This window comes from Mycobacterium sp. NGS45, from assembly GCF_059812645.1.
Genome location: NZ_JCALDB010000021.1, coordinates 1 through 53,901, shown reverse-complemented (window position 1 = coordinate 53,901; position 53,901 = coordinate 1). Strand labels below are relative to the sequence as shown.

The window sequence follows — 53,901 nt, the reverse complement described above, 5'->3', positions numbered from 1 at the left end:
CCGGTGTACGGCGCAGTGCCGCCGCCCGAGGCCGCACCGGAGCAGCGCTACGGCGCGACCGAGGACCAATACGGGGCCGGCGTCGAGGAGTCCTACCGACGGGCACCCGCGGATGACGACTACGCCGAAGAGCGGTACCCCGAGGATGACTACGCCGACGACGACTACGGCGACGACGATTACGCCGAAGACCCGTACCCCGAACCGTCCTACCGGGGCGACCCGGCTTCGGACGAGACCACGGTGGTCACCTCGGCTCCGGACGCACCGCCGCCGCCGGCGATCCATCTGCCGTTGGACGATCCACACCAGGCGCCTGACGGCTACCCGATCAAGGGCAGTATGCGCACCAGCACGTACTACCTGCCGGGCACCGTCGGCTATCAGCAGACCGTGGCCGAGATCTGGTTCGCCAGCCCAGAACACGCTGAGGCCAACGGTTTTCATCCGCAGCCCTGAGACCGGCCGCTTCACCCGCGGCATCTGACTGCGACCTGCGGGCAGCCGCTCGCAGCTCCGCGGTCGTCAGATCTTGCGGATCACGGTGACGACCTTGCCCAGGATCGCGGCGTCGTTGCCGGGGATCGGGTCGAAGGCCGGGTTGTGCGGCATCAGCCAGACCTGGCCGCTGGTGCGTTTGAAGGTCTTGACGGTGGCTTCGCCGTCGATCATCGCGGCGACGATGTCGCCGTTATCGGCGACGTTCTGTTGGCGCACCACCACCCAGTCGCCGTCGCAGATCGCGGCGTCGACCATGGATTCCCCGACGACCTTGAGCAGGAACAGCGACCCCTCGCCGACAAGTTCGCGGGGCAGCGGAAAGACGTCTTCCACGGCCTCTTCGGCCAGGATCGGGCCGCCGGCTGCGATCCGGCCCAGCACCGGCACGAACGTGGGCTCGGGCAGCGCGTCGGACCCGACCACGTCGGTGCTGGGCACCGATCGCAGGCCGTCGTCGGCGCCGCGGACGTCCACCGCGCGCGGCCGGTTCGGGTCGCGACGCAGGTAGCCCTTGCGTTCCAGGGTGCGCAGCTGATGGGCGACCGAGGACGTGGAGGTCAGGCCGACGGCGTCGCCGATCTCTCGGATACTGGGCGGGTAGCCCCGGGTGGTCACCGAGGCGCGGATCACCTCGAGAATCTTGCGCTGCCGATCGGTGAGGGTGCGGTCGAGCTTCGGGTCTGATCCCAGATCACTGTCAGCCATGACGCTGAATGTAGTCGCGTTCCGCCGATTGATCAAACATGTGTTCGAGGGTGTGTCGGAGTCCGGCCGGTGTGGCCGCTGGGGCAGATGTGGTCGGCGCGACTTGTCGGTAGGTGCCTCTAGGGTTTGGCTACGAATCGATTACATGTTCGATTTCATCGTTCTCTTCGAACGGGTGAGCGATTACGCTATCGAACATACAAGCGATCCACCGTTGGATGTAGAGCGTGACCGAAAGGACCGGACATGACACACAACACCCTGGAAGCAGGTTTTTCGACCACCGCCGCAGATCGGCGGGAGCTCGCTTTCGGTGCGCGCCGGAGTGCGCGTCCGCTGCCCAGGCGGGTCGGTGTCGATCCCGGTCAGCGGGCTGCTCGGCGCCGCCGCCCGGTTGCGGGCCGGCCCGGGTCCGCGCCGCTGCGGTACCGGGGCAGCGGAGTTGCGGTCTCGCGGGCCCCGCACCGTCGGCCGGCGCGTAGGGTCACGCCGCTGACGGTGCTGGGGTTGGGTCTGCTGGCCGCGGTCATCACGGTGTGGCTCGGCATCGTCGCCCAGGTCGGCGACGCCGTGCGAAAGGCCGGCTCGCCGGTGCCGGATCAGTTGGCCGTCGTCCAGGTGCTGCCGGGTGAAACGTTGCAGCACGTAGCCGCCCGGGTGGCGCCCAACGCATCGGTGTCCGGGGTAGTCGCTTCCATTCGAGAACTCAACGGTCTCGACGGTGCGGCGGTGAACGCCGGGCAGACCCTGATCGCACCGGTCGGCTGATCGACCGGGGCCGGTGAATCCGAATGGGACACAAGCACAAGCACGGCCCGGCGGGATCGCCGGTGGTCGCCGCCCGCTCCGCAGTACGCGCAGGTAGGCTTTTGAGGCTGGGAGATTCCCAACCGGCGCGACGAAGGAGCGGACATGCACTGTCCATTCTGCCGTCATCCGGATTCCCGAGTCGTCGACTCGAGGGAAACCGATGAGGGGCAGGCGATCCGGCGCCGTCGGTCCTGTCCGGAGTGCGGTCGGAGGTTCACCACCGTGGAGACCGCCGTGCTAGCGGTGGTCAAGCGCAGCGGCGTCACCGAGCCGTTCAGCCGCGAGAAGGTGATCAGCGGCGTGCGCCGCTCCTGTCAGGGGCGCGACGTCGACGACGACGCACTGAACCTGTTGGCGCAGAAGGTCGAGGACACCATCCGGGCCGCCGGTTCACCCGAGGTGCCCAGTCACGACGTCGGGCTGGCCATCCTGGGCCCGCTGCGCGAACTCGACGAAGTGGCCTACCTGCGGTTCGCTTCGGTGTACCGATCGTTCGATTCCGCCGAGGACTTCGAACGCGAAATCGAAGCGCTGCGGGCGCACCGCACGGGCTGACAGCTGGCCGTGCGGCTCAGACCGCGCTGACGCCGTCGCTGATCACTCGGCCGGCCACTCGGACCCAGCCGTCGGCGCTCCATTGCGTTTCGATCGGCGAGCCCTTGCCCTGCGTGATCACCAAGTCGCGGCTGAGATATTCGGTCATGCGGACCGCGGCCGATCCGGTGGCCTCATCCTCGGGGATGCCGAGGTTGGCCGCGAACATCCTGGCTCGGATGTGCCCCGCGGGCTTGTCGATCCAAGCCCACAGATAGTGCTCGATGTCGTCGGAGTAGTCGGCCGGGTCGGCGGCCAACACGTCCTCGGGCGAGGCCAGATCGACAACGTCGAACTCCGGTCCCCACTCGGCGCGGGCGGTGACCGCGGTCAGGTCACGTTCTGCGCCCACGTCATAGCCGACCGTCACGATCCCGGCCGGCAGCTGCAAGGTGTGTACCGGAGTGCCGTTGGCGCGCAACCACCAGGCGGCCCCCACCGTCGGATGGCCGGCGAACGGTAGTTCGGTTACCGGAGTGTAGATCTGCGCCTGCGTGGAGGACGCGCCGTCGCTCGGCTGCTCGACGAATATGGTTTCGGCATAACCCAATTCCGTGGCCAACGCTTGACGCTCAGTCGGTGCCACAGCGGCCGCGTCGACGACGCCCAACGGATTGCCGAACTTGCCGTCCGGATCGGTGAACACCCGCAACACGGTGACGGTGATGGCCATGGTTGCGACTCTAGCCAACCGGTTGTCGGGAATGCGAGGGTCAGGTCGCGCTGCGCTCGTCGGCGTCCATCGCGTCGAGCACCGCGACCCGGGTGTCGGGCGACCCGGTGATCGCAGATGCGCTGGCCCCGGCCCGCAGCAACCGGCGCAACAACTCCTGGTCGTGGACCGCCGGGGCGGTGGTGTCGATGAACCGCTGCACGACCTCGACGAAGCGGTCTGGATCGTCGCGGAACGGAAAATGTCCGGAGCGCCGGAAGACCTCGAGCTGGGACCCCGGCATCGCCGAATGCGCCAAGTGGGCGTGGCTGACCGGGATCACTGCGTCTTGTTCGCCCCAGATCAACTGAACGGGAACGGATTCGGTCAAATAACATCGATCCAGCATGGTGACCACCTGACCGCGCCAGTCCACCACCGCCCGCAAGGTGCGGGTGAACGCCGACGACGCGGTGGGTTCGGGGAGATCGCGCAGGATCCGGAGCACATCGGGAAGGTCACGGCCCAGGCCGGTGGATCCGAACACGCTGCCGGCGACCTTGCCGACCGCGGCCATGGTCGGCAGTACCAACGGCAGCCTCAGTAGCGCCAAGGCCTCCCCGCCCAGTGGCAAGGACGCCGCGCGCAACGCGATGTTGACGTCCTTGGTGACCCCGCCGGCGCCGACCAAGATCAACCGGTCGACCAATTGCGGGAACTGGTAGGCGAACTGCATCGCCACTCCACCACCGAGGGAATGCCCGACCACGGTGACCCGGTCGATGTCGAGCACCGAGAGCAGGTCGCGCATGCCGTTGGCGTAGGCCGCCACCGAGTAGTCCGCGCGCGGTTTGTCGGACTGGCCATGGCCGAGCAGATCCGGCGCGATCACCGTGAAGCGGCGCGCCAGCTGGGTCTGCACGGTGTGCCAGGTGGTGGAGTTGTCCCCGATGCCGTGGATCAGCAACAGCGCCGGGCCGGAGCCCGCGATCCGGTAGGCCCGCCGGTACCCGTGGATGGTGCGATGCTCGAGCACCGGGGTCAGCTCACGGATCGGATGCAGGTTTCGCACGCTCATCTCGCCAACTCCGTGCTCGGGCCCGTGCGGGCGTAGCCGTCGGTCTAGGCGTCGTCGTCGCGGTATGGATCCTTGGACGGGTCGCCGGCCTGTTGGGCCAGGAACCGCTCGAACTCAGCGCCGAGTTCTTCACCGCTGGGCAGTTCGTCGTCCCGGGCCAGCAGTGACCGGTTTTCCTGGGCAGCAACGAATGCATCGTACTGACGCTCCAGGGCCGCGACTACTTGAGCGACCTCGTCGCTGCCTTCCACTTGCTCGTTGATCCGGGTGTGGATCTCGGCGGCGGCTTCGTTGAGCGCAGCCATCGGAAGTTGCAGCGACGCGGTCTCTGCGACCTGCTCCAGCAGCGCGGCGGCCGCCGCCGGATAGTCGGTCTGGGCCAGGTAATGCGGCACGTGCACGGTGTAACCGACCACTTCCTGGCCGTGCTGGGCCAGCCGGAACTCCAGCAGATTCGACACGCTGGCCGGCACCTGCAGCTCGCCGATCCACAGCGGGTGCTCGGTGAGCAGCTCGGGATTGTTCGAGTGCGGGGTCATCGTGATGGGCCGGGTGTGCGGGACCGCCATCGGCACGCTGCCCAACCCGATGGTCTGGCGCACACCGAGCCGCTCGGCCAGCAACCGCACCGCGGTGATGAACCGCTCCCACTTGAGGTCCGGCTCCAGGCCGGCCAACAGCAGGAACGGCGTGCCGATGCTGTCGTGCAACGCATACAGCGACAGTTCCGGGTCCTGGTAGTCGGTGAAGTGGTCGGACTTGAACGTCATCAGCGGTCGCCGGGAGCGGTAGTCAAGCAGCTCGTCGATGGCGAACGAGGCGACCAGCTCGGTCTCCAACTGCTCCTTGAGGTGTGCGACTGCCAACCGAATGGCGTGCCCGGCATCGGAGAAGCCCTCCATGGCGTGCACCAGCACGGGGCCGCGGCCGTCGGCCGTGGACAGCTGCGGCGCCGGGAACTCCAGTTCGTACATGCCGCTCTGCTCGGGTTGGTCGACGCCGTCAGGCCGGTTTTCATCGGGCATGATCTCGCCTCCTCCGCACGGCGTGACGTTCGGTGAACGACCGCCGTACCTCTAGTGTCTCGCGAATGTGCCAACGTGTCGCCGTCGGCTGGTGTTTCCGTTGCGCCGCGATGTTCGCGCACCGGTGAATTCCTGGTCCGTCGTCGGAGAGAATTATCCACAGTTCCTGCTGCGTGCACAGTCGGCCCGGTGGGCGGGGGATCTGGTACCGGTCCTGACGGGGCTGATTGCGACCGTCGGGCCATGACATCTCATGAACCCGATTTCCACCTGAACCGACCCGGCGAACTGATCGCCGCGGTCCCGGCCGTGTTGGGCTTCGTCCCGGAGAAATCCCTGGTGCTGGTCGCACTGGAACGCGGTGTGATGGGCGCGGTGCTGCGCATCGACCTCGATGACAACCTCGAGTTTCGGCTGCCCGAACTGGCCGAGGTGGCCGCGGCCGGCCGGGCCGAGGCCGCCATCGCGATCATCGTCGACGCCGAGGCTGAGCACTGCACGCTGTGTCAGGACCAGCACGCCCGCACCTACACCGTCCTGGAAGACATCCTGGACGAGTACGGCATCACATTGGTCGCCGCGCACGTCGTCGACCACATCGGAGCCGGCGGCCACTGGGAGTGCGCCGACGGGTGTGGCGCCGGGGGAGAGGTGGCCGATCCGAGCTCGTCGCCGCTCGCGATGGCCGCGGTGCTCGACGGACGGCGCCTCTACGAGCGGCGCGCCGACATCGAGGCAGTGATCGCCGCTGATGACCCCGACCGGTCCGCGTCGCTGGCCGAGGCGATCGAGCGGTTGGGTGCGCCGGACGGGACGGACCGGCAGAAGGACCCGGACGGCTACCGGCGCGCCGCGGTCCAGGACGCGATCGGCGCGGCGGGCCGGTTGGCGACCGGTGAAGGCCTCGACGATGCCGAGCTTGCCGCGGTGGCCTACTCGTTGACCGATCTCACGGTGCGCGACGTGCTCTATTCGCTCGCGGTCGGGGAGACCGCGGGGGCGGCCGAAGCGCTGTGGGCGATGATGGCCCGCACCCTGCCGCAGCGGTGGCGGGTCGAGCCGTTGGTGCTGCTGGCGTTCAGCAGCTATGCCCGCGGCGACGGTCCGCTCGCGGGCATCGCGCTGGAGACCGCGCTGCGTATCGACCCGACGCACCGGATGGCCGGGATGCTCGACACTGCGCTGCAGTCCGGGTTGCGTCCAGAACGCATCCGGGAATTGGCGTTGACCGGCTACCAGCTGGCGCGTCGGCTCGGGGTGGAACTGCCGCCGCGGCGGGCCCGCAGGGTCAGCTAGACCTTCTCCACCTTGACCGCGTGTGCCATTTCGTGCGGCAGGTCGACGTTCTCGTGGCCGGGAATGCAGATGGTCACCCCGCCGACCGGGTTGGTCAGCACCGTGACCCGGGCGTTGGGCACCACACCGGCGTCCTTGAGTCGCGAGATCAGCATGGTGTCGCCCTGCACATGTTCGGTCAGCTGCCGCACCACCACCGCGACCGGGGAACCGGCCGGCAACTCGGTGAGCCGTACCAGGTTGGCACCCTCGCCGTTGCCCTGCTCCGGGGGTAGTCCCAGCTGCGAGAGGCCCGGGATCGGGTTTCCGAACGGCGACACCGTGGGGTTGTCCAGCACTGCGACCAGTCGCCGCTCGACGTCCTCGCTCATCACGTGCTCCCAGCGGCAGGCCTCGGCGTGCACGTCTTCCCACGGCAGTCCGATGACATCGACCAGCAGACGTTCGGCCAGCCGGTGCTTGCGCATCACCGAAACGGCCAACTCCCGGCCCTTCGGGGTGAGCTGGAGATGCCGATCGCCGGCCACGTGCAGCAGCCCGTCGCGTTCCATCCGGGACACTGTCTGACTCACCGTGGGTCCGCTCTGCTCCAGCCGCTCGGCGATCCGGGCCCGCAGCGGAATCACGCCCTCTTCCTCGAGGTCGTAGATTGTCCGCAGGTACATCTCTGTGGTGTCGACCAAGTCGTTCATTTCCGCAAACCCTCCGTTGCCGGTCAGTCTACTTGGTGATTTGTCTCCGGGAGGCCTCCTCGTCGGCGCGGCGGCGCAGACAGCAGTGTGCCCGCCGAAGGGGTGGCGGGCACACTGTCAGTTGGGGGTCTGGGACCGGTTCAGCTGGCGTAGGAGCGCAGCCGATCGGCCCGCTCGCCATGGCGCAACTTGCTCATCACTTCCCGCTCGATCTGGCGCACGCGCTCGCGGGACAGACCGAACAGCTTGCCGATCTGATCCAGCGTGCGGGGCTGGCCGTCGTCGAGGCCGAAACGCAGCCGGATGACCTGCTGTTCGCGCTCGTCGAGCGTCGCCAACACGTGCCGGATGTCGGTGTGCAGCAGTTCGGCGATCACCGCATTCTCGGCCGACATCGCTTCGGCATCCTCGATGAAGTCACCCAGCGGCGCTTCTTCGTCGGTGCCGACCGGCATGTCCAGACTCACCGGGTCGCGACTGTGCTCGAGCAGGTCGTTGATCTTCTCGACCGGGATGCCGGACTCCTCGGCGAGCTCGTCGTCGGAGGCCTCGCGGCCCAGGGTCTGATGCATCTCACGCTTGATCCGGGCCAGCTTGTTGACCTGTTCGACCAGGTGCACCGGCAGTCGGATGGTGCGGCTCTGGTCGGCCATGCCGCGGGTGATGGCCTGGCGAATCCACCAGGTGGCGTACGTGGAGAACTTGAAGCCCTTGGCATAGTCGAACTTCTCCATGGCGCGGATCAAGCCCAGGTTGCCTTCCTGGATCAGATCCAGCAGCGGCATCCCGCGGCCGGTGTAGCGCTTGGCCAGGGAGACCACCAGGCGCAGGTTGGCCTCCAGCAGATGGCGACGTGCCGCCTCACCGTCGCGGACGATGACCGCCAAATCACGCTTGCGGTTCTCGCCGAGACGCTTCCGGGTCTCCAGCAGGTGCTTTGCGTACAGTCCGGCCTCGATGCGCTTGGCGAGTTCCACCTCGTCGGCGGCATTGAGCAATGCGGTCTTACCGATGCCGTTCAGGTACACACGCACCAAGTCTGCGGCTGGACTCTGGGCGTCCAGATCCCTGTCGACCCGGGTTGCGGCAGTTGCCATATCGGCCTCCTCTAAGTGGCTCGAACGTCACTGGTTCCAACGCCCGATCGACCCAAAGAGTTCCCACGAATCGGAGTTTTCACACCGTTTGACGTGCGGAAATGCCGGGATGACCTGAGAATGCCCTGAGAAAGCAGAAAGTGCGCGCTCAGCGCACCCGATCGCCGTCGTCGCCGTCGGACGGGTGCTCCGGGTGGGCGGCCGGCAAGGTGGGCTGCGCAGCGCGCGGGAACAGCGGCGCGCGCCGGTTGGCGTCGTCGTAGCGGCGCGGTTCCTCGGCCCGGCGCGGCGGCCGGTCGTTGGCGATCAACACCGCAATCCAGGGCAGCGGAATCGAAGCCGCGATGATCAGCAGCGAGATCCAGCCGTTGTGCCAGGCCCCGTAGGCCAGCGCGGCCAGCAGCAGCGCGGGGATTCGGAACGCCATGATGATGAGGTACTTGCGGACCCGAGCGCGATGCTCCTCCTCGTAGGGGATCGCTGCGCGCGTGATGAGTACCGGCCGACCTTCGTCGTCGAAACCCAGCTCCTGGCTGTGCTTCATCCCTCCACTCTGTCACAAGATGGCCCGCGGTCCCACGCCGGATTTCGCCAGCTGGCTCAGGTCACACTTCCCTTCGGCGCGCACGCCCAGATCGCTGGTGGCCACCTTGCCGCGACCGGGCCCGGGTGCGGCAGAATGGCAGGTATGCAGACGCAGACGATCGAGCGCACCGACTCCGAGGAACGCGTCGACGACGGAACCGACGACGACACTCCTAAGTTCTTCCACTACGTCAAGAAGGACAAGATCGCCGAGAGCGCGGTGCTGGGTACCCACGTGGTCGCGCTGTGCGGCGAGGTCTTCCCGGTCACCAAGTCGCCTAAGCCGGGCTCGCCGGTGTGCGCGGACTGCAAGCGCATCTACGAGCAGCTCAACAAGTAGGTTGGGCCGGGCCGGCGTCCTCGGCCCCGGTCGCCGCAGGTTCGGTCGGCGCCGAGTCCACGCCGACGACGGCAGCTTCCACGCGGACGTCCGTGTTGTTGGTGACTGCTGCGCCGGCGGGTGGAATGCCATTCCTGCCGTTCCCGCTTTTGCCGTTGCCGGACCGCTCGGCCACCCAGGCCCGCACCCGGTTGGCGTGGGTATCCCCGGCCGGCCACTCTTCTTCGATCGCATTGTTGAGTTCGGCGCCGATCATCACCGCAAAGCCCAGGAAGAAGGCGAACAGCAGGAACGCGATCGGGGTGGCGAGCGCCCCGTAGGTGTAGCCGGTGCGGGTGATGTAGCTCAGGTAGACCCGCAGCCCCACGGTGGCGACCAGGAACACCGCGGCGGCCAGCACCGCGCCGTACACCAACCGGTGCGTGGGCAGCGGTTTGGGCAGCGATACCCGATACAGCAGGGTGACGGCGATGATCAGCGCGACGGCCAGCAACGGGTAGTAGCCGTAGTGCAGCAGATCCGACCAACTCTCCGGGATGTACTCGCCGATCTTGCGCGGCCCCAACGCCAAGAACGGCGCGAGCGCGATCACGATCACCAAACCGATGACGTAGAGGCCGAGCGCATAGAAGCGTTGCCGCACCGGATGCCGCAGCGGCGTCTGGCCGTGTGCCTCGACGATCGAGTCGACGAATGCCGAGATCGCCGAGGATCCGGCCCACAGCGAGATCACGAAACCCAACGAGACGACGTCACCGCGCGCGCCCGCCACGATGTCGCGGATCGTCGGTTCGATGATCTCGATGACCACGTTCTTCGAGAAGAAGCTGTTGGCCATCGTGATCAGCCGGTCTTGGATGGTCGGCAGGGTGTCCGGGCCGAACAGCGGTGCCACATAGGACAGACTGCCGAGCAGACCCAGCAACAACGGGGGCAGGGACAGCACGGACCAAAACGCCGCCTGCGCGGATTCGGAGAAGATCGAGTCGTCCCACGCCTTGGCCAGCGTGCGGGTCAACAAGCGCCGAACGTGGTGACGCGACGGCTGCGCTTTGGGAGCTGGCTGGTCGGTCATGACCAGACCAGCATCCCTGACGTCAACGCCTGCGCGCCAATCGGCATCGACTACTAATCAGCCGGACTGACCTCCAGCACGGCGGCCAACTCGACCAGCTTGGCCTCATGCTCATTGGCGTGATGCTGGCAGAACAGCAGCTCGGCTCCCGACGGTAGCTTGGCCCGCACCCGGGCAGCGGCGCCGCAGCGATCACAGCGATCAGCCCGGGTGAGTTCCGGACTGGTCAGAGTTGCGGTCATAGCGCCTCCGTTCCTTCGGGTCGTACTGCTTCGTCGCTACTACTCTGTCAGACGTTTCGCGTTCCGGCGTTGTTCCCCAACCGCACCGCAGTGTGTCGCGTTTCACCTGCAAGCAGAATCTGCGGTGCGGCAAGCTTGGTCGATGCCCGAGAATCGACCACTGGTCCACCTCTGCAGCGCCGGGGAGTGGGCTGCGGCTTCCTCGCTCGAGCACTACCGGCCGACGTCGCTGGCCGAGGTGGGGTTCATCCATCTTTCCAGCCCTGAGCAGGTGCACCTGCCGGCGAATCGGCTCTACGCCGGACGCGATGATCTGGTACTGCTGTACCTGAATCCGCAGCGGCTGGATGCGCCGGTGCGGTGGGAATCCGGGGTTCCGTCCGATCCGGACGGGATGCTCTTCCCGCATTTGTACGGCCCGCTGCCGATCGCGGCGGTGAGCAATGTCACGCCGTATCGGCCCGGCCCGGACGGCCGGTTCGGGCCCGGATCACTGCTGCAGGTAGGCGTCCACCTCGATCTCGATCAATAACTCGGCCGAGATCAGCGCACTGACCTCGACCATCGTCGCGACCGGGCGGATGTCACCGAACACCTCCCGGTGGACGGCCGCCACCTCGGGCCAGGCCGAGATGTCGGTGACGAACATCCGGGTGCGCACCACGTCGGCCAGGGTGGCGCCCACTTGGTGCAGGGCGTCCTCGATGCGGCGCAACACGTCGCGGGTCTGTGCGCCCAGATCCGCGCCGACCCCGGTGGTGCCGGCTACCGCGACGAACGGTCCGGTACGCACCGCGCGGCAGTAGCCGACGGCGTCCTCGAACGGCGATCCGCTGCGCACCCGCAAGGGTTCGTTGGTCACCGGCGATCAGTCCGGTACGGCTTCGATAATGGACATCGGTCCCGCGGTGGGGATCACTCGGGTGCACCGAAAACCAGACCGGGACAACAGGTCTGCGTACTGGGCGGCGGTGCGTTCCTGGCCGCCGGCGCTGACCAACATCTCCAGGTCGACCAGCATGCCCAGGTGGTTCGGCGCGCCGTCGGGCAGTACCAACTCGAACAGCAGCAGTTTGCCGTGCGGGGCGATCGCGGCACGCACGGTGCGCAGGATCGCGACCGACTCGTCGTCGTGCCAGTCGTGGATGACGGTCTTGAGCAGATACGCGTCACCGCCGGCCGGCACGGATTCGAAGAACGAACCGCCCTGCAGGCTGGCGCGCTCCGCGACGCCGGCGGCGCGCAACGGGGCGCCGGCGTCAGCGATGACCGCGGGTTGATCGAACAGCACGCCCCGGGCGTCGCGAGCCTGGGTCAGCACCGCGGCCAGCAGTGCGCCGTGCCCGCCACCGACGTCGACGATCAGCGAGCGATCGGTGAAATCGTATGCCGGAACCGCGGTTTGGATCGCCACCCGGGACTGGGCGGTCATCGCGTCATTGAAGATTGCGGCGAAGTCCGGATCTTTGCCGAAGTAGTCCCAGACCGCCATGCCGCGCACGGCCTGCACCGCCGGCTGACCGGTCTGGACCGCATGCAGCGCGGAACCCCAGTGTTCCCAGTGCTGCGGGCAGCCCACCAGGGTGACCATCGCGGCGATGCTGTCGGGGTGGTCGTGCCGCAGGGTCTGGCCCATTCGGGTCAGCGCGAAGCGCCCGTCCCGGCGCAGCTTGAGCACCGAGCGGCTGGCCAGCAAACGCAGTAGCCGGTAGGTGGCGTCGGGGTCGGTCCGCACTCGGGTCGCCACCTGGTCGGCGGCCAGCGGGCCCCGCGCGAGTTCGTCGGCGATGCCGAGTCGCACCGTGACGTAGAGCGCCTGGGTGAGCCAGGAACCCATGGCCAGCTCCAGCGTCGCGACGTTGGCCGGGGCCGTCGCGGCGTGCAGCCGCGCCAGGGCACCTCGAATCGCTGTGACAGCGCGCAGTACCGGGGCAGGAGGCCCCGCGGCGCGGCGGTTGGGCACGTGCGGTCTAGTCGAGGTAGTCGCGCAGGACCTGAGAGCGGCTGGGGTGCCGCAGCTTGCTCATGGTCTTCGACTCGATCTGGCGGATGCGTTCCCGGGTGACGCCGTAGACCTGGCCGATCTCATCGAGCGTGCGGGGCTGGCCGTCGGTCAGACCGAACCGCAGCCGCACCACGCCGGCCTCCCGCTCGGAGAGCGTCTCCAATACCGACTGCAGCTGATCCTGCAGCAGCGTGAAGGACACCGCGTCGACGGCGACCACGGCCTCGGAGTCCTCGATGAAGTCACCGAGCTGGCTGTCGCCCTCGTCGCCGATGGTCTGGTCCAGCGAAATGGGTTCGCGCGCGTACTGCTGGATCTCCAGCACCTTCTCCGGCGTGATGTCCATTTCCTTGGCCAGCTCTTCGGGCGTGGGCTCGCGGCCCAGGTCCTGCAGCAGCTCGCGCTGGATCCGACCCAGCTTGTTGATCACCTCGACCATGTGCACCGGGATGCGGATGGTGCGGGCCTGGTCGGCCATGGCGCGGGTGATGGCCTGGCGGATCCACCAGGTGGCGTAGGTGGAGAACTTGTAACCCTTGGTGTAGTCGAACTTCTCCACGGCGCGGATCAGACCCAGGTTGCCCTCCTGGATCAGGTCCAGGAACGCCATGCCACGGCCGGTGTAGCGCTTGGCCAGCGACACCACCAGACGCAGGTTGGCCTCCAGCAGGTGGTTCTTGGCGCGATCGCCGTCGCGGCAGATCCAGGTCATGTCCCGGCGCTCGGTGGGCGTGAATTTCTCGCCCTTGGCCGCCTTCTCCGCCATCAGCTGGGTGGCGAACAGGCCGGCCTCGATGCGCTTGGCCAGCTCGACCTCTTCCTCGGCGTTGAGCAGCGCCACCTTGCCGATCTGCTTGAGGTAGGCGCGCACCGAGTCGGCCGACGCGGTGAGCTCGGCATCCTTGCGGGCCTGGCGCAGCGCCTCGGATTCCTCTTCGTCCCAGACGAAGTCGCCGGAAGCCTTGTCCTTTTCGCTGGGCTCGGCGATCTCGTCGTCGTCGGCCTTGGTGGACTTGCCGGCCTTGGTGGGGGCCTTGGCGGTCTTGGCGTCCTTGGCCGCGGCGTCGGCGGGCGCTTCGTCCGCGTCGTCGTCGTCCTCGTCCTCGTCCTCGGCGTCCGCTTCGTCGGTGTCGTCGTCGGCCTCGATGTCCTCGAGGTCGTCGTCGATGGCCAGATCGCCTTCTTCGACGAGGTCGTCGCCGGGCTCGACCTCCAGCTCGTCGTCGAGTTCGGTCTCGGTGGTCAAGGCTTCGTCGACCTCGACGGTGTCCTTGCCCTTGCGGGTGGTGGCGGCCTTCTTACGCGGTGCGGCCTTCGCGGCCGGCTTGGCGCTGCCGTCGGCGCTCTTGGCGGTCCGGGGGGCGGCTTTGGTGGCCTTGGTGGCCCGCTTGGCGGGCGAGGCCTTGCCGGCGGCGCGCTTGGTGGCGGCCGCAGTCTTGGCGGTGGTGCGCTTGGGGGAGTCCTCGGTTGCCGGGCTGGCCTTGGTCGCTGCCACGTACACCCTTTCGGTCTTGCTGTCTTCCGATGCGCGGGCAGGCGACATCGAAAGCGTCGGCATCTGGAATGTCGGCGTCGGTCTCGGTGGGAGCTTCGCCGCTATTCGTTGGCGGCCGCCTCGACCATTGTAACGACAGCCGCGCTATGCACCGCGTCGAGCGGCCAAAATCGCGGACGCACCGGGCGACCCCTGGCCGCCCTCGGGAGTTCCGTCGCCGTGCGCGGCCATCGCGGCCCCGACGATTCCGGCCGTGTTCTGCAGCGCGGCCGCCACCACCGGGGTGCGGTTGGTCAGCAGCGGGACCCATTTGTCGGCCTTCCGGCTGATACCGCCGCCGGCGATGATCAGGTCCGGCCAGATCGCGTTCTCGATGGCCACCAGCACCTTGGAGACCTCTTTGGTCCAGCGCGCGTAACTCCAGCCCTTGCGTTCCTTGACCGACGACGCGGCCCGGTGCTCGGCCTCCTTGCCGTCCACCTCGATGTGGCCGAATTCGGTGTTGGGCAGCAAGACCCCGTCGTGGATCACCGCCGAACCGATCCCGGTGCCGAAGGTCAACAACACGATCACGCCGCTGTTGTCGCGGCCGGCGCCGAACCGCTCCTCGGCCAGGCCGGCCGCATCCGCGTCGTTGAGCACGGTCACCGGCCGGCCGCCCAGTGCGGCGCTGTAGGTGGCGGCGACGTTGCTGCCCAGCCACGCCTCGTCGACGTTGGCCGCGGTGCGCACCACACCCTGGGTGATGACGCCGGGGTAGGTCACCCCGAGCGGGCCTTGCCAGTCGAAGTGCGCGACGACGTCGGCGACGGTCTTGGCCACCGCCTCCGGCGTGGCGGGTTGCGGCGTGGGGAGTTTGAACCGCTCCCCGACGAGTTGGCCGGTGTCGAGGTCGACGATCCCGCCCTTGACGCCGCTGCCGCCGACGTCGATGCCGAACGAGTGATTCGGCGGTGGGGCGCTGTCACTGGCGGTCATGGCGGCTCCTGGGCGGGCGGACGGTCGGCGCGGTTGCCCACGATAGTGGGCGGCCGGCCAGATTGTGTTGCGATGGGGAGGTGAGCAACCGCATCGCAGAGCTGCGACTGGTGGCCGAACAGCTTGCCGCGCAGGCCGCGTCCTTCGTCGTGACCCGTCGGGCCGAGGTGTTCGGTGTCGATGCCGTGCCGGTCGGACCGCACTCCGTGCGCGCCAAATCCACCCCGACCGATCCGGTCACCGTGGTCGACACCGAAACCGAGGCGCTGCTGCGTGATCAGCTCGCCCGGCTGCGTCCGGGCGAGCTGGTGCTGGGGGAGGAGGGCGGCGGTCCGGCGCAGCCCGCGGCGCCGGGTGCGGTGACCTGGGTGCTGGACCCGATCGACGGGACGGTGAACTTCGTCTACGGCATCCCGGCCTACGCGGTGTCGGTGGCCGCGCAGGTGGACGGCAGGTCGGTCGCGGGCGCGGTGGCCGACGTGGTGGCCGGTTCGGTGTATTCGGCCGGACGGGGTCTGGGTGCCCATCTGCAAGACGGTGCAGACCGCCGGCAGCTGCGCGCCAGTTCGGTCACCGAGTTGTCGATGTCGTTGTTGGGCACCGGTTTTGCCTATTCGCAGCGTCGCCGCGAGCAGCAGGCGCAGCTGGTCGCGCAGCTGCTGCCGCAGGTGCGCGACGTGCGCCGGATCGGCTCGGCGGCGCTGGACCTGTGCGGAATCGCGGCCGGCCGGCTGGATGCCTACTACGAACACGGGCTGCAGATCTGGGACTGGGCGGCTGCCGCCCTGATCGCGACCGAAGCCGGCGCCCGCGTGCAGTTGCCGGATCCGGGTGTGGCCGGCGCGCCGATGATCGCGGCCGGGCCCGGCGTGTTCGACGCGCTGATGGAGGCCCTGGACCGCACCGGTGGGCTCACGGTGCTGCCCGGCTAGCAGGTTCGGCGGATCCTCAGCAGGTTTGGTGGATCTTGGTCAGCAGCGCCGAGTCTGCGGGTTCGGTGGCGTCGGGACGCAACCCGGCCAGTACGGCGTCGATGTCGTCGCTGTGGGTCAGCGTGGTGAATTCGGTGCCGATGGCCAGTTCGACCATGTCGTCGGGGCGCTGGTCCTCGAACAGTTCGGTGCACGGCGCTACCAGCCACAACGCTGCGGCCGCGGCGCGCCCGGACGGGCCGAACCGGATCTGGCCCTGGCAGGTCAGCTTGGTGCTGCCGTAGATCGGATCGTTGACGGCCTGCGGTTGGGCGAAACCGAGGTCGCGCAGCGCGCCGGCCACGTCGGCGGCCTGCCCGGGTTGCCCGCTGGCGTTGTTCACGGTGATCTTCGTCTCTGCCAGCCGGGCCGGCTCGACGGCGATCATCTCGCTGCGCGTCACCTGTTGTCCCAGATCGGGTACGACGCCGTCGGCCCCGGGCGGGGGCGGGTTGCAGACCAGGGCCTCGTGCACGTCGGCCGGGCGGGTCAGCGCCACCGACCACACCACGACCGTGATCAACCCGAGCACCGCTGCGGCGATGACGCCGGGAATGACGTTGCGGCGCCGGAATGGCAGTCCGCGCCGGTCGAACGCGGTGCCCTCGGTGATTTGCGAGACCACGCCTGCACTCTAGAGGCAGCTGCGGGAACCGGGTTCGCGGGTGTTCGGCCTGCGGCAGAATTGGGTATGTGAGGTAAATCACACCTGAAGAGAGCGCTATGCGGGCACGAATCGTTTGGCGGACGCGTTCGGCACTGGTACAAAGCGGTGCTGCAACACTCATTGAGGGGAAGCGATAACGATGGCTACCGACTATGACGCACCACGGCGCTCCGAGACCGACGAAGTTTCCGAGGATTCGCTGGAGGAGCTGAAGGCACGGCGCAACGAGGCTCAGTCGGCCGTCGTCGACGTCGACGAATCCGAGTCCGCCGAGTCCTTCGAATTGCCTGGTGCCGACCTGTCCGGCGAAGAGCTCTCGGTACGAGTGGTGCCCAAGCAGGCCGATGAGTTCACCTGTTCGAGCTGTTTCTTGGTGCACCACCGCAGCCGACTGGCCAGCGAGAAGAACGGCGTGATGCTCTGCACCGACTGCGCGGCCTGAGCGAGGGCACTCAGCTGCGCAGCGCGGCCAGCATGCGGTCCGGGTGCCGGCAACTCACCAGCCAGTACGGCGTGGGATCGTCGGGATCGTCGAGCACGGCCAGCAGCATCGGGCCGATCCAGGCCCGATGCACGACGAACGCTGCCGGATCGAGTTGGCGGCCCAGCGCCGCCGACTTGGCGGTGCGCGGCACTTCGGCGGTGCGGGTGATGACGCTGATCGGCAGGTGCGCGGGCCCGGCGACCAGCTCCACGGTGCCGTCGCGTTCCACCACCGCGACTTCGGTGCGGCCCAGCCACAACAACGTTCCGACGGCGACGGCACTCAGCGCGGCGAACGACACCCAGCCCGGCACGGCCGGAATGCCCTGGCGGAATTCCAGGCCGATCACGACCACCACCACGGCAGCCAGCGGCCACCACCACCAAGGCACCCACAACCGTTCGCGATACCGCGTGGTTTGCGAGGCGATACGCGATCCCGTCACCAGCCCAAGGGTAGTCTGTCGCCTCGTGTGTACTCGCCTGGCGGTCGTCCGCCTCGACCCGGATCTGCCCCTGCCGACCCGCGCGCACCCGGGTGATGCCGGCGTCGATCTGTGCAGTGCCGAGGACGTCGAACTGGCGCCGGGCGCGCGCGCACTGGTGCCCACCGGAATCGCCGTCGCGATCCCGATGGGAATGGTGGGCTTGGTCCATCCGCGTTCGGGACTGGCTGCGCGCGTTGGGCTTTCGATCGTCAACAGCCCTGGCACCATCGATGCCGGGTACCGTGGCGAGATCAAGGTTTCGCTGATCAACCTCGATCCCGATACCCCGATCTCGATCCGGCGCGGCGACCGGATCGCGCAACTGCTGGTGCAGCGCGTCGAGTTGCCCGAACTGGTCGAAGTGGCCTCATTCGAGGAGGCTGGGCTGGACGACACCACCCGTGGCGCAGGTGGCCACGGTTCCTCTGGAGGACATGCGAGTCTGTGATGGCATTCGGTAAACGCAAGAAAAAGGACGACACCACCGGCGCCGGCGAGGTCGAGGCAGCCGACCCGGTGCAGTCGGCGGGTGAACCCGACGACCTCGACGAAGCGGCTGATGACCAGGACGGCCCGTTCGACATCGAAGATTTCGACGACCCCGAGGTGGCGGCGGTCGGCCGTCTGGATCTCGGTTCGGTGCTGATCCCGATGCCGGCCGCCGGGCAGGTCCAGGTCGAACTCAACGAGACCGGCGTGCCCAACGCGGTGTGGGTGGTCACCCCCAACGGGCGGTTCACCATCGCCGCCTACGCGGCACCCAAGAGCGCCGGGCAATGGCGTGAGGTCGCCAGCGAGCTCGCCGATTCGCTGCGCAAGGACACCGCGCAGGTCAGCATCGAAACCGGACCGTGGGGCCGGGAAGTCGTCGGCGCTGCCGCCGGTGCGGTGCGGTTCATCGGTGTCGACGGCTATCGCTGGATGATCCGGTGCGTGGTCAACGGCACCAACGAAAGCATCCAGGCGTTGGCAGCCGAGGCGCGAGCCGCCTTGGCCGACACCGTTGTTCGTCGCGGCGACACGCCGCTGCCGGTGCGGACTCCGCTGCCGGTGACGCTGCCCGAACCGATGGCCGCCCAGCTGCGTGAGGCCGCCGCCCAGGCCGCGGCAGCGCAGGCTGCCCAATCCGGTCAGCCGGCCCCAGGCGACCAGCCGGCCACACCCGAGCCGCCGACACCGGCGGCTCGGCGCAGCGTGTCGGCCATGCAGCAGCTGCGCCAAACCAACACCATCACCGGCGGCTGAACCTGCCGGGCCGGACCGGGTCAGCCCGCGGCGGGCTCCAGGTCGGCCAGCGCGGCCAGACAGGCCGCGCCGAGGACCGACGGGTCGGTACCCAGCTCGGTGAGGGTGACGGTGCGCAGCGCGGCCCTCGGCGCCGCGTCCGCCCACTGTTGACCGATGTGCAGCGGATGCAGCGGATCGTCGGTGGCCGCCGCGATACCCAGCGGCACCGTCAACGTCTCGAGTTCGGCGCGGGTGGGCGCCACGAACCCGGCGGCTTCCTCCATCGCGTCGGGCAGACCGGGCCACAACGCCCGCCACGATCGGGCCAGCTCGTCGCCCAACCACTGCGGGCTGCTCGCCCGCATCCGCGCGGTGGTCAGTTCCAGCCCGTCGCGGCGCAATTCGAGCGCCGAGGCGCGCGCCGAGTAGGCGGCCGGGGCGTCGTGCGGATCACCGGTCCAGGCCGGCAACGCAGCCAGCACCGCCACCACCTGGCCGGGACGCCGCAGCGCCCACTCCACCGCGACGGCTGCGCCCAACGACACCCCGGCCACTGCGATCGGCCCGCCGGCGGCGGCCTGGTCCAGCGCCCGCCGGTACCCGTCGACCAGGGCGCGCGGTTGCGGTGCGGGTGCGATCGGCACCGCCCCGGCGGCGCGCAGCGCCGGACCGAAGGCCCGCTTCACGTAGTCGTCGTCGGATCCGGTCCCGGGCAACAGCACCGTCGGTACACCGGTGAGATCGGTGGTCATGAGTCGATCGTGCCTTGTGCCGGCGCCGCGGTCGGGCCGGGGTGGCCGCGACGTGGCATTCGGCCGACAAGGGGTCTACCGTGGCGTGGGCGGAGTGGATTTCCGGATTGGCAGGAGAGGTCAATGGCTACCGCCGAAGGGTATCTGCGTCGGCTCACCCGTCGTCTGACGGAAGACCCCGAACAGCGTGACGTCGAGGAGCTCACTGATGCCGCGGCCAACACCGGCGCGCAGCGCGCAGTGGACTGTCAGCGCGGCCAGGAGGTGACCATGGTCGGGACGCTGCGCACCGTCGAAACCAGCCCCAAGGGCGCCGCCGGCGGGCTCAAGGCCGAACTGTTCGACGGCACCGACACCGTCACCCTGGTCTGGCTCGGCCAGCGCCGGATCCCGGGCATCGAGTCCGGGTGCACATTGCGGGTGCACGGTCGGCTCGGCACCCTGGACAATGGGGCCAAGGCGATCTACAACCCGCACTATGAGATCCAGCCCTGACGCGCGAGCATCGAGACCCACCTCCGGCGCGCGAGCGTCGATGACCTACCCCGGCGCTGCGGCGTCGAGCCGACCAATCAGGAAGTGATGCAAGAACGTACGGGCAAGCACGCCCTGTTGGACCAGATGGGCGGCATATCCGGCCTGATCTACTCGTCGTTGCCGGTACTGGTGTTCGTGCCGCTGTCGAGCACGCTGGGCCTGCGGGCCGCCATCTTCGGCGCCCTCGGCGTGGCCGCCGCGATCCTGATCTTCCGGCTGGTGCGCCGCGAGTCCACCCAACCCGCGGTGTCGGGGTTCATGGGCGTGGGCATCTGCGCACTGATCGCCTACCTGCTCGGTGAGTCCAAGGGCTACTTCCTACTCGGGATCTGGACATCGCTGCTGTGGGCCGTGGTGTTCGCGCTGTCGGTTCTGATCCGCCGCCCCGCGGTCGGTCTGGCGTGGAGCTGGGTGTACGGCCACGGTCAGGACTGGCGGACGGTGCGCACCGCGGTGCGGGCCTTCGACGCTGCGACGCTGCTCTGGGCGCTGGTGTTCGCGTCGCGGTTCATCGTGCAGCGCCACCTGTACGACGCCGACGAGACCGGCCTGCTGGGCGTGGCCCGGATCGCGATGGGCTGGCCGCTGACCGCCATCGCGGCGTTGATCACGTTCCTGGCGATCCGCGCGGCCCGGTGCGCCATCGAGGCTGCCGCTGGGCCCGACGCGCCCGCCGACGACCAGGCCGCCGCACCGGGGCCCACCCAGCCGGGTGGGGAACGGCCGGATGCCGAACTGGCCGCCGATTAGCCGGTATTCGGCAACAGCAGGGCGCGCAGTTCGTCCTCGACCTCGGGTGCACTGACCAACAACAGTTCGTCGCCGCCTTCGAGGGGTTCGTCGGCTTGCGGGACGATCACCCGGTTGCCACGCAGGATCGTCACCAACGCGGCGTCGCGCGGCAGTTGCAGTTTGCGCACCGGTTTGCCGCCCCAGGGCGTGTCGTCGGGCAGCGTGAGCTCGACCAGGTTGGCGTCGGATTGCCGGAATTCCATGATCCGCACCAGGTCGCCGACGGCCACGGCTTCTTCCACCAGCGAGGCCAGCATGCGCGGTGTCGACACTGCGACGTCGACGCCCCACGAGTCGTCGAACAACCACTCGTTGCGGGGGTCATTGACCCGCGCCACCACCCGGGGGACCGCGAATTCGGTCTTGGCCAGCAACGACAGCACCACGTTGGCCTTGTCGTCGCCGGTCGCCGCGATCACCACGTCGAACTCCTCGAGCTGCACCGACTCCAGCAGACTCAGCTCGCAGGCGTCACCGAGGCGCCATTGGGCGGCCGGGATGGTGTCCGGTTCGACGTGCTCGACGTTGCGTTCGATCAACGTGACGTCGTGGTCGCTCTCGATCAGTTCGCGCGCGATCGAACGGCCCACGGCCCCGGCGCCGGCGATGACGACTTTCATCGGGCTTGCCGCTCCTTGGCTCGGAGACGCGCCGGGGTCACGGCGAGTCCAGGTCGGGACTGGGGGGCAGGGCCGCGACCGTCAGCGCCTCGGCGTCGTGGCCGGACACCGTGGCCAGATAGACCTGATCGCTGGCCTGGATGACGGTCTTGGCGTCGGGCAGGATCCCACTGCCGAACCGGATCAGGAATGCGACCCGCGACCCGGTGGCCTCTTCGAGATCGGTGACCCGGTGGCCGACCCAGTCTTCGTGCAGCAGCACTTCGGCCACCACCACGGTGCCGGTCGGGTCGAGCCACTTGGTGGTCTCGGTCGCACCGGTCAGTGCACTGAACAACCGGTCGACCGTCCACGGCACGGTCGCCACGGTCGGAATGCCCAGGCGTTCGTAGACCGCGGCGCGTTTGGCGTCATAGATGCGGGCCACCACGCGCTGCACCCCGAAGGTTTCGCGCGCCACCCGCGCGGAGATGATGTTGGAGTTGTCGCCCGAGGAAACCGCGGCGAAGGCGCCGGCCTCCTCGATGCCCGAGCGCACCAGCACGTCACGATCGAAGCCCATGCCGAGCACCCGCTCACCTGGGAAATCCTCCGAAAGCCGTTGGAACGCCGAGGGGTCCCGGTCGATCACGGCGACGTCGTGACCGATCCGGGCCAGTGCGTCAGCGAGGGACGCTCCAACCCGGCCGCACCCCATCACCACTACCCGCACCTGTCGTCCTTCCGGCCGGTCCCGCGTTGCTCGGTCTGACCGTACGCCGGAACGCCACCCGCGACCACGTATGGGCTTAGTCTTGTCCCTCGTGTCCAAGCTTTCGACGGCAACGCGCCGGCTGGTGCTGGGGCGGCCGTTCCGCAGTGACAAGTTGGGCCACACGCTGCTGCCCAAGCGGATCGCGCTGCCGGTGTTCGCGTCGGACGCCATGTCCTCGGTCGCCTATGCGCCCGAGGAGATCTTCCTGGTGCTGTCGGTGGCCGGCCTGAGCGCGTACACCATGACGCCCTGGATCGGGCTGGCGGTGGCGTTCGTGTTGCTCATCGTGGTGCTGAGTTACCGGCAGAACGTGCATGCCTACCCGTCCGGCGGTGGCGACTACGAGGTGGTCACCACCAACCTGGGTCCGCGCGCGGGCCTGGTGGTGGCCAGCGCGCTGATGGTGGACTACGTGCTGACCGTTGCGGTGTCGATGTCCTCGGCGATGGCCAACATCGGTTCGGCGGTGCCGCTGGTGGCCCAGCACAAGGTGCTCTTCGCGGTGGGTGCGATCTTGTTGCTGATGGCGATGAACCTGCGCGGCATCCGGGAATCGGGTCTGGCCTTTGCGATTCCCACCTACGCGTTCCTCGTCGGCATGACGATCATGCTCGGACTGGGATTGTTCCGCACCCTGGTGCTCGGTGACGAGATCCGCGCGGAGTCGGCCGATTTCGTGATGCATCCCGAACACGGTGACGTGCTGGGCTTCGCGCTGGTGTTCTTGGTGGCGCGGGCCTTCTCGTCCGGGTGTGCGGCGCTGACCGGGGTGGAGGCGATCAGCAACGGCGTACCCGCGTTCCGCAAGCCCAAGAGCCGCAATGCCGCCACCACCTTGCTGATGCTGGGCGGTATCTCGATCGCCTTGCTGATGTCGATCATCGTGCTGGCCGAGCGGACCGGGGTGCAGATCGTCGAGGATCCGGCGACCCAACTCGAAGGCACGCCCGAGGGTTATCACCAGAAGACCTTGGTGGCCCAACTCGCGCACGCGGTGTTCGGGGAATTCCAAATCGGTTTCGTGGCCGTCGCCGTGGTCACGGCGTTGATCCTGGTGCTGGCGGCCAACACCGCGTTCAACGGCTTCCCGGTGTTGGGGTCGATCCTGGCCCAGGACAGCTATCTGCCCCGGCAACTGCACACCCGCGGTGACCGGCTGGCCTTCTCCAACGGGATCCTGTTCCTGGCGATCGCCGCGATCGGCGCCGTGGTCGCCTTCAATGCCGAGGTGACGGCGCTGATCCAGCTCTACATCGTCGGGGTCTTCGTCGCGTTCACGCTGAGCCAGATCGGCATGGTCCGGCATTGGACCCGGCACCTGCGCACCGAGTCCGATCCCGATGCCCGGGCCCGGATGCAGCGGGCCCGGATCATCAACACCATCGGATTTCTGTGCACCGGAACGGTTTTGCTCGTCGTCCTGGTGACCAAGTTCGCAGTCGGCGCCTGGATCGCGATCGTCGCGATGGTGGCGCTGTTCCTGCTGATGCGGGCCATCCACCGGCACTACGCCGCGATCGCCGGGGAACTGGCCGCCCGGGAGCAGGATCTCGACGACGTGGTGTTGCCGTCGCGCAATCACGCCGTGGTGCTGGTATCCAAACTGCACCTGCCCACCCTGCGCGCCCTGGCGTACGCCCGGGCCACCCGACCGGATCTGCTGGAGGCGATCACGGTCAGCGTGGATGACGCCGAGACCCGCGAGTTGGTGCACAAGTGGCAGGAAAGCGACGTCTCGGTACCGCTGAAGGTGGTCGCCTCGCCATACCGCGAAATCACGCGTCCGGTCCTCGATTACGTCAAACGGATCACCAAGGAATCGCCCCGGACCGTGGTCACGGTATTCATCCCGGAGTACGTGGTGGGCCGCTGGTGGGAGCAGATCCTGCACAACCAGAGCGCACTGCGGCTCAAGGGCCGGCTGCTGTTCATGCCCAATGTCATGGTGACTTCGGTGCCCTGGCAATTGAATTCGTCTGAGCGGGTGAAGCCGGTCCGGCCGCCCGGTTCGGCGCCGGGTGCCACCCGACGGGGAATCATCGAATGAGCCTGCTGACACTGCAGATCGACGCACCGGCCAACGGCGGTAGCTGCGTGGCCCGGCACGACGGGCGGGTGATCTTCGTCCGTTACGCGCTGCCGGGTGAGACGGTGCGGGCTCGGGTCACTGCCGAGCGCGGATCCTATTGGCACGCAGAGGTAGTCGAGGTCGTCGAAGCATCCGACGACCGGGTGGCGGCACTGTGCCCGATCTCCGGCGTCGACGGCGCCGGCTGTTGTGATCTGGACTTCGTCCGGCCTGCCGCCGCCCGCGAACTCAAGGGCGCCGTGGTGGCCAACCAGTTGGCCCGCCTCGGTGGTCAGGACTGGTCGGGGGCGGCCGAACCGCTCGGTGCCGGTGATCCCGCCGGGTGGCGCACTCGGATCCGGCTCGACGTCGGCGCCGACGGCCGGGCCGGATTTCACCGCTACCACAGCAGCGAGCTGGTCACCGAGCTGAATTGTGCGCAGGTTCCTGCCGGACTGCTGGACGGGTTGCCCGAGGATCAGTTCCGGCCCGGTGACCAGGTGCACGTCGTGCTCGACGACGACGGGCACCGGCATGTGGTGTGCACCGGCCGGCAGCGCCGGACTCGGGTGGTCGAAGGTGACTACGAGGGTGTCCAGCGGGTCGGCGAGCGCACCTGGCGGCTCCCCGCGACGGCGTTCTGGCAGGCCCACCGGGACGCCGCAGAGCTGTACAGCGAGCTGGTGACCGAGTGGGCGGCGGCGAGCCCCGGGATGACCGCCTGGGATCTCTACGGCGGGGCGGGCGTCTTCGCGGCCGCACTCGGTACCGCGGTCGGTAACATCGGGCGGGTGCTCAGTGTCGACACGTCGCGCGCCGCGGCCCGGGCCGGCCGGGCGGCGCTGGCGGATCTGCCGCAGGTCACCATGCTCACCGAGTCGGTCCGGCGTGCCCTCGACAGCTCACCGGCCGCGGCCGACGTGGCCGTGCTCGATCCGCCGCGCACCGGCGCCGGCCGCGAGGTGATCCACGCGATCGCCGCCGCCGGTGTGCCGCGTATCGTGCATGTCGGTTGTGAGGCGGCAGCTTTCGCGCGGGATATCGGGCTGTACCGGGCGGCCGGCTACCGGGTCGAGCAGATCCGAGTGTTCGATGCGTTCCCGTTGACACACCATGTCGAGTGCTTTGCGCTGCTGACGCGCTGAAGCGGACGAGGAGAAGGCGTGACGAACCGACCGGTGCGGCGGCTGCTGACCCGCGGCTCCTGGCCGGAGGCCGCCCGGGTCGCGACGGTGCTGCGTGACGAGTCCAACGGCGGCAAGGTGCTGCTGGTCGCCGCGCTGGCGGCCCTGGTCTGGGCCAACTCACCGGGCTCGGCGGCCTACCACCGGCTTTCCGATGTCGTGGTCGGGCCGGCGGCCCTGCATCTGGACCTCAGCCTGGCCGGCTGGGCCGCCGACGGACTGCTGGCCATCTTCTTCTTCGTGGTCGGACTCGAACTCAAACGCGAATTCGTCGCCGGCGACCTGCGCAACCCGGCGCGCGCGGTTCTGCCGATCCTGGCCGCCGTCGGCGGCATGGTGGTGCCGGCGCTGATCTTCGTCGGGGTCAACGTCGCCGCCGGATCCACCGACACGCTGGGTGGCTGGGCGGTGCCGACGGCCACCGACATCGCGTTCGCGGTCGCGCTGCTGGCGGTGCTGGGCAGTTTCCTGCCGACCGCGCTGCGACTGTTCCTGCTCACCCTGGCGGTGGTCGACGATCTGTTGGCGATCGGCGTGATCGCGTTCTTCTACACCGAACAGTTGGCCCCGGCCCCGTTGCTCTGGGCGTTGCTGCCGGCCGGGCTGTTCACCCTGGCCGCCCAACGCGGCTGGCACCGGTCGTGGCTGCTGGTCCCGCTCGGGGTGTGCACCTGGGCCCTGGTGCACGCCAGCGGAGTGCACGCCACGGTGGCCGGCGTGCTGCTGGGGTTCACGGTTCCGGTGCTGGGCCGAAATGCGGCAACCGACCGGTTCGAACAGCTGATCCGGCCGCTGTCGGCCGGCGTGGCGATCCCGGTGTTCGCGTTCTTCGCCGCCGGCGTGACGGTGGGCGGGTGGTCCGGGCTGACCGGGGCATTGCAGCATCCGGTGACGCTGGGCGTGCTGGCCGGACTGGTGTTCGGCAAGCCGATCGGGATTTTCGGGACGACCTACCTGTTGGCGCGGTTCACCCGGGCCCGGCTCGACGACGAGCTGGCCTGGCGTGACGTGCTGGGGGTGGCGCTGCTGGCCGGGATCGGTTTCACGGTGTCGTTGTTGATCGGCGAGTTGGCCTTCGGGTACGGCACCGAACTAGGTGAGTACGCCAAGCTCGGGGTGTTGACCGGCAGCGTGGCGGCGGCCGGGCTGGCCGCGGTCGTGCTGCGCAGTCGCAACCGGGCCTACCGCCGGATCCACTTGGCCGAGACCCTCGATGCCGACCAGGACGGTGTACCGGACGTCTATCAGCGCGGTCCGCAGCCCTGATCGCGCCGGATCAGCTGTCGTGCCGCGCCCAGCGCACGGCGCAGCCGGGATGCGCGCGGCGGATACAGCGTTCGGGCCAGGGCCAGCTTCTGCGCGCGCAGCGCCTCGACGCGCTCGGCGCCGAAGCCGCCGGCCGGCGGTGGGGCCGGCGGCACGGTGGCGGAATCGATGATCTGCCAGCGTGATCCGGCGTCGGTCAACGACTGGTGTTTGACCGAGTAGTAGTCCGGATGGCCGGACACCGCGATGCCGCCGGCGCCGGCCGCAGCGGCCAGCAGGTGCGGATGGAACCGGGTGCTGATCCACCTTTGCCCGGCCCGCGCCGGCAGACCGCGCTGCCACAGCTCGCTGAACGGCATGAAGACCGCACCCGGCAACAGGCCGGCGACCTGGTCGTAGACGATCCGGTCGGGGCCGGGGATGCACTCGACGAAGGCCACCGTGCGGCCGTCCAGGTGCCAGCTCTCGGTCATCTCCTTGACCACCGCGGCCAGGCCGTCGGTGCCCCGGCCGCCGTCGAAGTCGGTCATCAGGTCCGACTGCAGGCAGAACACGAAGTCGCGTTCGACGGCCGGTGAGACGGTGTCGTAGACGCCGGGGTCGGCAACGCCGAGCCAGGCGTCGTCGCCGGTCAGGGATCCGGCGCCGGCCAGCGCCTGCAGGGACGGGCGGTCGCGCACGTCGAAGACCGCGAACTCGGCGCACAGCTGCCGCAGCAACGCCTGCCGGTCGGCGTCACCGACCGGCAGCAATCCCTGCCCGGTGGCCACCGCCCGGGTGCCGAACTGCCGGGCGGCCGCACCCGCGGCGGCCAGCAGAGACAGATGGTGCGGCCACACCGTGTTCAGGTAGCCGCCGCCGATCAGGTGCACGATCGGCGCGCGGGCGAGCAGCTCAACCCCCGAGACCAGACGCGGCATCCGCCCCGGCTCGGCGAGCACTGAGCGGGCCTCGGTCACCGCGTCTGCGACCGGCAGCTGCGCGGTCTCAAAACAGATCCGCCACAGCGTGTCGACGAAGCTGACCCGCGGGTGAGCGCGCTTGAGCAGCACCGCGGCCTGCCCGGGGGTGTGGCAGTCCACCACGACGTGCGCATCGGGCCGGACCCGGGCCAGGTAGCGCAGCCAGGACCGCAGGATGAATTCGTCGCCGTAGTTGGGGTGCCCGCCCGGGGCCACCAGGTAGACGAGTTGGTCACCGCGGGTGGGTGCTTCGCGGGCCTCGACGGGGGACGTGACGCGATTCATCAACGAGTCCCTCCGTTGCTCTCGCCGCAGCGGCGACTCGGGCCGGAACGGGTCCTGACGTCGTCATACCCGTCTGCGTCCAGCCGATCTTGGGCACCGACCTGTGAATTTGCTGGCAGTCACCGTAGCGTACCTTCCGGGGCCGGCGCCGAGGTTCTGCGTACACTGGCGGGATGCTTGAACAGATCCGCGGTCCCGCTGATCTGCAGCACCTTTCACAGTCACAGCTCGGTGACTTGGCCAAGGAGATCCGCGATTTCCTGATCCACAAGGTGGCTGCCACCGGGGGGCACCTGGGACCCAATTTGGGTGTCGTCGAGCTGACGCTCGCCCTGCACCGGGTCTTCGATTCGCCGTACGACCCGATCATCTTCGACACCGGGCATCAGTCCTATGTGCACAAGATCCTGACCGGCCGGGCCGGTGACTTCGACACGCTGCGCAAGAAGGACGGGCTGTCGGGTTATCCGAGCCGCGCCGAGAGCGACCATGACTGGGTCGAATCCAGCCATGCCTCGGCGGCGCTGTCCTACGCCGACGGCCTGGCCAAGGCCTTCGAACTCAGCGGGCACCGCAACCGGCACGTGGTGGCCGTGGTCGGCGATGGAGCCCTGACCGGCGGCATGTGCTGGGAAGCGCTGAACAACATCGCCGCGGCCAAGCTGCCGGTGGTGATCGTGGTCAACGACAACGGTCGCAGCTACGCACCCACGATCGGCGGTCTGGCCGATCACCTGGCTGCGCTGCGGCTGCAGCCCGGCTACGAGAAGATCCTGGAGAAGGGCCGCGAAGTGGTGCGCGGGGTGCCGGTGATCGGCGAGTTCTGCTACCACTGCATGCACTCGGTCAAGGCCGGCATCAAGGACGCGCTACAGCCGCAGGCCATGTTCACCGACCTCGGTCTGAAGTACGTCGGCCCGATCGACGGCCACGACGAGCACGCCGTGGAGGCCGCGCTGCGCCACGCCCGCGGATTCAATGCGCCGGTGATCGTCCATGTGGTCACCCGCAAGGGCAACGGGTTCGGACCGGCCGAGGCCGATGAGGCTGAGCAGATGCACGCCTGCGGCGTCATCGACCCGGTCACCGGACTGGCCACGTCCGTAGCCGCCCCCGGCTGGACCGCGACGTTCTCCGACGAGCTGATCCGGATCGCCGCGCGGCGCCGCGACGTGGTGGCGATCACCGCCGCCATGCCCGGCCCCACCGGGCTGTCGGCGTTCGGGGCCCGCTACCCGGACCGGCTGTTCGACGTCGGCATCGCCGAGCAGCACGCCATGACCTCGGCGGCCGGCCTGGCCATGGGCGGCTTGCACCCGGTGGTGGCGATCTACTCCACCTTCCTCAATCGGGCTTTCGACCAGCTGCTGATGGACGTTGCCATGCATCAGCTCCCGGTCACCCTGGTGCTCGACCGCGCCGGTGTCACCGGCCCGGACGGCGCGAGCCACAACGGGATGTGGGATCTGTCGATCCTGGGCGTCGTGCCCGGCATCCGAGTGGCGGCTCCGCGCGACGGCGCCCGGCTGCGCGAAGAACTGCGCGAAGCGCTCGCCGTCAAGGACGGCCCCACCGCGCTGCGCTTCCCGAAGGGCGACGTCGGCGTGGATGTGCCCGCGGTGCGCCGCCAGGACGGCGTCGACATCCTGGCCGAACCCGCGGAGTCGCTGTCGGCCGATGTGCTGCTGGTGGCGGTGGGCGCGATGGCATCGACTGCACTGGCGATCGCCGAGCGGCTGCGCAATCAGGGCATCGGGGTCACGGTGGTGGATCCGCGTTGGGTGCTGCCGGTTCCGCAGCCGATCCACGCGTTGGCACGCACCCACAAGCTGGTGGTCACCTGCGAGGACAACGGGGTAGCCGGCGGTATCGGATCGGCGGTGTCGGCTGCGCTGCGGCATGCCGAGATCGACGTGCCGTGCCGCGACGTCGGTGTGCCGCAAGCATTCCTGGAACACGCCTCCCGCGGTGAACTGCTGTCCCAGATCGGCCTGACCGCCCAGGACGTGGCCCGCCGGATCACCGGTTGGATTGCCGCGCTGGGCAGTTCGGTCAACGACTCCGCGGTGGGTCAACCCCTGGACTGAGCCAGTCGGGCCGTTCGACGTCGCAGTGGCTTAGGGTGGCAGCGTGACGAGCCTTCGGAGCATCGGTGTCATCGTGGTCGCCGCGGCGGCGTTGCTGTTCGGCGGCCTGCCGGCTGCGACGGCGGCACCGACTGCCGCACCCAACTGGTCTGGTCTGGATGCCCGGTTCTACTCGGAGCACATCCCGGCGCCCGGTTCCTGGATCATCTCCGAACCGCTCGATCCGGCGCTGTCGGTGGCCGGTGCGGCCGCCGCCTACCGGTACCTGTACGCGACGGTCGATCAGCACGATCGACCCGCGGTCGGCACCGCCGTGCTCTTCACGCCGAAAAGCCCGGCGCCAGAAGGTGGTTGGCCGGTGATCGCCTGGGCCCACGGCACCGTCGGGCTGGGTGACGACTGCACGCCGTCGGCGCACCCGCGCAGCCCGCGCGACAACGAGTACCTGTCGCACTGGCTGGATCAGGGTTACGCGGTGGTGGCCGCCGACTACGTCGGTCTGGGAACGCCCGGCCTGATGAGCTACCTCAACGGCACCGCCACCGCGCACGGCATCGTCGACGCGGTGATCGCCGCGCACGAACTCGACGCGCCGCTGTCCCCGCAGTGGGCCGTGGTCGGCCAGTCCCAGGGTGGGGGAGCGGCCATCGATACCGCGCGCTGGGCAACCGAATTCAGCGCCGGCTCGGGTCTGGACTACCGGGGTGTGGTTGCCACCGGCACACCGGCCAACGTTTCGCGGCTGGTCGCCCAGGCCGGCCCGGACATGGAGACCCCGGCCAATCTGGCCCCGGTCGCCAACGCCTACACCGCCTACATCGTGGCGGCGCTGCGCGAGGCGAACCCGGCGCTGGGTCTGGACCAGGTGCTCACCCCGGCCGGCCTTGCCGCCGCCGAGCAGGCCGAGACGTTGTGCGTGCACCAACTCGCCGACGCGCTCACCGACATGACGATTCCCGGATTCTTCGCCGCGGCGCCCGCCCGGTTGCCCGGCTACGTCGAATTCGTCGACCAGTACCTGGGCACTCCACAGTCCGGTTTCGATCGGCCCATCTTCCTCGGCGTCGGCCTGCTCGACCGTGACGTGCCACCCGAGCTGACCCTGAACTTCGCCGAGCAGTTGCGGGCCGCCGGCCAACAGGTCCAGCTGCAGGTCTATCCCGACGACGACCACTCCAGCGCGGTGTTGGCCTCGATGCGCGACTCGACGCCGTTCGTGGCGCAGCTGTTCGCGCAGCCCTAAGACCCGCTCAGCGCCTCGGCGAGCGCCGGTACGCTCAGCGCCCGTTGCCAGCTGCGGGCTCCTGCAGCGGCCAGGAACGCGTCGATCCGCTCGGCGGTATCCGGTCCGGCCGTCCAGTCCCAGCACAGTCGGCGCACCAGCTCGGGGGACAGCAGGTTTTCGCTCGGGATGCCGACCCGTTCCGACACCTCAGCCAGCGCGGCGCGGGCCGCGTCCAGCCGCGCCGCCGCCTCGGGTTTGCGTTTGCTCCAGCGCACCGCCGGGGGCGGGCCGTTGTGCGGTTCGGACGCCGCCGGCGGCTCTGGGTCGTTGCGGCCGGCGTCCAGGGCGGCCAGCCAGATGTGGGCGCTGCGACGCTGTTTCGGCCCGCCGAACACCGGCAGCGCGGTCAGCTCCTCGACGCTCTTGGGGTCGGCCAGCGCCGCGGCGATGATCGACGAGTCGGGCAGGATCCGGCCGGGCGCGACATCGCGGCGCCGGGCGATGTGGTCGCGCGCGAGCCACAACTCGCGTACCTCGGCCAGTGCACGACGGTTGCGCACCTTGTGGATGCCCGAGGTGCGCCGCCACCGGTCGCGCCGGGTGGGTTGCGCCTGGTAGGTCCGCAGATGCTCGAATTCCTCTGCGGCCCAATCGGTCTTACCCTGCTCGTCGAGCACCGTGGCGATCTCGTAGCGCAGTTCGATGAGCACCTCGACGTCCAACGCGGCGTAGTTGAGCCAGGATTCCGGCAGTGGACGTTTGGACCAGTCGGCCGCGCCGTGCCCCTTGGCCAGTCCCAGCCCCAGCAACCGGTGCACCATGGCGGCCAGGTTCACCTTGTCGAAGCCGGCCAGCCGGCCGGCCAGTTCGGTGTCATACAGCGCCGGCGGCCGCATACCCAGTTCGGCCAGGCAGGGCAGGTCCTGGTCGGCCGCGTGCAGGATCCACTCGTCGGTGTCCAGCACCTCGGCGACCGGCGCCATGGTGGTCAGCGGGTCGCGGCCGTGGCTGACCGGATCGATGAGCACCGTGCCGGCCCCGGCCCGGCGGATCTGGATCAGATAGGCGCGGTTGGAGTAGCGGAACCCCGAAGCGCGTTCGGCATCAACTGCGAACGGACCCGAACCCGAGGCCAGAAACTCTGCGGCCGAAGCGATTTGGTCGGCGTACACCGCCACCTGGGGGACACCGTCGGCCGGCGCGACCAGCGGGATCGGTTCGGGGAACTCGGTCCGTGCCGCATCGTCGCGAGCTGCGGCTTCGACGAGATCGGGTCCGGTGGCATCGTCGGGCGAGGTCTGGGATGCGGTCATCGGTTACGCGCGGGAACGGGAGCCGAGATCGGTCACCCCGACCGGCGGCAGGCCTGCGGCATGTTCGAGCACCTCGCAGAACGCCTGCACGTGTAGATCGAGTTCGGAGGTCAGCGCGGTCCAGGAGGCCCGCATCTCCAGTTGATGCGCGCGCGGCGGGCCGGAGATGTCGCCGTAGCGCACCGAGGTGGTGGCGGTGACGGTGCCGCCCAGCGCGGTGACATGCTCCCGGCGCACCTCCAGGGCATCCACCAGCCAGCTCCAGGCCACCTCGGGCAGCAGCGGGTCGATCGCCTCACTGGAGTCCAGGTCGGCCTGGATGTAGGCGACCAGCCGCATGGTGCCGTCCCAGGCATCGGCGCCCTCGGGGTCGTGCAGCAGGATCAGCCGCCCGAACGCGTCACCATCGGACTGTTCGGGGATCTGCGCGACTTCGGGGTGCTTGACCTCGGCGCCGACGGCATAGCTGTACGGCGCCAGCCGCTGCGGCGGCCGGATCGGCCCCAGCTCGATTTCCGGCCGCACGGTGGCGGCGCTCATCGCCGCAACAGCGGCGCGGAATTCAGCCGGTTCACCGGAGGTCACGCCGATTGACGGTAGACCTGTCGGGCCCCGGTCGGTGGCAGGCGCGCCGTTTTGGCGGCCTCGAGCCGACAATGGCAGCATGTGAGCCGATGACTACCCGTCGTGACCTGCCCGACTCGCCGTATCTGGCCGCGGCATCGGGCCGTACACCGTCCCATGTGCCGGTGTGGTTCATGCGTCAGGCCGGCCGTTCCCTGCCCGAATACCGTGCCCTGCGGGCCAATCACGGCATGTTGGACTCCTGTTTCAACGCCGAGTTGGTGACCGAGATCACGCTGCAGCCGGTGCGCCGGCATCGAGTCGACGCCGCGATTCTGTTCTCCGACATCGTGGTGCCGTTGCGCGCGGCCGGCATCGGGCTGGACATCGTCCCCGACGTCGGGCCGGTGATCGACACGCCGATCCGTCGGGCCGCTGACGTGGCAGCCCTGCGTCCACTGGACGCTGACCAGCTCGAGCCGGTGACCAGCGCGGTCACCGCGCTGACCCGCGAACTCGGCGACGTTGCGCTGATCGGTTTCGCCGGGGCCCCGTTCACGCTGGCCTCCTACCTGGTCGAAGGCGGCCCCAGCAAGCATCACGAACGCACCAAGGCGATGATGCTGGGCGAGCCGGACACCTGGCATGCCCTGATGAGCGCGCTGGCCGACGTCACGATCGGGTTCCTGCAGCTGCAGTTGGCGGCCGGGGTGGATGCCATCCAGATGTTCGATTCCTGGGCCGGCACGCTGGCCCTGGCCGATTACCGCGAGTACGTGCTGCCGCACAGCGCCCGGGTGTTCGCCGAGGTCGGCGCGGCCGGGGTGCCGATGACGCATTTCGGGGTCGGCACCGCCGAACTGCTGGGCGCCATGTCCGAAGCGTTGGGGCCGGGCGCCGGCCACATGGTCGGGGTGGATTGGCGCACCGCGCTGGTCGATGCCGCCGCCCGCATCCAGCCCGGACATGCAGTGCAGGGCAATCTGGATCCGGTGGTGCTGCTGGCCGGCTGGGAACCCACCGAGCGGGCCGCGCGCGCCGTTGTCGCCGACGGCCGGGCCGCGGTCGCGGCCGGTGCGGCCGGGCACGTGTTCAACCTGGGCCACGGCGTGTTGCCGGCCACCGACGCCGGATTGCTCACCGACCTGGTGGCGCTGGTGCACTCGTTGTGAACCGCCGCTATGCCGTCGTCGGGGGAGGCATCTCCGGGCTGACGGCGGCGTACCGGCTGCGCCGCGCGGTCGGGCCGGACGCCACCATCTCGGTGTTCGATCCGGCCGATCGGCTCGGTGGTATCTTGCGCACCGAACAGGTGGGCGGCCAGCCGCTGGACGTGGGTGCCGAAGCGTTCGTGGTGCGCCGCCCCGAGGTGCCGGCGCTGCTGGCCGAGCTGGGGCTGGCCGATGCGCAGCGTTCCACTACCGGCGTGCGTCCGCTGATCTACGCCGGCGCCCGGCTGTACCCGCTGCCGACCGGCACGGTCAACGGCATTCCCAGTTCGCCGGGCGGCATGGGTGAGCTGATCGACGCGCGCACCGCGGCCTGGATGACCGAGGAGCCGCGCCGCGCCCTGCCGTGGCGGGCAGGCGCCGATCCGACGGTCGCCGAACTCGTCGCCGACCGGTTCGGTGAACAGGTGGTGGCCCGTTCGGTGGACCCCATGCTGGCCGGGGTGTACGCGGGGTCGGCGGCCAGCATCGGTCTGCGTTCGGCGGTCCCGACGGTGGCCGCGGCGCTGGACCGGGGGGCACCCAGCCTGAGCGAGGCCGTGCGCTCGGTGTTGCCGACCGGCCCGAGCGCCCCGATCTTCGGTGCGGTGGACGGCGGCTATCAGGTGCTGCTGACCGCGCTGCAGGCGGCCAGCGCATTGGTGTGGCAGCAGCGCGCAGTCCGGGCCCTGATGCGCGACGGCCGCGGCTGGATCGTGTGCGACGACGAGGGCGTCGAACATCCTGCCGACGCCGTTGTGCTGGCGCTGCCGGCACCGCGGCTGGCGCCGCTACTGGCCCCGATAGCCGCCGCCAATGCCGGCGCCGCGGCCCGGATCCAGACTGCGTCCTCGGCGGTGGTGGCGCTCGCAGTGCCCGGCGGCACGCCGTTGCCACAGCAGTCGGGGGTGCTGGTGGCCAGTTCGGAACGGTTGCACGCCAAGGCGATCACGCTGTCGGGCCGCAAGTGGGGGCAGCGCGGCAACGTCGAGTTGCTGCGGTTGTCGTTCGGCCGGTTCGGCGACACCATCGCGGCCAACACCTCCGATGACACCTTGGTCAGCTGGGCGGTGTCCGATCTGGCGACGGTGTTCGGCATCGATGTCGAACCTGTGGACGTCCGGGTGCAGCGCTGGCTCGACGCGATGCCGCAGTACGCGCCCGGACATGCCCGCCTGGCCGCCGAGATCCGGGCCGGGCTGCCGCCCGGTCTGGCCGTCGCCGGGGCGTTCCTGGACGGCATCGGGGTGCCGGCCTGTGTGGCCGCGGCCGGCAAAGCCGTGGAGTCGCTGCAGTTGGGACGCTAAAAACCGCACGCCACGGGGTAATTGACCCGACAGTCGACGGGGCGGCCGACAGTGGCACCATGGATGGCATGGCCAAGCTGGATTACGACAAACTCAACGCCACCACGCGGTACATGATGATCTCGGTGTTCGCCGTGATCCCGGGCGAACTCGGGGAGGACCGAACCGAGGTGATCGACGATGCCGCAACCTTCTTCAAACAGCAGGAGGACAAGGGCGTCGTGGTCCGCGGCATCTACGACGTGGCCGGCATGCGAGGCGACGCCGACTTCATGTTCTGGACGCACGCCGAGCGGATCGAGGACCTGCAAGCCACCTACACCGGTTTCCGCCGCACCCAACTGGGCCGGGTCTCCGAACCGGTCTGGAGTGTGGCCGCGTTGCACCGGCCGGCCGAATTCAACAAGAGCCACATCCCGTCGTTCGTGGCCGGTGAGCCCGCCGGTGACTACGTGTGCGTGTACCCGTTCGTGCGGTCACTGGAGTGGTACCTACTGCCCGACGACGAGCGCCGCCGGATGCTCGTCGAACACGGCATGGAGGGCCGCGAATACCCGGATGTGCGGGCCAACACCGTGCCGGCGTTCGCGCTCGGCGACTACGAGTGGGTGCTGGCCTTCGAAGGCCCCGATCTGGCCCGCATCGTCGAACTGATGTGGAAACTGCGCTACACCGATGCGCGTCGGCACGTCCGCGAGGAAACCCCGTTCTTCACCGGTCCGCGGCGCAGCATCGAGGACATCGTCACCGCGCTGCCGTAGCCGGCGCGGTCGGATACCGCTACTCGGCCGGCACCAGCCGCAGCGAGATGGAGTTGATGCAGTAGCGCTGATCGGTCGGCGTCGGGTAGCCCTCACCGCTGAACACGTGGCCCAGATGCGAATGGCAGTTGGCGCACAGCACCTCGACGCGGTGCATACCGTGCGAGTCGTCCGGGCGCAGTAGCACCGCATCCGAGTGGGACGGGTCGAAGAACGACGGCCAGCCGCAGTGCGACTCGAATTTCTCTGTGCTGCGGAACAATTCGACGCCGCAGGCGCGGCAGTTGTAGATCCCCTCGGTGCGGGTGTTGGTGTACTCACCGACGCCGGGGCGCTCGGTGCCGGCCCGACGCAGTACCGCGAACTCCTCGGGGGTCAGCCGCTGACGCCACTCGTCATCGGTGAGGGTGACTTTCGGGGCAGGCAGATCGGTGGGCTGTCCGGTCATGCATCCACGCTAGCCTGCCGCCGGTCCGGCGTCATCCACGGCGGGTCGATGCCGTCGTCCAGGCGGTCCTCGGCCCGAGCGTCCAGATAGCGGTAGAACAACACGCAGAACACCACGATCAGCAACAGCGACCAGCCGTAGGTGATCTTCATGTACTCCAGGAATCGGCCGGTGGTGGGCCAGCGCCACATCAACCAGCGGTCCATGGTCAAGAACCCGTAGCTGGCCAACCAGGCCGGCCAGTTGCGTAGCACCGAATTCTTCAGCACCACCGTCATCAAGAACGGGAACAGCATCATCGAGTAGTAGCCCTGCGCCAGGGAGAGCACCAGCCAGGACGTGACCAGGAGCACGCCCGAGGAGGTCAGCATCCAGAACAGCGGGTCCCGGGTGCGGTAGTAGCGGTAGAGCAGCCACAGGCTCACCGCGGCCAGCAGCACGAACAACACCCGCAGGCCCAGGATCAGCCAGCCCGGCAGACCGTAGTAGGTGCCGTTGCCCACCACCGAGGAGTTGAAGTAATCCCGGGTCTCCATCAGGTAGGGCAGGGTGCGGTTGACGAAGTTCATCGGGTCGCTCACCCGCAGCCGCTCGATCGGGCTCAGCACGGCCAGCGCGTTGAAGAACACCGGGACGCCGAAAGCGGTGACGAACACGCCCCATTGCCGGTTCAGGAACGGCAGCAGCAGCAGCGGCGCCAGCACCGGTTTGACCACCAGGGTGAGTCCGATCGCCACCCCGGCCAGCAGTTCAGCGCGCGCCCCGCCGGCCAGCAGCCAGCGCAAGAACAGCACTTCGCCCAGCAGGATGGCGCCGTTGATGTTGGTGAACACGATGGTGTTGGTGACCGATTCGGTGCAGAACATCGCCAGCAGCAGCGCGGGCAGCGCCACCGATTTGAGCGAGAAGCCGAACATCCGCACCAGCAGCATGGCGGCGGCGATCATCGCGACGGTGTTGAGCGCGACGTACCAGTTGTGCGCGGCGAACACCGGCAGATAGCCGAACGGCGCCATCAGCAGGGTGCCGCCCGGCGGGTACAGGTAGTGCGGGTCGACGTAGTCGAAGTTCTCGGCGTAGATCGGCAGGCCGCGACGCAGGTTGCTGACCGCGTTGTAGACCGGGCCGAAGTCGTCGGTGATGTAGCCGTTGGCGGCCAGCACGTAGCTGCGGTGGATGATCGCCATGATGGCCAGCGGCCACAGCGCACTGCGCACCACCTCGGCGGTGGACGGTGCGCTGGTGCGTGGTCGCAGCCCGGCCAGCAGGCGGTCGATGAGGCCTGGGCGGGGGTCCGTGGGTCGGGATTCGGTCGCCGTCACGACCGCACCGTACACCGGGGTGTCCGGTGGTCCGCTCAGGCGGGGCAGAACGTGTCGGTGCCGGGCAGCTCACCGGATTCCAGGTAGCCGCGCAGCGGCCCGAGCGCGCAGTCCGAGTACACGCTGGCGCCGTGCCCGATGCCCTGCCAGATCACCCGTTTGCTGGCCGCGCCCGCGTTGATGATGGTCGCGGCGGTGGCGGCCACGCCTTCGGAGCCGACGATCGGGTCGTTGGCTCCGCCGAGCAGCAGCACGTCGATGCCGAGATCCTTGGGGTCCTCGGCGGCCGAGCCGCTGGGCCAGTGCAGGCACTTCACCATGTTCAACGCGGCCACGGTGCCGAACTGCGGGTAGAGCTTGCCCCAGGACACCACGAGCTCGCGGACGCGGTCCGGGGTCGGGCGGTTCAGCGCATCACCGCACCGGTTGATGAATTGCCCGTCGGTGCCGCGCAGCGCCTGGGCCTCGTTGATCAACCCGGTGACCGGGCCGTCGTCGCCGCGGCGCGCGGCGGCCAGCGCATCGGCGAGCCGATTCGTGTTGGCGGTGCGGTCACCCTCGGGATAGGCCAGCGCGGTGACGATGGCCTCGGCCAGCGTCGACACCGACGCCCCGCCCGGTCCGTTGCCGGCCCGGGCCGCGTCCAACAGGGCGTCGACGGCGGCCCTGGGGTTGGGCCCGAGCGCACAGTTGGCCGCGGCGCACTGCGCAACGAATGCATCGAATGCCGCCTGCTGGCCTTGGACCTGCTGCTCGGCGGCGGCTTCTGCGCCGATCCCGAGTGCAAGCGGGGAATCCAAGATCAGCCGGGAGACCTTCTCGGGGTGGGAGCCGGCGTAGGCCAACGCAACCTGGGCGCCGTTGCCGATGCCCAGCAGGGCCAGCGTGGGCACATCCCACAGGCTGCGCAGCTTCTCCAGGTCCTCGGCGGCGTGCGCGTTGTCGTAGGCCGAGTCACCCGGTGAGATGGTGTCGGTGCAGTCGGTGGTCGCCGTCACCGTGACCGCGCCCAGATTGGCCACCGGGTCGTCGCCGGACTGGAACTGGGTCTGGTCGCGCATCTCCTGTCGGTCGTAGACGTCGCGGCAGTCCACCGGACTCGACAGGCCCATGCCGCGCCGGTCGACGGCCACGATCGGGTTGGTGTCCAGCACGTCGGCGCCGGCCCGCGACAGCCACACCGGCAGCTGCACCGAACTCGGCAGATCGGTGCCGGTGGTGAACACCAGTGGGCCGGCGTCGGCCGGGGTGGCCACCGAGTGGGCGCGCACGGCGCCGATCGTCAGACTCCCGGCGGCGCCGCCGATCGGATCCAGATCGGCGTCGAAGTCGGCGCACTCCACGGTTACGCCGGCGGGCGCGGGCAGGCCGGCGTCGGCGAACACCCGCGAAGTGCACTCGCTCCAGGCCAGCTCGCTTTGCGGTGCCGCGATCTCCGGCGGCCCTTCCGGCGCGGCCTCGGTGATCGGCCCACTTTCGGAGTGGTGACCGGAATCGGTGGCAAACCGTGGATCGGGGGCCAGGCCCGGCGCGCACGCCGTCACCGAACCGAGCAGCAGGGAAGCCACCGCAGCGAGGATCGCCGCGGTCGGGGCGGGCCGGATCATGGCCCCCACATTAGCGATCGGCGCGCACGTAGCGGCTGTACAGATAGCCGGCGTCGTCGCTGAGCAGGTGAGCGCGGCGCATCGCGGTCAGGTCCTGACCCAGCCCGGTGACGATTCTGGGGGCCTGACCGCCGGCCAACATCGGGGCCAGCGTGAGGCACAGCTCATCGAGCCGGCCGGCTTCGATGAGGCTGCCGTGCAGTTGCGGCCCGCCCTCGGTCAGCACCCGCGGCAGGCCGCGCGCAGCCAACACGTCGAGCACCACGGTGACGTCGACGGCGTCGGCGTCCGGGCCGGAGCAGTTCAGTACCTCGGCCGCGCCGCCGAGTCGGCGGCGGGTGGTGTCGACGGCGTTTGTGCAGGTCAGCACCAGAGGGGACACCTCGGTGTGGGTGAACACCTTCATGTCCCGGTCCAGGTTGCCGGCCTGGGTGACGATCGCGATCGGCGGCATCTCGGCTTGCCCGCGCTGCTGTCGGGCCACTCGGGCCGGCGCGCCGAGCTTGGCTCCGCCGTAGTTCTCCACCCGCACGGTGCCCGCGCCGACCAAGATGACGTCGGCCAGTTCCCGCATGAGTTGGAACAGCGCGCGGTCCCCGGGGCCGCCCAGGGCGCCGGTCTTGCCGTCGGCGGCGGCGGCGCCGTCGACCGTGCTGATGAAGTTGGACCGCACCCAGCAGCGGCTCAGCTCGGCCGGGTAGGCGTACAGCCGGGGGAGTTCGGTGAGCGCAACCGGCTCGGTGCCGTGCAGGAGTGTGAGCTGCGTCCCAGCGTCGGGTTCGGCCATGGGGACGATTGCAGCACGTCGCTACAGTTCCCTGCATGTCCGCCCCCCATCTCGTCGACCGGCACCCCACGGTGTCGCCGGAACGCCTGATCGCTCAGCTGGTCCCACCACCGACGTTCAACGACGTCAGCTTCGACAGCTACCGGCCCGATCCGGCCGAACCGACGCAAGCCGCTGCAGTCGAAAAATGTCGGCAGTTCTGCGTCGACGCGGTCAACCGGCGGAACGGCAAGAAGAAGCTGTTCGGCAAGCGCGAAGTGCTGCCCGGTGTCGGGATCTATCTCGACGGCGGCTTCGGCGTGGGCAAGACCCACCTGTTGGCGTCCACCTACTACACCTTGGCCGCGGCGGGCGCCGGCCCGGCGGCGTTCGCGACCTTCGGTGAGCTGACCCAGTTGGCCGGGGTGTTCGGCTTCACCGAGTGCATCGAACTGCTGGCCGATTACGTGGTGGTGTGCATCGACGAGTTCGAGCTCGACGATCCCGGCAACACCACGCTGGTGTCGCGGATGCTCTCGCAACTCGTCGAGCGCGGGGTGTCCATCGCCGCGACCTCCAACACGCTGCCCGAGCAGCTCGGCGAGGGCCGGTTCGCCGCGCAGGACTTCATGCGCGAGATCCACACCCTGTCGGCGATCTTCACCACGGTGCGCATCGAAGGACCCGACTACCGGCACCGCGGGCTGCCACCGGCTCCGGAGCCGCTGACCGACGAGCAGATCAGTGAGCGGGCCGCGCGCGCCGCCGGGGCCACCCTGGATGACTTCGACGCACTGTGCGCGCACCTGGCCACCATGCACCCGTCGCGGTACCTGACCCTGATCGAAGATGTGCGGGCGGTGTTCTTGACCGGGGTGCACGGCCTCGACGATCAAAACGTCGCGTTGCGGCTGGTGTCGCTGACCGACCGGCTCTATGACGCCGGTATCCCGGTGGTGGCCTCGGGTGCGAAGCTGGACACCATCTTCAGCGAGGAGATGCTCGCCGGGGGGTACCGCAAGAAGTACCTGCGCGCCACATCGCGTCTGCTGGCGTTGACCGCAGCCGGTATGGACCTGTAGTCAGCCCGGGGCGCTCAGCCGGCGAGCGTGCGCAGCATCACGTAGTCGTGCTCGAGCCGGCTGCCCAGCTGGAAGGTTCTGGTGCCGGCGACGACGAAGCCGTGCTTGCGGTAGAACCGCTGCGCGCGTTCGTTCTGCTGGTTGACACCGAGCCACAGCTGATCCGCATCCCAGCTGCGGGCGTGCTCCACCGCCGCGTTCATCAGGGCCGAGGCCACCGCGCCGCCGTGCTGTTCGGGCACCACGTAGCACTTCGACAACTCTGCGGTGTTGCTGTTGGGCACCGCCCGGCGCACGTCCGGGTCTGCCGGTGCACCGCGAATCAGCATGGCGTAGCCCACAATTGGTCCATTCGCCGGGTTGCGTGCGGTCAACACCAAGCGGGCCGGGTCGGCCAGGTAGTCGGCGAACCGGGCCGCGGACAACTCGGTGGCGGTGAAGTCTGCGATGTCTTCGGGGCGGGTGCCCGGCGGGCAGGCCAGTGCGAAGGTCGCGGTCGCGACGGTTGCCAGTTCGTCGAGGTCCTCGGGTGTGGCTGCGATTACCTGGCAGCGCACCTCAGACGGTCCATTGCGCCAGCCGCACACCGTCTTTCCGGTTGGTCACCACGACGTGGGTGACCAGGTCGCGGTAGCAGTCCCAGTAGACGAAACCGCCGACCGTGGCGCCGGCGGGCGCATTGTGCAGACCGTTCTGCAGATCCTCGGGAGCGTCGGTGTTGCGGGGTTGGTAAGCGTCACCGGTCATGGTGGCGCCGTTGAACACCCAGGACTTGGCGATCGCGTACGGATTGGGCGCTGCCACCACCTGGACGGCGACTTTGGCCTTCCACACCTGCTGGCGCGGCGGCCGCGGCGGATACCCGAAACCGGGCGGAATCTCGGACGGCTCGATGCTGAGCACGCTGACGTCGGCGATGATGCCCGTGGCGTCGTCCTGCAGGCGCAGGGTGTCGCCGATGCGGCCCAGCGGCGCATCTTGATTTGCCGCTGCCCCCGGCGCGAGGACCAGCACGGAGAGCAGCGTTGCGACGGCGGTGAGCAGGACGGCAACGGGTCGGCGCATCATCGAATGATGGCACACCTCAGGTAGTGCCGGACAGCGAAGCCAGTGCCTTGGCCAGCGGAGCCCAGCTGGAACTGGGTTGACGATTACCATGCTGCGGTGTGGCCCAGGACTTGCCGGTCGATCTGATCGACGAGGTGTCGCAGGCGTTGACCTCGGTGGTCCGCCTGACGCTGCCCGAGGAGCGCTGGGAACCGGTCGGTGAGGCCGTGCGGCGGATGGACGACGCGGTGTGGGCCGGCGACGAGGCGGAGTTGCGCACCCAGCTCCGCAAGCTGCGCGCCGCGGCCGTCGGCACCGCGCCGCGCGCCCGGCCCGGCGAGAACCTCGCGCCCACGATCAACCCGCTGTCCTACCGCAGCACCGATTACGCCACCCGGATGCCGCTGCGCTGGATCGTGGCCGTCCTGGTCGGGGCCGGGGTGCTGGTGGCGGCGTTGTTGGCGGTCATCATGATCGTGCTGGCCACCGGCGATCCGGGTGGCTCGGTGGATGGGGCCCCACCCGGTCCGGCGGTGACTGCGCCGACCTCGGATGCGCCGACCGGTGCGGGCACGGGACCCGGCGCCACCGGGGTGCTGCTCGGTGTGCTCGCCCTGGCCGGGATCAGCGTGTTCGCGCTGATGATCTGGCGGCGTCGCCGGCGTTCCGGCCGCGACGCCGGCCCGGACGGGGCGCCGTCGCCCCTGGGCTCGGGGCGCGCAGCCGCACCTGAGGGTGTCGCAATGGCGGCTGAGCGCGTCGTGGAGGTCTTGGCGGCCCGCCGCGAGGGGTAAGTCGGCTCAGATGCCGACCGGCGCCGCCGGGGCGGGCGGTGGCGGCACGGCGTCGGCCGGGATCATCTCGGGGGCGATCGGGTCCTGCGGGGCCGGCGGTGCGCCGAAGGGGTTCGCCAGCGGATCCGCGGGCGGCGGCGGGGGCAGTTCGGCGCTGGCGAGCATCACGGTGCCCGCCACCGGGGCCGGCGCGGGTTCCGGGAACGGCGGCGGAGGCAGCATCGCGTCGGCCGGGACGATCTCAGGGGCGGGCGGGGCGAACTCCGGGGCCGGCGGGGCGGGTTCGGCCGGCGGCAGCGCGGCCGGGTCGACCTGGTCCATCGGCAGGTACATGTGCTTGGTGAACTGCGGCTGGTAGGCGCCGCCGCCACCGATCTTGACGCCGCCGCCTTCGCCGCTGGAGACCGGCGTGCCGTCGGGCAGGGTGACCGCGGTGTGGCTGCTGTTCCAGCCGATCACCACGGCGTTCGGCGCGGTGCCGTACTTGAAACCACGCGCCAGCAGGGCGCGCTCCTGGTTGCCGGTGTGGAACCGGTCACCGAAGGCGGGACGGCCGCTGGCGACGTTGGCCACCCAGGACGCCAGGCCCGAGCAATCGGTGCCGCGGGGCGTATCGCCACCGGGAACGTATGGCGTGCCCGACACCTGATTGACCAGCGTCATCAAAGTTACGAGAGCGAACATGCGGCGGAACGCTAACAACAAGAATTCGGGCACGCCAAAATCTGTGGCCTCGATCACGCGCTATCGCATTATATGGCCCACGCTACATTTCCCGGCGCGGTCGAGTTTGTCGAACCCATACGTTTCGCGCACCGATGACAATGGAAAATAGCAGGTCACAGCGGATGTTGCCAATTTCGTCAGATTTTTCTGGCGGGGCTCTCATGCCGCTGATTGTTAGGTGCAATTCTGGTGTCGACAGCCCGGAGATATCCGAAATAGACATTCCCGACGCATATCGGATCCCGGTCCGTGAGCAATCCGTTGTCTGCCGTGACGGCCGGCTGCGGGCACGGGGCCGGCTCGTCGGGCTCGGCTCACCCTGCGCGGAATTCAGGTAGTTCCGTCGGCCGCGGTCAAGGTGAAGTCCAGCGGAGGCACGCCCAGCGATGCCGCGCCGCAGGCCGGGGCGGGCAGGGACTGCACCTGACCGCGCAGCGTGACCGGGTCGATGGTGAAACGTTTCTCGCCTTCGACCACAGAACCGTCGCTGCACAGGAATGCATCGGCGAACCGGGCTTGCCAGACCCAGTTGTTGCCGTGCAGTTCTGCCCGGTTGTGGGTGGTCCCGATGGTGATGGTGCGACAGTCGGTGCCGCATGCGGTCACCTCCCACGTCGCATGGTGGGTCTGCTTGGCATCGGTGGCCGAATACTCGTAGCGGCCGGTGAAATCCTCGGCGGCGGCCGGTGCGGCCAGCAGCAGGCCGGCACCGGACAGCAGCACGGCGAGTATCGGGGTGTGCATCGTCATGACTGTCTTCCTCACCCGTGCGTCCTTGCAGATCGTGGCGGCAGCGTAAGCAGGTGCGGCCGACCGGGGTGTGCCCGTTGCGGGTGGGCTGGGGATGAACGAGAACTCAGCTGGATTCGTCGCCGGCACGAACCGACGGTCGCGTCATATCTGCGCCAGCGACCGGAACCTTGGATAGAGGATTGCCGGGCCCAACCATCGGGCTACGAAGCTGCGTAGTGCAGCCCCGCTGCGCGGTTGCGGGCCGCTGTCGGTCAGCAGGGACTGTACGGTGCGCAAAGTCATCTCGGCGAGTTCACGCAGGGCGGTGGTGTCGAACCCGTGCAGCCGCCAATCGACTTCCAGGCGGTGAAACACCGCTATGCAGAACGTGATCGCGGTGTCGGATGTCAGGGAGACGACGGCTTCACCGCCAGCTCGCTGGGTCAGCAGCTTCTCCAACTGTGGATCACCGGAGAGGCGCTCGACTCCGTACGACACGCATTCGACGATGGCGGTGACCGGGTCGTCGAGACCAGCGGCGTGTGCTGCCAACTGGTCGATGAATCCGTTGACGGCACGCATGGCGCTGGCGATGAGCAGCGCGTCGGCATTGGGGAAGTAGCGGTACACCGTTTGGCGTGTGACGCCGAGTCGGCGGGCGACGTCGGCGAGACGGATCGCCGCGCCATGCTCGGCGACCTCGTCGTCCACCGCGCTCAGGATGCGGGAAATGGCTTCCTCGTCGGTGGCGGGCGTGGAACCCGCCCAACCTCGACTACGCATCCGTGGCCACCAGTCGTTCGCTGGTGAACTCGATCGGCAAGGTGGTGGGTCCGGTCATGCCCAGCAACGATTTCCATGGTGCCGGTCCGGCGAGGCGGACGCTGGTGAGGCGGCGGGTGAGGACGGTGAGTCCTTCGGCGAGTTCCCGGCGGGCGAGGTTCGCCCCGAGACAGTAGTGCGCGCCGCCGCCGAAGGTCAGAATCGGGGGGAGGTCACTGCGGGTGATGTCGAATCGGTCGGCGTCGGCGTAGATCGCTGGATCTCGGTTGGCTGCAAAGGTGTTCGCGAGGACGAAGGTTCCGGCCGGGAACAGGTAGCCACCGAACTCGACGTCGTCGACGGCAACTCGGGGCACGATGGCGCCAGCCGGTGAGTGGCGCATGCTCTCCTCCACGGCCTGCATCGCGAACTCGGGGTGCTCACGCAGCTGCGCCCACTGGTCCGGATGCTCGCAGAGCACTTGCACCGACGCGGCCAGTTGGTTTCGCGTGGTGTCGGTGCCCGCCATCAAGAACCCGGCCACCAGCATGCGGAGTTCGGCGAGGTCGAGCCGGTCCCCGTCACTCTCGGCGCGGATGAGTTCGGAGAGCAGATCGTCGCTGAGATGGTCCCGCCGGTCGATGACCATGTCATCGACGTAACTGTCGAGTTCGCGCCACGCACGCATGATCGCGGACTCGTCGAAGCTGAGATCGGGCTGGAAGTTGAGGGCCTTGAAGATCGCCGCGGTCCAGTCCGCGAAGAGTTGCCAATCCGCGCGGGGCGCGCCGAGCAGGGCGCAGATGATCGGGGTGGGGTAGGAATACGCGATGTCGGTCACGACGTCGCACCGGCCGGCGTCTTCCACCCGGTCGATCAGCCCGTTCATCACCTCGCTGATGGTGTCTTGAAGCCGCGACGTAGCTCGAGGCGTGAACGCCTTGGCGACGAGTTTGCGCAACCGGACATGCGCCGGCCCATCCAGGCCCAGCAGGCTGTTCGCCATCTTGTCGTACAGCGGACCCGAAGTGATGCCCTGGGACGCCAGCGTGATGCCTGGCGGCAGGCGGAATCCGTTGTGGCGCAGAATATCGCGCACCATCTCGTAGGACAGGATCTCCGGGCCGAGCGGTCCGATGGCGATCGGCGAACGTGCTTGCGCGGCCCGGACGTCGTCGAGGATGTCGTGCGGAGTGGCGTCGAAGTCGTAGCTGAACGTGGGGAGTCCGGCTTCGAAGACGTTGGGGACGGCGTCGGTCACGCTCATCGCCACCTCTCATGCGCAGCGCTCCTGGAGAGCGTGGTGGACATATCTGCCAAGAGCGTATGACCACTATGGTGATCGGTCAACGATCAAACCGGGATATGCAGGAAATCTCCGGCTGTGGGGTTTGGATGGTCATACGGAATTCTGATGGGTGTCTTGCGTGTCGGTTCGGGGCTGCGACGGTGTCGTCCAGGCCGCCGCTTAAAGTCCGCAAGCCGACGGGTTCGGCATACGTTCGCACCCGGCAGCAGTCGACTCGGTCATACCTGACACGTTGACCGTCGTCCGGGGAGTGACAGACGGTGAGGATTCTGCGGTGGTGATGGCTAGATGCCGCTCGGTCTGGACCGAGTCGATTCACATCTGATTCACGCGGTCCCGATTGAACCGTAACCGCAAGGGAAAAACTGGTGCGCGATACTGGGATTGAACCAGTGACCTCTTCCGTGTCAGGGAAGCGCTCTCCCGCTGAGCTAATCGCGCCGGACGAACTTTGGAGGTGGAGACGGGAATCGAACCCGTGTGCACGGCTTTGCAGGCCGTTGCCTCACCACTCGGCCACTCCACCGCTGGGTTGATGCCTTGCACCTTCGAGCGGATGACGGGATTCGAACCCGCGACCCTCACCTTGGCAAGGTGATGCGCTACCAACTGCGCTACATCCGCGTGCCACGAGCGAGATCGTCGCCCGTCGCGAAGCAGAACGATAGTCCACAGACACACGCGTACACAAATCCCTTGCTCGGCAGGGCCAAACGCGTGCTCAGAACAGCGAGTATCCCTCTCGGGACAGTTCGAACCCCGACCCCGACGGATTGGTGCAAATAACCCCGGCCGGTTCGCTGGTGCAGGCCAGTCCGCCGACGTTGTGCGTCTCGCCGTACGGCAGCGCGGCGCCCATGCCCAGCACGGTGTCACCGGCGCAGACGATCTCCGGGCTGCCGTCCACCGGCAGCGTGATGCCCTGCCCGTACCCGGTGACCGTCGGGCAGTCGGCCGGCCGGGGCGGCGGTGACCAATCGCGTTCGCGGATGTCGCAGCGCACGTAGTCGGTGTACATGCTGCAACCGATGTTGCCGCTCGGTGAGGTGAAGTCGACGTCGGCGAGTGCGGCGGGCGCGCCGGCCAGGGCGCCGAGCACGCCGAACACACCGCTGCTCAGGATGACCAGACGTTTCATGCGCCTAGCGTATAGCCACTTCACGGGACGCCGACGCGTAAGTTCGCAAGCGGGATTCTGGCTCGGACTGGCAGCCGTGCTAGTGTTCTGCGTCGTTCACCTCGCGCTGCGATCGGTGGACATGACGGTCTCGTAGCTCAGTGGGAGAGCGTCCGCCTCACACGCGGAAGGTCGCTGGTTCGAACCCAGCCGGGACCACCCTTCATATCTGCGGCATTCGACTGTGTAGTTCGCCACGTACCCGCCGTCGACACACGCCGCGCCGTCACCGCGAGTTGTCGCCCCGATTCTGTAGGGTCCTGCGACGTGAATCAGAGCGCACCCGTGGCCCCTCTCGAGTCCGTGAACACCCGCCTGGCCGCCGAACTCGGCGTCGGTGAGCAACAGGTCGGCGCAGCCGTCGCGCTGCTCGACGAAGGCGCCACCGTGCCGTTCATCGCGCGCTACCGCAAGGAGGTCACCGGCAGCCTCGACGACGGCCAGCTGCGCACCTTGGAGGAACGCCTGGGTTATCTGCGTGAACTCGACCAGCGCCGGGCCGCGGTGCTGGCTTCCATCGAGGAGCAGGGCAAGCTCACCGACGAGTTGCGCGCTGCGCTGCTGGCCGCCGACACCAAGGCCCGGGTCGAGGACATCTACCTGCCCTACAAGCCCAAGCGGCGCACCAAGGCTCAGATCGCTCGGGAAGCCGGCCTCGAGCCGCTGGCCGACCGGCTGCTGGCCGACCCCGGTCTGGACCCCGAACAGCTGGCCGCCGAGTTCCTCAACGACGACGTCGTCGATGTCGCGGCGGCACTCGACGGGGCGCGCCAGATCCTGATCGAGCGGGTCTCCGAGGACGCCGGGCTGGTGGGCGCCATCCGGGAGAAGTTCTGGTCTGACGGTGCGTTGCGCACCGCGCCCTGGTCCGAGGACGCCGCGAAAAGCCCTGCCGCACAGAAGTTCCGTGACTACTTCGAGTTCAGCGAACCGCTGGAGAAGATGCCGTCGCACCGGGTGCTGGCGGTGCTGCGCGGCGAAAAGGAAGAGGCCCTGGCGCTGACCTTCGACGGTGGCGACGATGAGCTCTACCAGTCGATGATCGCCTCGACGCTGGGCGTGGACCTGTCCTCGGCGGCGCCGGCCACCCCGTGGCTATCCACCACGGTCCGGTTGGCCTGGCGCGCCAAACTGATGATCTCGGCCGCCGTGGACGCGCGCATCCGGTTGCGGCAACGCGCCGAACAGGACGCCGTCGCGGTGTTCGCCACCAACCTCAAGGACCTGCTGCTGGCCGCCCCGGCCGGCACCCGGCCCACCCTGGGGCTGGACCCCGGCTATCGGACCGGGGTCAAGGTCGCCGTCGTCGACGGCACCGGCAAGGTGGTCGACACCTGCGCGATCTTTCCGCACCAACCGCAGAAGCACTGGGATCAGGCCAAGGCGACGCTGGCGGCGCTGGTGGCCCGGCACGGTGTCGAACTGATCGCGGTCGGCAACGGCACCGCATCGCGCGAAACCGACGCCCTGGCCGCCGAACTCATCGCCGACATCCGGGCGGCCGGAGCCAAGGCTCCGGTCAAGGCGATGGTCAGCGAGGCCGGCGCGTCGGTGTACTCGGCATCGGCATACGCCGCCCAGGAGCTACCCGAACTCGACGTCACACTGCGCGGTGCGGTGTCGATCGCGCGTCGGCTGCAGGACCCGCTGGCCGAGCTGGTCAAGATCGATCCGAAGTCGATCGGGGTGGGGCAGTATCAGCACGACGTCACCCCGAGTGCGTTGGCTCGTAGCCTCGACGCGGTGGTCGAGGACGCGGTGAACGCCGTCGGCGTCGACCTCAACACCGCCTCGGTGCCGCTGCTGGCCCGGGTCTCCGGGATCACCGAATCGTTGGCGTCGTCCATCGTGGCGCACCGTGAACAGGGCGGTGCATTCCGCAGCCGACGCGATCTGCTGCAGGTTCCCCGGCTGGGGCCCAAGGCATTCGAGCAGTGCGCGGGCTTCTTGCGGATCCGCGACGGCGCGGACCCGCTGGACGCTTCCGGGGTGCATCCGGAGGCCTATCCGGTGGTGCGACGCATCCTGGATCGCTCCGGGGTCACGCTGGCGGAGTTGATCGGCAACGAGCGGTCGCTGCGCCGTCTCGATCCCGGCGAGTTCGCCGACGAACGCTTCGGCATCCCCACCGTCACCGACATCCTGGCCGAGTTGGAGAAGCCCGGCCGGGACCCGCGACCGGCGTTCAGCACCGCCACGTTCGCCGACGGCGTCGAGAAGATCGCCGACCTGAAGGTCGGCATGGTGCTCGAAGGCGTGGTCACCAACGTCGCGGCGTTCGGGGCGTTCGTCGACGTCGGCGTGCACCAGGACGGTCTGGTGCACGTGTCGGCGATGGCCGACCGGTTCGTCTCCGATCCGCACGAGGTGGTCAAGTCCGGACAGGTGGTCCGGGTCAAGGTGATCGACGTCGACGTCGACCGGCAGCGCATCGGCTTGAGCTTGCGGCTCAACGACAGCCCCGAGCGTGGCCAGGGTAAGCGCGACGCCCGGCCACCGCGCCGCGACGGCGGCAACCAACCCCGCCGTGACGGTCGAAATCAGGCCCGCGGCAAGGGCTCTGGGCGCCGTGACACCAGCGAGCCCAGCGGGTCGATGGCCGACGCGCTGCGCAACGCCGGGTTCGGTCGTTAGCCGAGGCAGTCGGCGGCGTCGACCAGGTCGGCGTCCATGTTGCGCTGCATCATCTGCAGCGCAGCAGCCCCCAGTTCGGGGTCGATGTGGGCCACTGCGTCGCGCGGCACGGTCACCGAGTACTGCCGAATGTAGGCATCCAGCGCGCTGTAGAGCACGCACTGCTCGGTGACCTGCCCGGTCAGGATCACCCGCTCAACCTCCAGCTCGCCCAGCAGATAGTCCAAGGGAGTGGCGAAGAACGCGCTGTGCCGGACCTTGGTGAGGAACTGGTCGCCGGGTTCGGGTGCGATCGGCGCCACCAGATCCGGGCGACGGCCGGCCAGAGCGGCCTGCACCAAATCGTCCGGTGCGGCGGTGAAGTCACCGTAGTTGTCGTTGACGTAGATCAGGTCGACGTCGTCGCGCCGACGGGCCGTGGCGACCAATGCGGCCAGCGGTTCGACGATCTTCTCGACGTGCGGGATCAAGCTATCGGCATCGGGGTGCTGATAGGCGTTGAACATGTCGATGACCAAGACGGTGGTGTGCGCCATAGCTTGGGTTGATACCCGATTCGGCGGCTCACTATCAGCGGTTGCCCGAATCGGTTGCGGTCAGGCCTCGTGACCCGGCGAGATGTCCTGGACGTCGGAGAAGGTCACCAAACCCGCGCCGGTCACGGCCGAGCCGTCCTCGCCGGCGATCGGGGTGATCAGGTGACCGACGTGATCACCCAGGTCGAAGCGGTCGATCACCTCGCCGACCAGCCAGGCCCGGGCATCGGCGAGCACCGGCACACCGGCCGGTCCGGCGCGCCAGGCGCACCGGGTGAACTTGTCGGTGTGATCTTCGGTGGTGCCGCCGAACAATTCGGCGAGGTCGCGGTGGTCGCGGGAAAACACATGCAGCCCAAGGTGAGTCGAATTCTTGGCCACCTCGAAGGTGTGGTTCTGCTTCGACAGTGCCACCAGGAACCGGGGTGGGTCGATGCTGGCCTGGGTGGCGAAGCCGACCAGACAGCCGGCCGGGTGCTCGTGATCCCCGGTGGTCACGATGAACATCGGATAGTCGAGGTGCTCGACGAACGCCTCGAACGCCGTTGCGCCGTCGGTGTGCTCAGTCACTCGGCCCACGTTAGCCAGCGGCGGCTATTCCTGCACCGGGACCAGGTCGGCGCCGCACGTGCACTTGTAGGCCTGACCGGCGCCACTGCAGTGACATTCCTCTTCGATGCGGACCCGACAACCGCAGCCTTCGTGCCCGCAGCTCAGCAGCGTTCCCTTGGGATAGTTCGCCATCGTCGTCTTCCCTTCTCCAGGTCGACGCCGGAGGTGCGCCGACTGTCCTTCGATGGTCTCGCAAGAACGCGTGCGCCGGAGCGGGTTGCGCTATTCGGCGCCGCGTCCGCGTCGGCTGCGGTGGTAGGCGCCGCGCCGAATCTCGGCGACCCAGTGCGGTCGCATGCGCACGCCCGGTGCGGTGTGCGCGACGGGATCGAAAGCCATGTCATGGTGCTCATCGGTTTCGATCGGGCGCTCCAACTGCAACAGCGCCAGCGGCGTGAAGTCGCCGTTGCCGCGGGCCTGTTCGATCGCGATGGTCCAGGGCCGAGCGGCGATGGCCTGGTGCAGTCGCGGCACCGACAAGTCCCCGCCGTGGTCATCAGGTGCGGTGATGCGGGCGCGTAACCAATGGTTTTGCCCGTGATAGCTCAGCGGTGCCACCGTCGAGTAGTCCGCCGATGTCCACGTCGTGACCGGGCGGACCAGGAAGCGCCCGACCGCCGAGACCATCAGCACGTCCCAGCGCCCGCCGCCCTCGATCGGCTGGCTGAAGGCCAGGCCGGCCAGATCCGGCCAGCCGGCCGGTGCCCCGATGCCCTTGGACAGTCGGGCACAGGCTTCGCTGCTGCGGATCGGCAGGCCGTCAGCGTCGGGCGCCAACCGGGTGATGGTGGCTGCGCACAACAAACCGGTCGGATGGAACAGGCGTTTGCCGCGCAGTGCGGCGCCGGCCTGGAACGGCAGATAGCGGAGATCGGCGGGGTGCGTGCTGGCCATGCCGCTATGCGTGCCCCGCACGGCCGCGGGTCAAACCACCAGGGGCTGGCCCGCAGGCCGAACCGGTGTTTCGGGCGGAACCCGGCTACCCGCCGCGGTTGCTGTGGATAATCAGCGGATGGCTTCGAATCGGAGAGCGCGCATCCAGCGGCTGGGTGCCGTGCTGGCGGGAATGGCCATCGCTGCCGGGCTGGGCCTGGCCGCACCGGTCCACGCAGACGATCAGGTGGCACCGTCGCTACCGGTGTTCCAGCCCTATCCCTCCGATTGGCAGCCCAACTACGTGGTCTTCCCGTACAACCTGTGGCAGTCCCGGGTCACCCCGGAACAGGTCACCGCGCAGCGCGAATCCTGCCAGTGGTTCAACGCCCAGTACGGCACGCTGATGGATCAGGTATTCGGGTTCCAGCGTTTCCTCGGTGACCAGCACGACGTCTGGACTGCGCCGGGTGTGCAGGCCGCCGGAAATCTGGTGGCGGCCAACCTCGATCAATCCGCGGCCTTCCTGGAGCCGCGCGCCGACATCCTCTACATCGTGAACTATCCCGACCAGAGCGAATATTCGCCGCTGTACAACGGCGACTCGATCTATCACCTGTGGTACCAGTTCACCCAGATCAGCGACAAGATCAAGCAGAAGCTGCCGTCCGGGGTGATCAACGCCAACATCGCCACCGCCAACGTCTACGGCAACGTGATCCGCAATTCCGGGGTGTGCAACGGCGCCTGACCGGTGTGCGACGTGCGCTCCGAGCCGGCTAA

The 53,901-nt window shown here is 68.7% G+C and carries 60 protein-coding genes and 4 tRNA genes (1 of these 64 only partly in view); 25 read left to right on the top strand and 39 right to left on the bottom strand.

Features of this window, described 5'->3' with window-relative positions:
- On the top strand, positions 1 to 459 hold the final stretch of the coding sequence (locus AC5Y3P_RS18060; protein WP_500047300.1) for an LGFP repeat-containing protein. 1,923 nt of this gene lie to the left of the window's left edge; only the last 459 of its 2,382 coding nucleotides appear in the window; its start codon lies beyond the left edge, outside the window; the stop codon is at positions 457 to 459.
- Between the two features lie 66 nt (positions 460 to 525).
- Here AC5Y3P_RS18060 and lexA read toward each other — a convergent pair whose 3' ends face one another.
- Entirely contained in the window at positions 526 to 1,206 is a 681-nt protein-coding gene (gene lexA / locus AC5Y3P_RS18055) for a transcriptional repressor LexA (protein ID WP_500047299.1), read from the bottom strand.
- 246 nt (positions 1,207 to 1,452) lie between these two features.
- On the opposite strand from lexA, the gene AC5Y3P_RS18050 reads away from it, so the two are divergent.
- Positions 1,453 to 1,974, top strand: a complete 522-nt coding sequence (locus AC5Y3P_RS18050; protein WP_500047298.1) for a LysM peptidoglycan-binding domain-containing protein — start codon at positions 1,453 to 1,455, stop codon at positions 1,972 to 1,974.
- A gap of 144 nt (positions 1,975 to 2,118) precedes the next feature.
- Positions 2,119 to 2,571 carry a transcriptional regulator NrdR gene (gene nrdR / locus AC5Y3P_RS18045; RefSeq protein WP_500047297.1) on the top strand — a complete coding sequence of 151 codons (453 nt, stop codon included), beginning with the start codon at positions 2,119 to 2,121 and terminating at the stop codon, positions 2,569 to 2,571.
- A 16-nt stretch (positions 2,572 to 2,587) separates the two neighbouring features.
- On the opposite strand, the gene AC5Y3P_RS18040 is transcribed toward nrdR, so the two are convergent.
- From AC5Y3P_RS18040 to AC5Y3P_RS18030, 3 genes are read right to left on the bottom strand one after another with little or no spacing between them, the layout of a single operon-like run.
- Complete coding sequence (locus AC5Y3P_RS18040; RefSeq protein WP_500047296.1) at positions 2,588 to 3,283, bottom strand: PhzF family phenazine biosynthesis protein; 696 nt, start codon at positions 3,281 to 3,283, stop codon at positions 2,588 to 2,590.
- Between the two features lie 40 nt (positions 3,284 to 3,323).
- Positions 3,324 to 4,340, bottom strand: coding sequence for an alpha/beta fold hydrolase (locus AC5Y3P_RS18035; protein ID WP_500047295.1), 1,017 nt, complete (start codon positions 4,338 to 4,340; stop codon positions 3,324 to 3,326).
- A gap of 44 nt (positions 4,341 to 4,384) precedes the next feature.
- Positions 4,385 to 5,365, bottom strand: a complete 981-nt coding sequence (locus AC5Y3P_RS18030) for a proteasome assembly chaperone family protein (RefSeq protein WP_500047294.1) — start codon at positions 5,363 to 5,365, stop codon at positions 4,385 to 4,387.
- A gap of 243 nt (positions 5,366 to 5,608) precedes the next feature.
- Between AC5Y3P_RS18030 and AC5Y3P_RS18025 the strand changes: the two genes are divergently transcribed.
- The gene (locus AC5Y3P_RS18025; RefSeq protein ID WP_500047293.1) at positions 5,609 to 6,661 is read left to right on the top strand and encodes a DUF4192 domain-containing protein; all 1,053 of its coding nucleotides are present in this window, start codon (positions 5,609 to 5,611) and stop codon (positions 6,659 to 6,661) included.
- Here AC5Y3P_RS18025 and AC5Y3P_RS18020 read toward each other — a convergent pair.
- From AC5Y3P_RS18020 to AC5Y3P_RS18010, 3 genes are all read right to left on the bottom strand, one after another.
- A complete protein-coding gene (locus AC5Y3P_RS18020; RefSeq protein ID WP_500047292.1) occupies positions 6,658 to 7,353 on the bottom strand; it encodes an iron-dependent transcriptional repressor DtxR in 696 nt (231 codons plus the stop codon). The two genes, AC5Y3P_RS18025 and AC5Y3P_RS18020, sit on opposite strands and share 4 nt — an antisense overlap.
- Positions 7,354 to 7,493: 140 nt before the next feature.
- A complete protein-coding gene (gene sigB / locus AC5Y3P_RS18015) occupies positions 7,494 to 8,450 on the bottom strand; it encodes a sigma-70 family RNA polymerase sigma factor SigB (protein WP_500047291.1) in 957 nt (318 codons plus the stop codon).
- Positions 8,451 to 8,598: 148 nt separating this feature from the next.
- Positions 8,599 to 8,994, bottom strand: a complete 396-nt coding sequence (locus AC5Y3P_RS18010) for a DUF3099 domain-containing protein (protein ID WP_500047290.1) — start codon at positions 8,992 to 8,994, stop codon at positions 8,599 to 8,601.
- Positions 8,995 to 9,138: 144 nt separating this feature from the next.
- Here AC5Y3P_RS18010 and AC5Y3P_RS18005 point away from each other — a divergent pair, with 144 nt between their 5' ends.
- On the top strand, positions 9,139 to 9,375 hold the full coding sequence (locus tag AC5Y3P_RS18005) for a DUF3039 domain-containing protein (RefSeq protein WP_500047289.1): 237 nt from the start codon (positions 9,139 to 9,141) through the stop codon (positions 9,373 to 9,375).
- On the opposite strand, the gene AC5Y3P_RS18000 is transcribed toward AC5Y3P_RS18005, so the two are convergent.
- Positions 9,365 to 10,450 carry a YihY/virulence factor BrkB family protein gene (locus AC5Y3P_RS18000; RefSeq protein WP_500047288.1) on the bottom strand — a complete coding sequence of 362 codons (1,086 nt, stop codon included), beginning with the start codon at positions 10,448 to 10,450 and terminating at the stop codon, positions 9,365 to 9,367. The genes AC5Y3P_RS18005 and AC5Y3P_RS18000 overlap by 11 nt on opposite strands.
- A gap of 53 nt (positions 10,451 to 10,503) precedes the next feature.
- Complete coding sequence (locus AC5Y3P_RS17995; protein ID WP_500047287.1) at positions 10,504 to 10,692, bottom strand: DUF7455 domain-containing protein; 189 nt, start codon at positions 10,690 to 10,692, stop codon at positions 10,504 to 10,506.
- A 142-nt stretch (positions 10,693 to 10,834) separates the two neighbouring features.
- On the opposite strand from AC5Y3P_RS17995, the gene AC5Y3P_RS17990 reads away from it, so the two are divergent.
- A complete protein-coding gene (locus AC5Y3P_RS17990; protein ID WP_500047286.1) occupies positions 10,835 to 11,224 on the top strand; it encodes a DUF952 domain-containing protein in 390 nt (129 codons plus the stop codon).
- Here the strand turns inward: AC5Y3P_RS17990 and AC5Y3P_RS17985 are convergent.
- From AC5Y3P_RS17985 to ppgK, 4 genes are all read right to left on the bottom strand, one after another.
- The gene (locus tag AC5Y3P_RS17985; protein ID WP_500047285.1) at positions 11,183 to 11,554 is read right to left on the bottom strand and encodes a RidA family protein; all 372 of its coding nucleotides are present in this window, start codon (positions 11,552 to 11,554) and stop codon (positions 11,183 to 11,185) included. The two genes, AC5Y3P_RS17990 and AC5Y3P_RS17985, sit on opposite strands and share 42 nt — an antisense overlap.
- Positions 11,555 to 11,560: 6 nt before the next feature.
- Positions 11,561 to 12,655 carry a methyltransferase gene (locus AC5Y3P_RS17980; RefSeq protein WP_500047284.1) on the bottom strand — a complete coding sequence of 365 codons (1,095 nt, stop codon included), beginning with the start codon at positions 12,653 to 12,655 and terminating at the stop codon, positions 11,561 to 11,563.
- A 7-nt stretch (positions 12,656 to 12,662) separates the two neighbouring features.
- On the bottom strand, positions 12,663 to 14,192 hold the full coding sequence (locus AC5Y3P_RS17975) for an RNA polymerase sigma factor (protein ID WP_500047283.1): 1,530 nt from the start codon (positions 14,190 to 14,192) through the stop codon (positions 12,663 to 12,665).
- 144 nt (positions 14,193 to 14,336) lie between these two features.
- Positions 14,337 to 15,170, bottom strand: a complete 834-nt coding sequence (gene ppgK / locus AC5Y3P_RS17970; protein ID WP_500047282.1) for a polyphosphate--glucose phosphotransferase — start codon at positions 15,168 to 15,170, stop codon at positions 14,337 to 14,339.
- Positions 15,171 to 15,250: 80 nt separating this feature from the next.
- Here ppgK and AC5Y3P_RS17965 point away from each other — a divergent pair, with 80 nt between their 5' ends.
- Complete coding sequence (locus AC5Y3P_RS17965) at positions 15,251 to 16,102, top strand: inositol monophosphatase family protein (RefSeq protein WP_500047281.1); 852 nt, start codon at positions 15,251 to 15,253, stop codon at positions 16,100 to 16,102.
- 16 nt (positions 16,103 to 16,118) lie between these two features.
- On the opposite strand, the gene cei is transcribed toward AC5Y3P_RS17965, so the two are convergent.
- Positions 16,119 to 16,766 carry an envelope integrity protein Cei gene (cei, locus tag AC5Y3P_RS17960; RefSeq protein WP_500047280.1) on the bottom strand — a complete coding sequence of 216 codons (648 nt, stop codon included), beginning with the start codon at positions 16,764 to 16,766 and terminating at the stop codon, positions 16,119 to 16,121.
- Positions 16,767 to 16,947: 181 nt separating this feature from the next.
- On the opposite strand from cei, the gene AC5Y3P_RS17955 reads away from it, so the two are divergent.
- The gene (locus tag AC5Y3P_RS17955; protein ID WP_500047279.1) at positions 16,948 to 17,250 is read left to right on the top strand and encodes a DUF4193 domain-containing protein; all 303 of its coding nucleotides are present in this window, start codon (positions 16,948 to 16,950) and stop codon (positions 17,248 to 17,250) included.
- A gap of 10 nt (positions 17,251 to 17,260) precedes the next feature.
- Here the strand turns inward: AC5Y3P_RS17955 and AC5Y3P_RS17950 are convergent, their stop codons facing one another.
- A complete protein-coding gene (locus AC5Y3P_RS17950; protein ID WP_500047278.1) occupies positions 17,261 to 17,737 on the bottom strand; it encodes a DUF3093 domain-containing protein in 477 nt (158 codons plus the stop codon).
- Positions 17,738 to 17,762: 25 nt separating this feature from the next.
- On the opposite strand from AC5Y3P_RS17950, the gene dut reads away from it, so the two are divergent.
- Positions 17,763 to 18,227 (top strand): dUTP diphosphatase, encoded by a 465-nt coding sequence (dut, locus tag AC5Y3P_RS17945; protein ID WP_500047277.1) that lies wholly within the window; start codon positions 17,763 to 17,765, stop codon positions 18,225 to 18,227.
- Positions 18,224 to 19,024: a DUF3710 domain-containing protein gene (locus AC5Y3P_RS17940; protein WP_500047276.1), complete on the top strand. Its 801-nt coding sequence runs from the start codon at positions 18,224 to 18,226 to the stop codon at positions 19,022 to 19,024. The genes dut and AC5Y3P_RS17940 overlap by 4 nt, the downstream gene beginning before the upstream one ends.
- Before the next feature lie 20 nt (positions 19,025 to 19,044).
- On the opposite strand, the gene AC5Y3P_RS17935 is transcribed toward AC5Y3P_RS17940, so the two are convergent.
- Complete coding sequence (locus tag AC5Y3P_RS17935) at positions 19,045 to 19,758, bottom strand: alpha/beta fold hydrolase (protein ID WP_500047275.1); 714 nt, start codon at positions 19,756 to 19,758, stop codon at positions 19,045 to 19,047.
- A 123-nt stretch (positions 19,759 to 19,881) separates the two neighbouring features.
- Between AC5Y3P_RS17935 and AC5Y3P_RS17930 the strand changes: the two genes are divergently transcribed.
- Positions 19,882 to 20,253: an OB-fold nucleic acid binding domain-containing protein gene (locus AC5Y3P_RS17930; RefSeq protein ID WP_500047274.1), complete on the top strand. Its 372-nt coding sequence runs from the start codon at positions 19,882 to 19,884 to the stop codon at positions 20,251 to 20,253.
- Positions 20,254 to 20,340: 87 nt separating this feature from the next.
- Positions 20,341 to 21,045: a DUF3159 domain-containing protein gene (locus tag AC5Y3P_RS17925; RefSeq protein ID WP_500047273.1), complete on the top strand. Its 705-nt coding sequence runs from the start codon at positions 20,341 to 20,343 to the stop codon at positions 21,043 to 21,045.
- Here the strand turns inward: AC5Y3P_RS17925 and AC5Y3P_RS17920 are convergent.
- Positions 21,042 to 21,707 carry a potassium channel family protein gene (locus tag AC5Y3P_RS17920; protein WP_500047272.1) on the bottom strand — a complete coding sequence of 222 codons (666 nt, stop codon included), beginning with the start codon at positions 21,705 to 21,707 and terminating at the stop codon, positions 21,042 to 21,044. The two genes, AC5Y3P_RS17925 and AC5Y3P_RS17920, sit on opposite strands and share 4 nt — an antisense overlap.
- Positions 21,708 to 21,744: 37 nt before the next feature.
- A complete protein-coding gene (locus AC5Y3P_RS17915; RefSeq protein WP_500047271.1) occupies positions 21,745 to 22,419 on the bottom strand; it encodes a potassium channel family protein in 675 nt (224 codons plus the stop codon).
- A 91-nt stretch (positions 22,420 to 22,510) separates the two neighbouring features.
- Between AC5Y3P_RS17915 and AC5Y3P_RS17910 the strand changes: the two genes are divergently transcribed.
- The 3 genes from AC5Y3P_RS17910 to nhaA are packed head-to-tail and all read left to right on the top strand — an operon-like array spanning position 22,511 to position 26,979.
- Positions 22,511 to 24,508, top strand: coding sequence for an APC family permease (locus tag AC5Y3P_RS17910; RefSeq protein ID WP_500047270.1), 1,998 nt, complete (start codon positions 22,511 to 22,513; stop codon positions 24,506 to 24,508).
- Positions 24,505 to 25,674 (top strand): class I SAM-dependent RNA methyltransferase, encoded by a 1,170-nt coding sequence (locus AC5Y3P_RS17905; RefSeq protein ID WP_500047269.1) that lies wholly within the window; start codon positions 24,505 to 24,507, stop codon positions 25,672 to 25,674. The genes AC5Y3P_RS17910 and AC5Y3P_RS17905 overlap by 4 nt, the downstream gene beginning before the upstream one ends.
- 18 nt (positions 25,675 to 25,692) lie before the next feature.
- Positions 25,693 to 26,979, top strand: coding sequence for a Na+/H+ antiporter NhaA (nhaA, locus tag AC5Y3P_RS17900; protein WP_500047268.1), 1,287 nt, complete (start codon positions 25,693 to 25,695; stop codon positions 26,977 to 26,979).
- On the opposite strand, the gene AC5Y3P_RS17895 is transcribed toward nhaA, so the two are convergent.
- On the bottom strand, positions 26,958 to 28,226 hold the full coding sequence (locus AC5Y3P_RS17895; RefSeq protein WP_500047267.1) for a polysaccharide pyruvyl transferase family protein: 1,269 nt from the start codon (positions 28,224 to 28,226) through the stop codon (positions 26,958 to 26,960). The two genes, nhaA and AC5Y3P_RS17895, sit on opposite strands and share 22 nt — an antisense overlap.
- A 173-nt stretch (positions 28,227 to 28,399) precedes the next feature.
- On the opposite strand from AC5Y3P_RS17895, the gene dxs reads away from it, so the two are divergent.
- Positions 28,400 to 30,313 carry a 1-deoxy-D-xylulose-5-phosphate synthase gene (gene dxs, locus AC5Y3P_RS17890; RefSeq protein ID WP_500047266.1) on the top strand — a complete coding sequence of 638 codons (1,914 nt, stop codon included), beginning with the start codon at positions 28,400 to 28,402 and terminating at the stop codon, positions 30,311 to 30,313.
- A 70-nt stretch (positions 30,314 to 30,383) separates the two neighbouring features.
- A complete protein-coding gene (locus AC5Y3P_RS17885) occupies positions 30,384 to 31,556 on the top strand; it encodes an alpha/beta hydrolase family protein (RefSeq protein WP_500047335.1) in 1,173 nt (390 codons plus the stop codon).
- Here the strand turns inward: AC5Y3P_RS17885 and AC5Y3P_RS17880 are convergent.
- On the bottom strand, positions 31,553 to 32,851 hold the full coding sequence (locus AC5Y3P_RS17880) for an HRDC domain-containing protein (protein ID WP_500047265.1): 1,299 nt from the start codon (positions 32,849 to 32,851) through the stop codon (positions 31,553 to 31,555). The genes AC5Y3P_RS17885 and AC5Y3P_RS17880 overlap by 4 nt on opposite strands.
- A 3-nt stretch (positions 32,852 to 32,854) precedes the next feature.
- Positions 32,855 to 33,436, bottom strand: a complete 582-nt coding sequence (locus AC5Y3P_RS17875; protein WP_500047264.1) for a DUF3000 domain-containing protein — start codon at positions 33,434 to 33,436, stop codon at positions 32,855 to 32,857.
- 89 nt (positions 33,437 to 33,525) lie between these two features.
- Between AC5Y3P_RS17875 and hemE the strand changes: the two genes are divergently transcribed.
- From hemE to hemQ, 3 genes are all read left to right on the top strand, one after another.
- The gene (hemE, locus tag AC5Y3P_RS17870; protein ID WP_500047263.1) at positions 33,526 to 34,587 is read left to right on the top strand and encodes a uroporphyrinogen decarboxylase; all 1,062 of its coding nucleotides are present in this window, start codon (positions 33,526 to 33,528) and stop codon (positions 34,585 to 34,587) included.
- A complete protein-coding gene (locus tag AC5Y3P_RS17865) occupies positions 34,584 to 35,930 on the top strand; it encodes a protoporphyrinogen oxidase (RefSeq protein ID WP_500047262.1) in 1,347 nt (448 codons plus the stop codon). Before hemE ends, AC5Y3P_RS17865 begins: the two co-directional genes overlap by 4 nt.
- A gap of 68 nt (positions 35,931 to 35,998) precedes the next feature.
- Entirely contained in the window at positions 35,999 to 36,691 is a 693-nt protein-coding gene (gene hemQ / locus AC5Y3P_RS17860; RefSeq protein WP_500047261.1) for a hydrogen peroxide-dependent heme synthase, read from the top strand.
- Between the two features lie 19 nt (positions 36,692 to 36,710).
- Here hemQ and msrB read toward each other — a convergent pair whose 3' ends face one another.
- Genes msrB through AC5Y3P_RS17840 form a run of 4 tightly spaced genes read right to left on the bottom strand, consistent with a single transcriptional unit; the run spans position 36,711 to position 40,855 of the window.
- Positions 36,711 to 37,139 carry a peptide-methionine (R)-S-oxide reductase MsrB gene (msrB, locus tag AC5Y3P_RS17855; protein ID WP_500047260.1) on the bottom strand — a complete coding sequence of 143 codons (429 nt, stop codon included), beginning with the start codon at positions 37,137 to 37,139 and terminating at the stop codon, positions 36,711 to 36,713.
- Entirely contained in the window at positions 37,136 to 38,476 is a 1,341-nt protein-coding gene (gene aftC / locus AC5Y3P_RS17850; RefSeq protein ID WP_500047259.1) for an arabinofuranan 3-O-arabinosyltransferase, read from the bottom strand. The genes msrB and aftC overlap by 4 nt, the downstream gene beginning before the upstream one ends.
- A gap of 20 nt (positions 38,477 to 38,496) precedes the next feature.
- Entirely contained in the window at positions 38,497 to 40,068 is a 1,572-nt protein-coding gene (locus tag AC5Y3P_RS17845; protein WP_500047258.1) for an alpha/beta fold hydrolase, read from the bottom strand.
- 10 nt (positions 40,069 to 40,078) lie between these two features.
- Complete coding sequence (locus tag AC5Y3P_RS17840; protein WP_500047257.1) at positions 40,079 to 40,855, bottom strand: pyrimidine reductase family protein; 777 nt, start codon at positions 40,853 to 40,855, stop codon at positions 40,079 to 40,081.
- A gap of 35 nt (positions 40,856 to 40,890) precedes the next feature.
- On the opposite strand from AC5Y3P_RS17840, the gene zapE reads away from it, so the two are divergent.
- Positions 40,891 to 41,916, top strand: coding sequence for a cell division protein ZapE (zapE, locus tag AC5Y3P_RS17835; protein WP_500047256.1), 1,026 nt, complete (start codon positions 40,891 to 40,893; stop codon positions 41,914 to 41,916).
- A 14-nt stretch (positions 41,917 to 41,930) separates the two neighbouring features.
- On the opposite strand, the gene AC5Y3P_RS17830 is transcribed toward zapE, so the two are convergent.
- On the bottom strand, positions 41,931 to 42,473 hold the full coding sequence (locus tag AC5Y3P_RS17830; protein WP_500047255.1) for a GNAT family N-acetyltransferase: 543 nt from the start codon (positions 42,471 to 42,473) through the stop codon (positions 41,931 to 41,933).
- A 1-nt stretch (position 42,474) separates the two neighbouring features.
- Positions 42,475 to 42,981, bottom strand: a complete 507-nt coding sequence (locus AC5Y3P_RS17825) for a hypothetical protein (RefSeq protein WP_500047254.1) — start codon at positions 42,979 to 42,981, stop codon at positions 42,475 to 42,477.
- 101 nt (positions 42,982 to 43,082) lie between these two features.
- On the opposite strand from AC5Y3P_RS17825, the gene AC5Y3P_RS17820 reads away from it, so the two are divergent.
- Entirely contained in the window at positions 43,083 to 43,757 is a 675-nt protein-coding gene (locus AC5Y3P_RS17820) for a CATRA system-associated protein (RefSeq protein ID WP_500047253.1), read from the top strand.
- 6 nt (positions 43,758 to 43,763) lie between these two features.
- On the opposite strand, the gene AC5Y3P_RS17815 is transcribed toward AC5Y3P_RS17820, so the two are convergent.
- The 8 genes from AC5Y3P_RS17815 to AC5Y3P_RS17780 all read right to left on the bottom strand — a co-directional run bounded on the left by AC5Y3P_RS17815 (position 43,764) and on the right by AC5Y3P_RS17780 (position 48,424).
- Positions 43,764 to 44,441, bottom strand: coding sequence for a peptidoglycan endopeptidase (locus AC5Y3P_RS17815; RefSeq protein ID WP_500047252.1), 678 nt, complete (start codon positions 44,439 to 44,441; stop codon positions 43,764 to 43,766).
- Positions 44,442 to 44,813: 372 nt separating this feature from the next.
- A complete protein-coding gene (locus AC5Y3P_RS17810) occupies positions 44,814 to 45,248 on the bottom strand; it encodes a hypothetical protein (RefSeq protein ID WP_500047251.1) in 435 nt (144 codons plus the stop codon).
- Between the two features lie 129 nt (positions 45,249 to 45,377).
- Positions 45,378 to 45,998 (bottom strand): TetR/AcrR family transcriptional regulator, encoded by a 621-nt coding sequence (locus AC5Y3P_RS17805; protein WP_500047250.1) that lies wholly within the window; start codon positions 45,996 to 45,998, stop codon positions 45,378 to 45,380.
- Positions 45,991 to 47,244, bottom strand: a complete 1,254-nt coding sequence (locus tag AC5Y3P_RS17800) for a cytochrome P450 (RefSeq protein WP_500047249.1) — start codon at positions 47,242 to 47,244, stop codon at positions 45,991 to 45,993. Before AC5Y3P_RS17800 ends, AC5Y3P_RS17805 begins: the two co-directional genes overlap by 8 nt.
- A 408-nt stretch (positions 47,245 to 47,652) precedes the next feature.
- Positions 47,653 to 47,727: transfer RNA gene (locus AC5Y3P_RS17795), tRNA-Val, on the bottom strand.
- An 11-nt stretch (positions 47,728 to 47,738) separates the two neighbouring features.
- Positions 47,739 to 47,812: transfer RNA gene (locus AC5Y3P_RS17790), tRNA-Cys, on the bottom strand.
- Positions 47,813 to 47,837: 25 nt separating this feature from the next.
- Positions 47,838 to 47,910: transfer RNA gene (locus tag AC5Y3P_RS17785), tRNA-Gly, on the bottom strand.
- 97 nt (positions 47,911 to 48,007) lie between these two features.
- The gene (locus AC5Y3P_RS17780; RefSeq protein ID WP_500047248.1) at positions 48,008 to 48,424 is read right to left on the bottom strand and encodes a DUF6636 domain-containing protein; all 417 of its coding nucleotides are present in this window, start codon (positions 48,422 to 48,424) and stop codon (positions 48,008 to 48,010) included.
- 126 nt (positions 48,425 to 48,550) lie between these two features.
- On the opposite strand from AC5Y3P_RS17780, the gene AC5Y3P_RS17775 reads away from it, so the two are divergent.
- Positions 48,551 to 48,622, top strand: a tRNA-Val gene (locus AC5Y3P_RS17775).
- A 108-nt stretch (positions 48,623 to 48,730) separates the two neighbouring features.
- Entirely contained in the window at positions 48,731 to 51,097 is a 2,367-nt protein-coding gene (locus tag AC5Y3P_RS17770; RefSeq protein ID WP_500047247.1) for a Tex family protein, read from the top strand.
- Here AC5Y3P_RS17770 and AC5Y3P_RS17765 read toward each other — a convergent pair.
- The 4 genes from AC5Y3P_RS17765 to AC5Y3P_RS17750 form a co-directional block, all read right to left on the bottom strand.
- Positions 51,094 to 51,633: a cysteine hydrolase family protein gene (locus tag AC5Y3P_RS17765; RefSeq protein WP_500047246.1), complete on the bottom strand. Its 540-nt coding sequence runs from the start codon at positions 51,631 to 51,633 to the stop codon at positions 51,094 to 51,096. The genes AC5Y3P_RS17770 and AC5Y3P_RS17765 overlap by 4 nt on opposite strands.
- A gap of 60 nt (positions 51,634 to 51,693) precedes the next feature.
- Positions 51,694 to 52,140, bottom strand: coding sequence for a flavin reductase family protein (locus AC5Y3P_RS17760; RefSeq protein ID WP_500047334.1), 447 nt, complete (start codon positions 52,138 to 52,140; stop codon positions 51,694 to 51,696).
- A gap of 87 nt (positions 52,141 to 52,227) precedes the next feature.
- The gene (gene mymT / locus AC5Y3P_RS17755; protein WP_500047245.1) at positions 52,228 to 52,377 is read right to left on the bottom strand and encodes a copper-binding metallothionein MymT; all 150 of its coding nucleotides are present in this window, start codon (positions 52,375 to 52,377) and stop codon (positions 52,228 to 52,230) included.
- 90 nt (positions 52,378 to 52,467) lie between these two features.
- Positions 52,468 to 53,139, bottom strand: a complete 672-nt coding sequence (locus AC5Y3P_RS17750) for a phosphodiesterase (protein WP_500047244.1) — start codon at positions 53,137 to 53,139, stop codon at positions 52,468 to 52,470.
- Positions 53,140 to 53,257: 118 nt separating this feature from the next.
- Here AC5Y3P_RS17750 and AC5Y3P_RS17745 point away from each other — a divergent pair, with 118 nt between their 5' ends.
- Positions 53,258 to 53,869: a hypothetical protein gene (locus tag AC5Y3P_RS17745; protein WP_500047243.1), complete on the top strand. Its 612-nt coding sequence runs from the start codon at positions 53,258 to 53,260 to the stop codon at positions 53,867 to 53,869.
- Positions 53,870 to 53,901 lie beyond the last annotated feature (32 nt).

Coding starts and splice junctions, on each gene's coding strand:
- lexA (WP_500047299.1), bottom strand. CDS start 1,206: ATGGCTGACAGTGATCTGGGATCAGACCCGAAGCTCGACCGCACCCTC.
- AC5Y3P_RS18050 (WP_500047298.1), top strand. CDS start 1,453: ATGACACACAACACCCTGGAAGCAGGTTTTTCGACCACCGCCGCAGAT.
- nrdR (WP_500047297.1), top strand. CDS start 2,119: ATGCACTGTCCATTCTGCCGTCATCCGGATTCCCGAGTCGTCGACTCG.
- AC5Y3P_RS18040 (WP_500047296.1), bottom strand. CDS start 3,283: ATGGCCATCACCGTCACCGTGTTGCGGGTGTTCACCGATCCGGACGGC.
- AC5Y3P_RS18035 (WP_500047295.1), bottom strand. CDS start 4,340: ATGAGCGTGCGAAACCTGCATCCGATCCGTGAGCTGACCCCGGTGCTC.
- AC5Y3P_RS18030 (WP_500047294.1), bottom strand. CDS start 5,365: ATGCCCGATGAAAACCGGCCTGACGGCGTCGACCAACCCGAGCAGAGC.
- AC5Y3P_RS18025 (WP_500047293.1), top strand. CDS start 5,609: ATGACATCTCATGAACCCGATTTCCACCTGAACCGACCCGGCGAACTG.
- AC5Y3P_RS18020 (WP_500047292.1), bottom strand. CDS start 7,353: ATGAACGACTTGGTCGACACCACAGAGATGTACCTGCGGACAATCTAC.
- sigB (WP_500047291.1), bottom strand. CDS start 8,450: ATGGCAACTGCCGCAACCCGGGTCGACAGGGATCTGGACGCCCAGAGT.
- AC5Y3P_RS18010 (WP_500047290.1), bottom strand. CDS start 8,994: ATGAAGCACAGCCAGGAGCTGGGTTTCGACGACGAAGGTCGGCCGGTA.
- AC5Y3P_RS18005 (WP_500047289.1), top strand. CDS start 9,139: ATGCAGACGCAGACGATCGAGCGCACCGACTCCGAGGAACGCGTCGAC.
- AC5Y3P_RS18000 (WP_500047288.1), bottom strand. CDS start 10,450: ATGACCGACCAGCCAGCTCCCAAAGCGCAGCCGTCGCGTCACCACGTT.
- AC5Y3P_RS17995 (WP_500047287.1), bottom strand. CDS start 10,692: ATGACCGCAACTCTGACCAGTCCGGAACTCACCCGGGCTGATCGCTGT.
- AC5Y3P_RS17990 (WP_500047286.1), top strand. CDS start 10,835: ATGCCCGAGAATCGACCACTGGTCCACCTCTGCAGCGCCGGGGAGTGG.
- ppgK (WP_500047282.1), bottom strand. CDS start 15,170: ATGACCGCCAGTGACAGCGCCCCACCGCCGAATCACTCGTTCGGCATC.
- AC5Y3P_RS17955 (WP_500047279.1), top strand. CDS start 16,948: ATGGCTACCGACTATGACGCACCACGGCGCTCCGAGACCGACGAAGTT.
- AC5Y3P_RS17935 (WP_500047275.1), bottom strand. CDS start 19,758: ATGACCACCGATCTCACCGGTGTACCGACGGTGCTGTTGCCCGGGACC.
- AC5Y3P_RS17930 (WP_500047274.1), top strand. CDS start 19,882: ATGGCTACCGCCGAAGGGTATCTGCGTCGGCTCACCCGTCGTCTGACG.
- AC5Y3P_RS17925 (WP_500047273.1), top strand. CDS start 20,341: ATGCAAGAACGTACGGGCAAGCACGCCCTGTTGGACCAGATGGGCGGC.
- AC5Y3P_RS17920 (WP_500047272.1), bottom strand. CDS start 21,707: ATGAAAGTCGTCATCGCCGGCGCCGGGGCCGTGGGCCGTTCGATCGCG.
- AC5Y3P_RS17905 (WP_500047269.1), top strand. CDS start 24,505: ATGAGCCTGCTGACACTGCAGATCGACGCACCGGCCAACGGCGGTAGC.
- AC5Y3P_RS17895 (WP_500047267.1), bottom strand. CDS start 28,226: ATGAATCGCGTCACGTCCCCCGTCGAGGCCCGCGAAGCACCCACCCGC.
- dxs (WP_500047266.1), top strand. CDS start 28,400: ATGCTTGAACAGATCCGCGGTCCCGCTGATCTGCAGCACCTTTCACAG.
- AC5Y3P_RS17880 (WP_500047265.1), bottom strand. CDS start 32,851: ATGACCGCATCCCAGACCTCGCCCGACGATGCCACCGGACCCGATCTC.
- hemE (WP_500047263.1), top strand. CDS start 33,526: ATGACTACCCGTCGTGACCTGCCCGACTCGCCGTATCTGGCCGCGGCA.
- hemQ (WP_500047261.1), top strand. CDS start 35,999: ATGGCCAAGCTGGATTACGACAAACTCAACGCCACCACGCGGTACATG.
- msrB (WP_500047260.1), bottom strand. CDS start 37,139: ATGACCGGACAGCCCACCGATCTGCCTGCCCCGAAAGTCACCCTCACC.
- AC5Y3P_RS17845 (WP_500047258.1), bottom strand. CDS start 40,068: ATGATCCGGCCCGCCCCGACCGCGGCGATCCTCGCTGCGGTGGCTTCC.
- AC5Y3P_RS17840 (WP_500047257.1), bottom strand. CDS start 40,855: ATGGCCGAACCCGACGCTGGGACGCAGCTCACACTCCTGCACGGCACC.
- zapE (WP_500047256.1), top strand. CDS start 40,891: ATGTCCGCCCCCCATCTCGTCGACCGGCACCCCACGGTGTCGCCGGAA.
- AC5Y3P_RS17825 (WP_500047254.1), bottom strand. CDS start 42,981: ATGCGCCGACCCGTTGCCGTCCTGCTCACCGCCGTCGCAACGCTGCTC.
- AC5Y3P_RS17815 (WP_500047252.1), bottom strand. CDS start 44,441: ATGTTCGCTCTCGTAACTTTGATGACGCTGGTCAATCAGGTGTCGGGC.
- AC5Y3P_RS17805 (WP_500047250.1), bottom strand. CDS start 45,998: ATGCGTAGTCGAGGTTGGGCGGGTTCCACGCCCGCCACCGACGAGGAA.
- AC5Y3P_RS17800 (WP_500047249.1), bottom strand. CDS start 47,244: ATGAGCGTGACCGACGCCGTCCCCAACGTCTTCGAAGCCGGACTCCCC.
- AC5Y3P_RS17780 (WP_500047248.1), bottom strand. CDS start 48,424: ATGAAACGTCTGGTCATCCTGAGCAGCGGTGTGTTCGGCGTGCTCGGC.
- AC5Y3P_RS17765 (WP_500047246.1), bottom strand. CDS start 51,633: ATGGCGCACACCACCGTCTTGGTCATCGACATGTTCAACGCCTATCAG.
- AC5Y3P_RS17760 (WP_500047334.1), bottom strand. CDS start 52,140: ATGTTCATCGTGACCACCGGGGATCACGAGCACCCGGCCGGCTGTCTG.
- mymT (WP_500047245.1), bottom strand. CDS start 52,377: ATGGCGAACTATCCCAAGGGAACGCTGCTGAGCTGCGGGCACGAAGGC.
- AC5Y3P_RS17750 (WP_500047244.1), bottom strand. CDS start 53,139: ATGGCCAGCACGCACCCCGCCGATCTCCGCTATCTGCCGTTCCAGGCC.
- AC5Y3P_RS17745 (WP_500047243.1), top strand. CDS start 53,258: ATGGCTTCGAATCGGAGAGCGCGCATCCAGCGGCTGGGTGCCGTGCTG.